Source organism: Paenibacillus litoralis (assembly GCF_046244365.1).
GTDB lineage: Bacteria > Bacillota > Bacilli > Paenibacillales > NBRC-103111 > Paenibacillus_V.
In genome coordinates, this window is sequence record NZ_CP176395.1 from 8,431,817 (window position 1) to 8,489,487 (window position 57,671).

At 52.3% G+C, this 57,671-nt stretch carries 49 protein-coding genes, 2 tRNA genes, 4 rRNA genes, 1 other RNA gene and 1 other annotated feature (1 of these 57 cut by a window edge); of the genes, 2 read left to right on the forward strand and 54 right to left on the reverse strand.

Features of this window, described 5'->3' with window-relative positions:
* Positions 1-209 precede the first annotated feature (209 nt).
* The 25 genes from tuf to ACKGJP_RS35675 form a co-directional block, all read right to left on the reverse strand.
* Positions 210-1,400: an elongation factor Tu gene (gene tuf / locus ACKGJP_RS35555; protein WP_409343422.1), complete on the reverse strand. Its 1,191-nt coding sequence runs from the start codon at positions 1,398-1,400 to the stop codon at positions 210-212.
* A 36-nt stretch (positions 1,401-1,436) separates the two neighbouring features.
* A complete protein-coding gene (gene fusA / locus ACKGJP_RS35560; protein ID WP_409343423.1) occupies positions 1,437-3,512 on the reverse strand; it encodes an elongation factor G in 2,076 nt (691 codons plus the stop codon).
* A gap of 39 nt (positions 3,513-3,551) precedes the next feature.
* A complete protein-coding gene (gene rpsG / locus ACKGJP_RS35565; protein ID WP_113036271.1) occupies positions 3,552-4,022 on the reverse strand; it encodes a 30S ribosomal protein S7 in 471 nt (156 codons plus the stop codon).
* Positions 4,023-4,067: 45 nt separating this feature from the next.
* On the reverse strand, positions 4,068-4,487 hold the full coding sequence (gene rpsL, locus ACKGJP_RS35570; protein WP_113036270.1) for a 30S ribosomal protein S12: 420 nt from the start codon (positions 4,485-4,487) through the stop codon (positions 4,068-4,070).
* Between the two features lie 156 nt (positions 4,488-4,643).
* Positions 4,644-4,895 carry a ribosomal L7Ae/L30e/S12e/Gadd45 family protein gene (locus ACKGJP_RS35575; RefSeq protein ID WP_409343424.1) on the reverse strand — a complete coding sequence of 84 codons (252 nt, stop codon included), beginning with the start codon at positions 4,893-4,895 and terminating at the stop codon, positions 4,644-4,646.
* A 163-nt stretch (positions 4,896-5,058) separates the two neighbouring features.
* A complete protein-coding gene (rpoC, locus tag ACKGJP_RS35580; protein WP_409343425.1) occupies positions 5,059-8,706 on the reverse strand; it encodes a DNA-directed RNA polymerase subunit beta' in 3,648 nt (1,215 codons plus the stop codon).
* A gap of 91 nt (positions 8,707-8,797) precedes the next feature.
* Positions 8,798-12,352: a DNA-directed RNA polymerase subunit beta gene (gene rpoB / locus ACKGJP_RS35585; RefSeq protein WP_409343426.1), complete on the reverse strand. Its 3,555-nt coding sequence runs from the start codon at positions 12,350-12,352 to the stop codon at positions 8,798-8,800.
* A 264-nt stretch (positions 12,353-12,616) separates the two neighbouring features.
* Positions 12,617-13,222, reverse strand: a complete 606-nt coding sequence (locus ACKGJP_RS35590) for a class I SAM-dependent methyltransferase (RefSeq protein ID WP_409343427.1) — start codon at positions 13,220-13,222, stop codon at positions 12,617-12,619.
* Between the two features lie 168 nt (positions 13,223-13,390).
* Complete coding sequence (gene rplL / locus ACKGJP_RS35595) at positions 13,391-13,756, reverse strand: 50S ribosomal protein L7/L12 (protein WP_409343428.1); 366 nt, start codon at positions 13,754-13,756, stop codon at positions 13,391-13,393.
* Positions 13,757-13,807: 51 nt separating this feature from the next.
* Positions 13,808-14,305 (reverse strand): 50S ribosomal protein L10, encoded by a 498-nt coding sequence (gene rplJ, locus ACKGJP_RS35600; RefSeq protein WP_409343429.1) that lies wholly within the window; start codon positions 14,303-14,305, stop codon positions 13,808-13,810.
* A gap of 99 nt (positions 14,306-14,404) precedes the next feature.
* Positions 14,405-14,537: a sequence feature (ribosomal protein L10 leader region), on the reverse strand.
* A gap of 57 nt (positions 14,538-14,594) precedes the next feature.
* Complete coding sequence (gene rplA, locus ACKGJP_RS35605) at positions 14,595-15,287, reverse strand: 50S ribosomal protein L1 (RefSeq protein WP_409343430.1); 693 nt, start codon at positions 15,285-15,287, stop codon at positions 14,595-14,597.
* A 105-nt stretch (positions 15,288-15,392) separates the two neighbouring features.
* Complete coding sequence (gene rplK / locus ACKGJP_RS35610; protein ID WP_409343431.1) at positions 15,393-15,818, reverse strand: 50S ribosomal protein L11; 426 nt, start codon at positions 15,816-15,818, stop codon at positions 15,393-15,395.
* Between the two features lie 63 nt (positions 15,819-15,881).
* Positions 15,882-16,415 (reverse strand): transcription termination/antitermination protein NusG, encoded by a 534-nt coding sequence (gene nusG / locus ACKGJP_RS35615; RefSeq protein ID WP_409343432.1) that lies wholly within the window; start codon positions 16,413-16,415, stop codon positions 15,882-15,884.
* Positions 16,416-16,436: 21 nt separating this feature from the next.
* Positions 16,437-16,649 carry a preprotein translocase subunit SecE gene (secE, locus tag ACKGJP_RS35620; RefSeq protein WP_409343433.1) on the reverse strand — a complete coding sequence of 71 codons (213 nt, stop codon included), beginning with the start codon at positions 16,647-16,649 and terminating at the stop codon, positions 16,437-16,439.
* Between the two features lie 17 nt (positions 16,650-16,666).
* Positions 16,667-16,816, reverse strand: a complete 150-nt coding sequence (rpmG, locus tag ACKGJP_RS35625) for a 50S ribosomal protein L33 (protein ID WP_113036260.1) — start codon at positions 16,814-16,816, stop codon at positions 16,667-16,669.
* Between the two features lie 242 nt (positions 16,817-17,058).
* Positions 17,059-17,706: an RNA polymerase sporulation sigma factor SigH gene (sigH, locus tag ACKGJP_RS35630; RefSeq protein ID WP_409343434.1), complete on the reverse strand. Its 648-nt coding sequence runs from the start codon at positions 17,704-17,706 to the stop codon at positions 17,059-17,061.
* Between the two features lie 316 nt (positions 17,707-18,022).
* Complete coding sequence (locus ACKGJP_RS35635; RefSeq protein ID WP_409343435.1) at positions 18,023-18,535, reverse strand: NYN domain-containing protein; 513 nt, start codon at positions 18,533-18,535, stop codon at positions 18,023-18,025.
* 11 nt (positions 18,536-18,546) lie between these two features.
* Positions 18,547-19,290 (reverse strand): 23S rRNA (guanosine(2251)-2'-O)-methyltransferase RlmB, encoded by a 744-nt coding sequence (gene rlmB, locus ACKGJP_RS35640; protein ID WP_409343436.1) that lies wholly within the window; start codon positions 19,288-19,290, stop codon positions 18,547-18,549.
* Between the two features lie 45 nt (positions 19,291-19,335).
* Entirely contained in the window at positions 19,336-19,758 is a 423-nt protein-coding gene (locus ACKGJP_RS35645) for a Mini-ribonuclease 3 (RefSeq protein WP_409343437.1), read from the reverse strand.
* Between the two features lie 6 nt (positions 19,759-19,764).
* Entirely contained in the window at positions 19,765-21,159 is a 1,395-nt protein-coding gene (cysS, locus tag ACKGJP_RS35650) for a cysteine--tRNA ligase (RefSeq protein ID WP_409343438.1), read from the reverse strand.
* 33 nt (positions 21,160-21,192) lie between these two features.
* Complete coding sequence (gene cysE, locus ACKGJP_RS35655; protein ID WP_409343439.1) at positions 21,193-21,942, reverse strand: serine O-acetyltransferase; 750 nt, start codon at positions 21,940-21,942, stop codon at positions 21,193-21,195.
* A gap of 423 nt (positions 21,943-22,365) precedes the next feature.
* Positions 22,366-23,823 carry a glutamate--tRNA ligase gene (gene gltX, locus ACKGJP_RS35660; RefSeq protein ID WP_409343440.1) on the reverse strand — a complete coding sequence of 486 codons (1,458 nt, stop codon included), beginning with the start codon at positions 23,821-23,823 and terminating at the stop codon, positions 22,366-22,368.
* Positions 23,824-23,940: 117 nt separating this feature from the next.
* Positions 23,941-24,420 carry a 2-C-methyl-D-erythritol 2,4-cyclodiphosphate synthase gene (gene ispF, locus ACKGJP_RS35665; RefSeq protein WP_409343441.1) on the reverse strand — a complete coding sequence of 160 codons (480 nt, stop codon included), beginning with the start codon at positions 24,418-24,420 and terminating at the stop codon, positions 23,941-23,943.
* The gene (gene ispD, locus ACKGJP_RS35670) at positions 24,417-25,121 is read right to left on the reverse strand and encodes a 2-C-methyl-D-erythritol 4-phosphate cytidylyltransferase (protein WP_409343442.1); all 705 of its coding nucleotides are present in this window, start codon (positions 25,119-25,121) and stop codon (positions 24,417-24,419) included. The genes ispF and ispD overlap by 4 nt, the downstream gene beginning before the upstream one ends.
* Positions 25,122-25,175: 54 nt before the next feature.
* Positions 25,176-26,267, reverse strand: a complete 1,092-nt coding sequence (locus ACKGJP_RS35675) for a PIN/TRAM domain-containing protein (RefSeq protein WP_409343443.1) — start codon at positions 26,265-26,267, stop codon at positions 25,176-25,178.
* 228 nt (positions 26,268-26,495) lie between these two features.
* On the opposite strand from ACKGJP_RS35675, the gene ACKGJP_RS35680 reads away from it, so the two are divergent.
* Entirely contained in the window at positions 26,496-26,891 is a 396-nt protein-coding gene (locus ACKGJP_RS35680; RefSeq protein ID WP_409343444.1) for a DUF1573 domain-containing protein, read from the forward strand.
* A 103-nt stretch (positions 26,892-26,994) separates the two neighbouring features.
* Here the strand turns inward: ACKGJP_RS35680 and pssA are convergent, their stop codons facing one another.
* The 29 genes from pssA to rpoE all read right to left on the reverse strand — a co-directional run bounded on the left by pssA (position 26,995) and on the right by rpoE (position 56,441).
* Positions 26,995-27,693 carry a CDP-diacylglycerol--serine O-phosphatidyltransferase gene (gene pssA / locus ACKGJP_RS35685; RefSeq protein WP_409343445.1) on the reverse strand — a complete coding sequence of 233 codons (699 nt, stop codon included), beginning with the start codon at positions 27,691-27,693 and terminating at the stop codon, positions 26,995-26,997.
* A 52-nt stretch (positions 27,694-27,745) separates the two neighbouring features.
* Positions 27,746-28,819, reverse strand: coding sequence for a DNA integrity scanning diadenylate cyclase DisA (disA, locus tag ACKGJP_RS35690; protein ID WP_409343446.1), 1,074 nt, complete (start codon positions 28,817-28,819; stop codon positions 27,746-27,748).
* Between the two features lie 21 nt (positions 28,820-28,840).
* Positions 28,841-30,208 (reverse strand): DNA repair protein RadA, encoded by a 1,368-nt coding sequence (gene radA / locus ACKGJP_RS35695; RefSeq protein ID WP_409343447.1) that lies wholly within the window; start codon positions 30,206-30,208, stop codon positions 28,841-28,843.
* 191 nt (positions 30,209-30,399) lie between these two features.
* Positions 30,400-32,844 (reverse strand): ATP-dependent protease ATP-binding subunit ClpC, encoded by a 2,445-nt coding sequence (clpC, locus tag ACKGJP_RS35700; protein ID WP_409343448.1) that lies wholly within the window; start codon positions 32,842-32,844, stop codon positions 30,400-30,402.
* 64 nt (positions 32,845-32,908) lie between these two features.
* Complete coding sequence (locus ACKGJP_RS35705) at positions 32,909-33,976, reverse strand: protein arginine kinase (protein WP_409343449.1); 1,068 nt, start codon at positions 33,974-33,976, stop codon at positions 32,909-32,911.
* Positions 33,977-33,990: 14 nt separating this feature from the next.
* Positions 33,991-34,506: a UvrB/UvrC motif-containing protein gene (locus ACKGJP_RS35710; RefSeq protein ID WP_409343450.1), complete on the reverse strand. Its 516-nt coding sequence runs from the start codon at positions 34,504-34,506 to the stop codon at positions 33,991-33,993.
* 108 nt (positions 34,507-34,614) lie between these two features.
* A complete protein-coding gene (locus ACKGJP_RS35715; RefSeq protein ID WP_409343451.1) occupies positions 34,615-35,076 on the reverse strand; it encodes a CtsR family transcriptional regulator in 462 nt (153 codons plus the stop codon).
* Between the two features lie 265 nt (positions 35,077-35,341).
* Positions 35,342-35,458 (reverse strand): 5S ribosomal RNA (rrf, locus tag ACKGJP_RS35720).
* Between the two features lie 103 nt (positions 35,459-35,561).
* Positions 35,562-38,481: ribosomal RNA gene (locus ACKGJP_RS35725) — 23S ribosomal RNA — on the reverse strand.
* A gap of 168 nt (positions 38,482-38,649) precedes the next feature.
* Positions 38,650-38,725: transfer RNA gene (locus ACKGJP_RS35730), tRNA-Ala, on the reverse strand.
* A 173-nt stretch (positions 38,726-38,898) separates the two neighbouring features.
* A tRNA-Ile gene (locus ACKGJP_RS35735) sits at positions 38,899-38,975 on the reverse strand.
* Positions 38,976-39,000: 25 nt separating this feature from the next.
* Positions 39,001-39,117 (reverse strand): 5S ribosomal RNA (gene rrf / locus ACKGJP_RS35740).
* A 106-nt stretch (positions 39,118-39,223) separates the two neighbouring features.
* Positions 39,224-40,764, reverse strand: a 16S ribosomal RNA gene (locus ACKGJP_RS35745).
* Together the 16S, 23S and 5S rRNA genes with 2 tRNA genes alongside form the textbook arrangement of a ribosomal RNA operon.
* 377 nt (positions 40,765-41,141) lie before the next feature.
* Complete coding sequence (locus ACKGJP_RS35750) at positions 41,142-41,405, reverse strand: pro-sigmaK processing inhibitor BofA family protein (RefSeq protein ID WP_409343452.1); 264 nt, start codon at positions 41,403-41,405, stop codon at positions 41,142-41,144.
* Positions 41,406-41,466: 61 nt separating this feature from the next.
* Entirely contained in the window at positions 41,467-41,754 is a 288-nt protein-coding gene (locus ACKGJP_RS35755; protein WP_409343453.1) for a DUF2508 family protein, read from the reverse strand.
* A gap of 149 nt (positions 41,755-41,903) precedes the next feature.
* On the reverse strand, positions 41,904-42,503 hold the full coding sequence (recR, locus tag ACKGJP_RS35760) for a recombination mediator RecR (RefSeq protein WP_409343454.1): 600 nt from the start codon (positions 42,501-42,503) through the stop codon (positions 41,904-41,906).
* A 330-nt stretch (positions 42,504-42,833) separates the two neighbouring features.
* Entirely contained in the window at positions 42,834-43,145 is a 312-nt protein-coding gene (locus tag ACKGJP_RS35765; protein WP_409343455.1) for a YbaB/EbfC family nucleoid-associated protein, read from the reverse strand.
* Between the two features lie 15 nt (positions 43,146-43,160).
* Positions 43,161-44,885 (reverse strand): DNA polymerase III subunit gamma/tau, encoded by a 1,725-nt coding sequence (dnaX, locus tag ACKGJP_RS35770; RefSeq protein WP_409343456.1) that lies wholly within the window; start codon positions 44,883-44,885, stop codon positions 43,161-43,163.
* 96 nt (positions 44,886-44,981) lie between these two features.
* The gene (locus tag ACKGJP_RS35775; protein ID WP_409343457.1) at positions 44,982-46,412 is read right to left on the reverse strand and encodes an ATP-binding protein; all 1,431 of its coding nucleotides are present in this window, start codon (positions 46,410-46,412) and stop codon (positions 44,982-44,984) included.
* Between the two features lie 173 nt (positions 46,413-46,585).
* An RNA gene (gene ffs, locus ACKGJP_RS35780) (signal recognition particle sRNA large type) lies at positions 46,586-46,852 on the reverse strand.
* A gap of 64 nt (positions 46,853-46,916) precedes the next feature.
* Entirely contained in the window at positions 46,917-47,342 is a 426-nt protein-coding gene (locus ACKGJP_RS35785) for a YhcN/YlaJ family sporulation lipoprotein (protein WP_409343458.1), read from the reverse strand.
* 62 nt (positions 47,343-47,404) lie between these two features.
* Positions 47,405-47,602 carry a 50S ribosomal protein L31 gene (gene rpmE, locus ACKGJP_RS35790; RefSeq protein ID WP_113035665.1) on the reverse strand — a complete coding sequence of 66 codons (198 nt, stop codon included), beginning with the start codon at positions 47,600-47,602 and terminating at the stop codon, positions 47,405-47,407.
* 103 nt (positions 47,603-47,705) lie between these two features.
* A complete protein-coding gene (locus ACKGJP_RS35795) occupies positions 47,706-48,965 on the reverse strand; it encodes a radical SAM protein (RefSeq protein ID WP_409343459.1) in 1,260 nt (419 codons plus the stop codon).
* Between the two features lie 18 nt (positions 48,966-48,983).
* Positions 48,984-50,270 carry a transcription termination factor Rho gene (gene rho, locus ACKGJP_RS35800; RefSeq protein WP_409343460.1) on the reverse strand — a complete coding sequence of 429 codons (1,287 nt, stop codon included), beginning with the start codon at positions 50,268-50,270 and terminating at the stop codon, positions 48,984-48,986.
* Positions 50,271-50,503: 233 nt separating this feature from the next.
* Entirely contained in the window at positions 50,504-51,745 is a 1,242-nt protein-coding gene (locus ACKGJP_RS35805) for a UDP-N-acetylglucosamine 1-carboxyvinyltransferase (protein WP_409347345.1), read from the reverse strand.
* Between the two features lie 395 nt (positions 51,746-52,140).
* On the reverse strand, positions 52,141-52,995 hold the full coding sequence (gene fba, locus ACKGJP_RS35810; RefSeq protein ID WP_409343461.1) for a class II fructose-1,6-bisphosphate aldolase: 855 nt from the start codon (positions 52,993-52,995) through the stop codon (positions 52,141-52,143).
* A 282-nt stretch (positions 52,996-53,277) separates the two neighbouring features.
* Complete coding sequence (locus ACKGJP_RS35815; protein ID WP_409343462.1) at positions 53,278-53,664, reverse strand: response regulator; 387 nt, start codon at positions 53,662-53,664, stop codon at positions 53,278-53,280.
* Between the two features lie 215 nt (positions 53,665-53,879).
* A complete protein-coding gene (locus tag ACKGJP_RS35820; RefSeq protein WP_409343463.1) occupies positions 53,880-55,481 on the reverse strand; it encodes a CTP synthase in 1,602 nt (533 codons plus the stop codon).
* 381 nt (positions 55,482-55,862) lie between these two features.
* The gene (rpoE, locus tag ACKGJP_RS35825) at positions 55,863-56,441 is read right to left on the reverse strand and encodes a DNA-directed RNA polymerase subunit delta (RefSeq protein WP_409347346.1); all 579 of its coding nucleotides are present in this window, start codon (positions 56,439-56,441) and stop codon (positions 55,863-55,865) included.
* A 433-nt stretch (positions 56,442-56,874) separates the two neighbouring features.
* Here rpoE and ACKGJP_RS35830 point away from each other — a divergent pair, with 433 nt between their 5' ends.
* Positions 56,875-57,671: the 5' portion of a S8 family peptidase gene (locus tag ACKGJP_RS35830; RefSeq protein ID WP_409343464.1), read on the forward strand. It continues 355 nt past the right edge of the window; the window shows 797 of its 1,152 coding nt (coding positions 1-797); the start codon lies at positions 56,875-56,877; the stop codon falls past the right edge of the window.

Sequence of the window (57,671 nt, forward strand, 5' to 3'; positions counted from 1 at the left end):
TGTATCGGACATACTCCGTGAAAATTCTCCGATAACCTCCCATGGCAAAGGGGCCGGGTGTATCAGCAACCTCTCACATCATCGCAACGTCACAGACCAACGCTCACTATTATATAAAAAATGAAAATAAAATGCAAGCTCTAATTAAAAAGCCCTCACCGGAAAGATCCGGTAAGGGCTCAACATGAAGCTTTCGCTTCATTGTCGTATTACTTAGTGATTGTTGCTACAGCGCCAGCGCCTACTGTACGGCCGCCTTCGCGGATCGCGAAGCGAGTACCTTCTTCGATCGCGATTGGAGCGATCAGTTCAACAGAAACCGTGATGTTGTCGCCTGGCATAACCATTTCCGTACCTTCTGGCAGAGTGATAACGCCAGTTACGTCAGTTGTACGGAAGTAGAATTGAGGACGGTAGCCTGTGAAAAAAGGCTTGTGACGTCCACCCTCTTCTTTAGTCAGAACGTAGATTTGAGCCGAGAAGTTCGTGTGTGGTTTAACGGAGTTTGGCTTAGCCAAAACTTGTCCACGCTCGATTTGGTTACGGTCAACGCCACGAAGCAGTGCGCCGATGTTGTCGCCAGCTTGAGCGGAGTCAAGCAATTTGCGGAACATTTCTACGCCTGTTACGATGCATTTTTTAGTTTCTTCAGCAAGACCAACGATTTCGATCTCGTCGCCGACTTTAACAGCACCGCGCTCTACGCGACCTGTAGCAACCGTACCACGGCCAGTGATCGAGAATACGTCCTCGACAGGCATAAGGAAAGGTTTGTCAGTTTGACGCTCTGGAGTTGGGATGTAAGTGTCGATTTGCTCGAACAGCTCAACGATCTTTTGAGCCCACTCGCCATCTGGGTTTTGCAGAGCTTCACGAGCGGAACCGCGAACGATTGGAGTATCGTCGCCTGGGAATTCGTACTCGGACAGCAAGTCGCGAATTTCCATTTCAACCAGCTCAAGCAACTCTTCGTCTTCTACCATGTCGCATTTGTTCATGAATACGACGATGTAAGGTACGCCTACTTGACGGGAGAGCAGGATGTGCTCGCGAGTTTGCGGCATTGGGCCGTCAGCTGCGGATACAACCAGGATCGCGCCGTCCATTTGAGCTGCGCCGGTGATCATGTTTTTAACATAGTCGGCGTGGCCTGGGCAGTCAACGTGAGCGTAGTGACGGTTAGGTGTTTCGTATTCAACGTGAGCTGTGGAGATTGTGATACCGCGCTCGCGCTCTTCTGGAGCTTTGTCGATTTGGTCGAAAGCTACAGCCGCACCGCCGTATTTTTTGGACAATACTGTTGTGATAGCCGCTGTCAGCGTTGTTTTACCATGGTCAACGTGACCGATAGTACCGATGTTAACGTGCGGCTTATTGCGTTCAAATTTCGCTTTTGCCATTGTTAAACTACCTCCTCAATAGGGACAATTATTATTTTATGCGCCTTTGTGCTTCGCGATAATTTCTTCCGCGATAGACTTAGGCACTTCTTCATAGTGGGAGAGTTCCATCGAGAACACGCCGCGACCTTGCGTACCGGAACGAAGAACGGTCGAATAACCGAACATTTCGGACAAAGGCACCTTAGCACGGATAATTTGCGCGCCCGAGCGTGTATCCATACCTTCGATACGACCGCGGCGGGAGTTCAGCATACCCATTACATCGCCCATGTACTCTTCTGGCACTGTTACTTCTACCTTCATGATTGGCTCAAGCAGAACAGGATTACATTTCTCCTTAGCTGCTTTAAGCGCCATCGAACCCGCGATTTTGAACGCCATTTCGCTGGAGTCAACATCATGGTACGATCCGTCAAAGATCGTAGCTTTGATATCAACGAGCGGGAAGCCGGCAATAACGCCGTTCTTCATGGACTCTTCAATACCGGCTTGAGCAGGAGCGATGTACTCACGAGGTACGGAACCGCCGACAACTTTGCTTTCGAACACAAAGCCAGATCCTGCCTCGAGAGGCTCGAACTCGACCCATACGTGTCCGTATTGACCGCGACCACCGGATTGGCGGACAAACTTTCCTTCCACTTTCGCGGAAGAACGGAATGTTTCACGGTAAGCAACTTGCGGTTTACCAACGTTCGTTTCCACTTTGAATTCGCGACGCATACGGTCTACGATGATTTCCAAGTGGAGTTCGCCCATACCAGCAAGAATGGTTTGACCCGTTTCTTCGTCGGTATGTGCTCTAAGCGTTGGGTCTTCCTCAGTCAATTTGGAGATGGCAATCCCCATTTTGTCTTGGTCGACTTTTGTTTTTGGCTCGATCGCAATCTCGATTACCGGATCAGGGAAGTTCATCGATTCCAAGATAATCGGATGCTTCTCGTCGCAAAGCGTGTCGCCTGTTCCTGTATCCTTCAAGCCTACGGCAGACGCGATATCGCCCGAATAGACTTCGGAGATTTCTTGACGGCTGTTCGCATGCATTTGAAGAATACGGCCGATACGCTCGCGTTTGCCTTTAGTTGCATTCAGAACGTACGAACCCGATTGAAGAACGCCCGAGTATACGCGGAAGAATGTCAATTTACCGACAAACGGATCTGTCATGATTTTGAATGCCAAAGCGGCAAACGGTTGATCATCGGCAGATTTGCGAATCTCTTCTGTTCCATCTTCCAAAGTACCTTTGATATCAGGAACGTCAACCGGCGACGGAAGATAATCAACGACAGCGTCGATCATCATTTGAACGCCTTTATTACGGTAAGAAGAACCGCAAACGACTGGGAAGATTTTCACTTCGCAGACGCCTTTACGAAGAGCGCGTTTCAATTCCTCGATAGTGATTTCTTCACCCTCGAGGTATTTCATCGTCAATTCTTCGTCAAGCTCGGCAACCTTCTCGATCAGCTCCAAGCGAAGCTCAGCCACTTTGTCCTTATGCGATGCTGGTACTTCGACAATGTCGACTTCCTTACCAAGATCGTCTTTGAACATGTGGGCTTTTTCTTCGACAATGTCGATGATCCCCGTAAAATCATTTTCTGCACCGATTGGAAGCTGGATTGCTACGGCATTCGCTTGCAGTCTGTCACGCATGGAATCGATAACGTTGAGGAAATCGGCTCCGATGATATCCATCTTGTTGACATACGCAATACGAGGTACGCCGTAACGGTCCGCTTGTCTCCAAACGGTTTCGGATTGAGGCTCAACGCCTTCTTTCGCGCTGAATACACCTACAGCTCCATCGAGTACGCGGAGGGAACGTTCAACTTCAACGGTGAAGTCAACGTGCCCCGGGGTGTCGATAATATTGATGCGGTGACCTTTCCATTGAGCCGTAGTAGCGGCGGACGTAATCGTGATTCCGCGCTCCTGCTCTTGTTCCATCCAGTCCATCGTCGCTGCACCTTCGTGCACTTCGCCGATCTTGTGAGTACGTCCGGTATAGAACAAGATACGTTCGGTCGTGGTCGTCTTACCAGCGTCAATATGCGCCATGATCCCGATATTCCGTGTATCTTTCAAGGAGAACTCCCTTGCCATGTGCATGTCTCCTTTCTTCCTATTGTAGTCGGCTTAATCCTACCAACGGTAGTGAGCAAACGCTTTGTTCGCTTCAGCCATTTTGTGCGTATCTTCGCGTTTCTTAACCGATGCGCCTGTGTTGTTGCTAGCATCGATGATTTCGGAAGCCAGTCTGTCTTCCATTGTTTTCTCACCGCGGTGGCGGGAGTAGTTGACCAACCAACGCAATCCAAGCGATGTCCGGCGCTCCGGCTTCACTTCGATTGGCACTTGATAGTTCGCTCCACCTACACGACGCGCTTTCACCTCAAGGACAGGCATGATGTTCTTGATAGCCTGTTCGAACACTTCCATTGGGTCTTTTCCAGTGCGTTCGCGGATTACGTTAAATGCATCATAAAGAATTGTTTGTGCTACCCCGCGTTTACCATCGATCATAATGCGGTTGATTAAACGAGTAACCAACTTGCTGTTATAGATCGGATCTGGCAACACGTCTCTACGAGTTACGGGACCTTTACGTGGCATAGTTATCCCCCTTTCTCCAATTATTCATCCATATTGAGTTTCGCATTACTTCTTCACTTTCGGACGTTTCGTACCGTATTTGGAACGAGCTTGTTTACGGTTGTTAACCCCAGCCGTATCCAGCGCGCCGCGAACGATATGATAACGTACCCCTGGCAAATCTTTTACCCGGCCGCCGCGTACGAGAACGACGCTGTGCTCTTGCAGGTTATGTCCGATACCCGGAATGTAAGCCGTAACCTCTACACGGTTCGTCAAACGAACACGCGCATATTTACGAAGAGCCGAGTTCGGTTTCTTCGGAGTCATCGTGCCTACACGAGTGCAGACGCCGCGTTTTTGCGGAGCGCTCAAATCGGTTTCCTCACGTTTCAGGGCGTTGAAGCCCTTCTGAAGTGCAGGAGACTTGGATTTCGTCACTTTCGCCTCACGGCCTTTGCGTACTAGCTGATTGATTGTTGGCATGTCGCCACCTCCTTCCCAAATGAACAACTGAATTGCAAGCCCACAGATCCAGGCGATTCGCAAACGAACAAAGGAAATGTTTCTGCCTACCGAATTCCCTAGCAACTGCAGGATCGCACCAGCTTGTTCACTCGCAGACAAAAACATTGTTAATCATTATTCATTCACCACTGCAACCACGGCCGCACCAACTTCGATTCCGCATGATTTGCCAAGCAGCTTCATCGTATCGACGTAGGTAACTTTCACGCCCATCTTCTTGCAGAGATTCACCATCTTATTTGTCATTCTCGGATCTGCATCCTTAGCAACAAAAACCTCGTTAGCCTTGCCAAGCTCCACCAGCTTAGTGGATTGCTTCGTGCCTATGCATAGTTTGCCGGCCTGTTTCACTCTCTCATAAGACATAAAACATCCTCCAAAGGACAGAACGTCAAATATCCTTTTCGGCACACTTCGTTATATTATCATTTCAAAAATGCCGTGTCAAGAACGTCCCAAAAATAGGTTCATCCCCGGCACGGCATTTTTGATCGTTCCTAAGCAAAAAAACTTATCGGCCTTGCTTAGCTTATACTTCTACCGCTACCTCGCCGTCAGCTTGCGTATCGGCCGCCAGCTCGGTTCCTTCTTCTTCGATAACTTCCGGCTCGTTCGGATCGAGCACGCGGATATTGCGATAGCGCGCCATACCGGTACCGGCTGGAATCAGCTTCCCGATAATGACGTTCTCTTTCAGGCCGAGTAGTTGGTCGACCTTCCCTTTGATCGCGGCATCCGTAAGGACGCGCGTCGTCTCTTGGAAGGAAGCTGCGGACAAGAAGGAGTCCGTTTCCAGCGAGGCTTTCGTGATACCAAGCAAGATCGGCTTGGCAACGGCAGGCTCTTTGCCGGCAAACAGCGCATCGCGGTTAGCCGCTTCATATTCGTGCAGATCGACGAATGCACCCGGGAGAAGCGTCGTATCTCCGGCATCGATAATCCGGATTTTACGCAGCATCTGACGAATCATGACTTCGATGTGCTTGTCGTTGATTTCTACGCCCTGGTTCCGGTAAACGCGCTGAACTTCTTGCAAAATATAGTTCTGCACGCCGCGGATCCCTTTGATGCGCAGCATTTCCTTAGGGTCGATCGAACCGTCGGTGAGTTCGTCGCCTGCTTCGATGACTTGACCCTTCGTAACGCGAATACGCGAACCGAAAGTAACGGTGTACACTTTGGATTCCGCTTCGCCTTGCACTTCGATTTCGCGGCGGTCCTTGGCTTCGCGAATTTCGACTACCGTGCCGTCGAGCTCGGAAATCGTCGCTTGCCCTTTCGGATTACGCGCTTCGAAAAGCTCCTGGATACGCGGCAAACCTTGCGTGATGTCATCTCCGGCAACACCGCCGGTATGGAACGTACGCATCGTGAGCTGGGTTCCCGGCTCCCCGATCGATTGCGCCGCGATAATGCCGACCGCTTCGCCGATTTCCACGTGCTGGCCGGTCGCCAGGTTACGTCCGTAGCAGCGGTTGCACACGCCATGGCGCGTACGGCAGCTGAGCACGGAACGAATCTGTACGCGGTCGATGCCTGCGCCGATGATTTTGTCCGCGATATTGGCATTGATCAGCTCGTTGCGGCTTACGATGACTTCGCCCGTTACCGGGTGTTTGATGACTTCGAAGGAATAACGACCCTCGATACGGTCGTACAGGTCTTCAATGACCTCTTTACCGTCGCGGATTTGGCTGACAATGATGCCTTTATCCGTTCCGCAGTCTTCCTCACGAACGATTACGTCCTGAGCAACGTCAACAAGACGGCGGGTCAAGTAACCCGAGTCCGCTGTACGCAGCGCCGTATCCGCAAGACCTTTACGGGCACCGTGCGTGGAGATGAAGTATTCCAAGACAGTCAGGCCTTCACGGAAGTTCGATTTGATCGGCAATTCGTAAATCCGGCCTGTCGGTGTCGCCATGAGTCCGCGCATCCCGCCAAGCTGCGTAATTTGCGATTTGTTACCCCGCGCTTTGGATTCCACCATCATGTTGATGGAATTGAATTTATTCAAGGATTTCATCAGAATGTCCGTAATGACATCCTTCGCTGCACCCCAAATTTCGATGACGCGGTCATAACGCTCGTCATCCGTGATCAAGCCGCGGCGGTAATGGTTTGTAACCACACGGACCTTCTCTTCGGATTCGCGAAGAACGACGTTCTTCTCGTCCGGAACCGTAACGTCGGAAACGGCAATCGTAATGCCCGCTCGGGTCGAATACGTAAATCCGGTTTCCTTGATGCGGTCCAAGATCATTGACGTTTGCGTCGTTTTGTAACGGCGGAAACATTCCGCGATGATCGTACCGAGGTATTCTTTACCTACCGCCACTTTGTCAGGGAAATTCGCAATGCGCTCGCGAATATTCGCGCCCTTCTCGAATACAAAGTAATCGTCGGGAATACCGGTCAGCAAATTCAACTTCGTCGACTCGTTGATATACGGGAAATCGGGAGGGAATACTTGGTTGAAGATGATTTTCCCGATCGTCGTAATCAGCATCGCGTTTTGCTGCTTTTCGGTAAAGCTTGTTTTATTGAGCGCCTTGGCCGGGATAGCTACGACAGAGTGCAGCGAGCCCATGCCACGGTGATACATCGAGAACGCGTCATGCACGGAGCTCAGAATCGAGCCCGTTCCGATCGCTTCCTGATTGGACATGGTCAAGTAGAAACAACCGAGAACCATATCTTGAGAAGGCGTTACGACCGGCTTGCCGTCTTTCGGGTTCAAAATGTTGCCCGCAGCCAGCATCAGCAGGCGAGCTTCCGCTTGCGCTTCCGCGGAAAGCGGAACGTGAACGGCCATTTGGTCACCGTCAAAGTCGGCGTTGTACGCCGTACAAACGAGCGGATGCAGCTTGATCGCACGACCTTCGACGAGAATCGGCTCGAACGCCTGAATCCCGAGTCTGTGAAGCGTGGGGGCACGGTTCAGAAGAACCGGGTGCTCTTTAATGACTTCCTCAAGCACGTCCCATACTTCCGGGCTAATGCGCTCCACTTTACGTTTCGCGCTCTTGATATTATGGGCAAGACCTTTATTGACGAGTTCCTTCATGACGAACGGCTTGAAGAGCTCAAGCGCCATTTCCTTAGGAAGGCCGCATTGATACATTTTCAAGCTTGGTCCTACAACGATAACGGAACGGCCGGAATAGTCGACCCGCTTACCGAGCAAGTTTTGACGGAAACGCCCTTGCTTCCCTTTAAGCATGTGGCTCAAAGATTTAAGCGGACGGTTACCCGGACCTGTTACCGGACGGCCGCGGCGGCCGTTGTCGATCAAGGCGTCAACCGCTTCCTGAAGCATCCGTTTCTCGTTCTGTACGATAATGTCAGGTGCGCCCAGATCAAGAAGACGCTTCAGACGGTTGTTCCGGTTGATTACGCGGCGGTACAAATCGTTCAAGTCGGAGGTGGCAAAACGGCCGCCGTCCAATTGAACCATCGGACGAAGCTCCGGAGGAATAACGGGCAGTACGTCCAGCACCATCCACTCCGGCATATTTTTGGAATTACGGAATGCTTCCAGAACTTCAAGCCGTTTAATGGCGCGGTTACGACGCTGCCCTTGCGCGGTTTTCAGTTCTTCCTTGAGGGAATCGACCTCTTTGTCGGAATCGATGTCTTGAAGCAGCTTTTTGACTGCTTCCGCACCCATGCCGGCTTGGAACGCATAGCCGTACTTCTCGCGGTAACTGCGGTATTCCTTCTCCGAAAGAAGCTGCTTCTTCTCAAGCGGCGTATCCCCTGGATCCGTTACAACGTAGGATGCGAAGTAGATAACTTCCTCCAAGGAGCGCGGCGACATATCGAGAGCAAGACCCATGCGGCTCGGAATTCCTTTGAAATACCAAATATGCGAAACAGGCGCAGCCAATTCGATATGGCCCATACGCTCACGGCGCACTTTTTGACGGGTTACTTCGACGCCGCAGCGATCGCAGACAACGCCTTTATAGCGGACACGCTTGTATTTGCCGCAATGACATTCCCAGTCCTTCGTAGGCCCGAAAATTTTCTCGCAGAAAAGCCCTTCTTTCTCAGGCTTCAGCGTACGGTAGTTGATCGTTTCCGGCTTCTTTACTTCCCCGCGCGACCACGAGCGGATCTTCTCGGGCGAGGCCAAACCGATCTTCATATACTCAAAGTTATTAACGTCGATCAAGGAGCAACCCTCCTTTAGATTGTATTACTTTGCTGTAAAACCGTATTGTCCGCATACGCGGACGGGCAGCTTTTCAGCTGCCGCCGCCTTATTATTCCGCACCCATTTCCGAGCCTTCCAGATTCAGGTTCAGCTTATCGCTTGCGGTATCGTCATCTTCATCCATTTCTTTCATTTCGATCTCTTCCTCGTTCTCGGAAAGGATCTTCACGTCCATACCCAAGCTTTGAAGCTCTTTAATCAATACCTTGAACGACTCCGGTACGCCCGGTTCAGGAACATTCTCGCCCTTGACGATCGATTCGTACGTTTTCACGCGTCCTACGACATCGTCCGACTTGACGGTCAAAATTTCCTGGAGCGTATACGCGGCACCGTATGCCTCAAGCGCCCAAACTTCCATCTCCCCGAAGCGCTGTCCGCCGAACTGCGCCTTACCGCCGAGCGGCTGCTGCGTAACGAGCGAGTATGGTCCCGTGGAACGGGCATGGATTTTATCGTCAACCATGTGCGCCAGCTTGATCATGTACATGACGCCGACGGTAACTTCACGTTCGAACATTTCCCCGGTACGACCGTCGTACAGCTTCGTCTTACCGCTGCGCTGCATGCCGGCTTCCACCATCGTATCGAAAACGTCATCCTCACGCGCGCCGTCAAAGACAGGCGTTGCCGTATGGATACCGAGCGCTTTCGCGGCCATGCCCAGATGGACCTCGAACGCCTGCCCGATGTTCATCCGCGAAGGAACCCCCAGCGGGTTAAGAACGACTTCGACCGGCGTACCGTCCGGCAGGAACGGCATATCCTCTTCCGGCAAAATACGGGCGATAACCCCTTTGTTACCGTGACGGCCGGCCATTTTATCGCCTTCGGAAATTTTCCGCTTTTGCGCGATGTAGACGCGAACCAATTGGTTTACGCCCGGCGGCAGCTCGTCTCCGTTCTCCCGGGTAAACACTTTCACGTCAACGACGATCCCGTCCGTACCATGCGGTACGCGAAGCGATGTATCGCGAACTTCGCGCGCTTTCTCACCGAAGATCGCATGGAGCAATCTTTCCTCGGCCGTCAGCTCCGTTACCCCTTTAGGCGTAACTTTACCCACGAGGATGTCGCCGGCTGCGATTTCCGCACCAACGCGAATGATGCCGCGTTCGTCGAGATTTTTGAGCGCGTCTTCCCCTACGTTCGGAATATCGCGTGTAATCTCTTCCGGTCCAAGCTTCGTATCGCGCGCTTCCGATTCATACTCTTCAATATGAATCGACGTGTAGACGTCCTCTTTGACAAGCTTCTCGCTTAACAAGATCGCATCCTCGTAGTTATACCCTTCCCACGTCATAAAGCCGACGACGACGTTGCGCCCAAGCGCCAACTCGCCAAGCTCCGTGGACGGTCCGTCCGCCAAGATGTCGCCTACTTTGATTTTCTCGCCGCGGCGGCAGATCGGACGCTGGTTGATGCATGTTCCTTGGTTGGAACGCATGAATTTATGCAGCTTGTGTTTAACCAAGTCGCCGTTAACGAGTTTGCCGTTAATCATTTCTTGGCGCCGCACCCAAATTTCGTTAGCCGACACACGCTCAACAACGCCGTCAACTTTGGAAACAATACAAACACCGGAGTCCTTAGCGGACTTATGCTCCATCCCCGTTCCTACCAAAGGCGACTTCGGAATAAGAAGAGGAACGGCTTGACGCTGCATGTTCGATCCCATCAGGGCGCGGTTGGAGTCATCATTCTCCAGAAACGGAATGAGCGCCGTCGCAACCGATACAACCTGTTTAGGGGAAACGTCCATATAGTCAACGCGCTCTCTAGGGAGCGTCAAAATATCATCCTTGTAACGCACGATAACCGAATCGTTAGCGAATGTTCCCTCTGCGGTCAAATCCGCGTTCGCTTGTGCGATGACGTAGTTATCTTCCTCGTCCGCAGTAAGGTAAGCGATCTGCTCGGTTACTTTACCCGTCTTCGGATCCACCCAGCGGTACGGTGCTTCAATAAACCCGTATTCGTTGATGCGGGCGAACGTAGACAAGGAGTTGATCAGTCCGATGTTCGGACCCTCCGGCGTCTCGATCGGACACATCCGGCCATAGTGGGAGTGATGGACGTCACGAACTTCAAAGCCGGCGCGTTCCCGCGTCAAACCGCCGGGTCCGAGAGCGGACAAACGACGTTTGTGCGTAAGCTCGGCAAGCGGGTTCGTTTGGTCCATAAACTGCGACAACTGGGAGCTTCCGAAAAACTCTTTAATCGACGCGATAACCGGTCGAATGTTGATCAGCGCTTGCGGCGTGATGACGTTCGCGTCTTGAATCGACATCCGTTCGCGAACTACGCGCTCCATACGGGACAAGCCGATACGGAACTGATTTTGAAGCAGCTCGCCAACCGAACGAAGACGACGGTTACCAAGATGGTCGATATCGTCCGTGCTGCCGATGCCGTGCAGCAAGTTGATGAAGTAGTTGATGGACGAAATGATGTCGCCCGGTGTAATGTTCTTGACCGACTTGTCGATCATGCCGTTGGAGATGACTTTAATGACTTTGCCCTCTTCAACAGGCGAGTACACTTGAATGCACTGCATTTCGAAACGGTCGGATTCCGTCAAACCGCTTTGAACGCCGTATTCGCCGAGACCCACACCCTTTTCAAGGAACGGGAGCACTTCGTCAAGCAAACGGCGATCCAGCATTTGTCCGGATTCCGCCACGATTTCACCCGTTTCCGGATCGACGAGCGTTTCCGCCAGACGCTGGTTGAAAAGGCGGTTTTTGATATGCAGCTTTTTGTTGATTTTGTAACGTCCGACGTTAGCCAAGTCATACCGTTTCGGGTCGAAGAACCGCGCCACCAAGAGACTCTTGGCGTTATCAAGCGTCGGCGGCTCGCCCGGACGAAGACGCTCGTAAATCTCGATCAGCGCTTTCTCCGTCGAATCGGTGTTGTCCTTGTCCAACGTATTGCGAATATACTCGTCATCGCCGAGCAAATCCAAAATCTCGGCATCCGTACCGAAGCCGAGTGCGCGAAGCAAAACCGTCACTGGAATTTTCCGCGTCCGGTCGATCCGCACATATATGATATCTTTCGCATCCGTCTCCAGCTCGAGCCATGCGCCACGATTCGGAATTACGGTAGCGGTAAATGTTTTCTTGCCGTTCTTATCGACTTTCGTGCTGAAGTAGACGCTGGGAGAGCGAACGAGCTGACTGACGATGACACGTTCCGCACCGTTAATAATAAAAGTGCCCGTCTCGGTCATGAGCGGAAAATCGCCCATAAACACTTCCTGTTCCTTGACTTCTCCCGTTTCCTTATTCAGCAAGCGAACTTTAACCCGGAGTGGCGCAGCATACGTGACATCGCGTTCCTTGGCGTCGTCAACCGTATATTTCGGTTCTCCGAGGCTGTAGTCGATAAACTCCAGCACCAAATTGCCCGTAAAGTCCTGAATCGGGGAAATATCTTGAAACATCTCGCGAAGTCCGTCATCCAAAAACCACTGATACGAGCTTTGCTGAATCTCGATCAGGTTTGGAACGTCCAACACCTCATTAATACGTGCATAAGTTCTACGTTTACGTCGACCAAATTGAACAAGATGTCCCGCCAACTTAGATTCACCCCTCAAGTCTACTAAAAAAACAAGAAAAGCCCCTTTCGAAGCCTTCCAATTTCACGCACCGAGTCCGGCCGAATCGAACGGATCCGTGTCTTTCTGGCAGCAAAAATGCCAATATCTTCTACCCAGTAGATTTACCTAAAATTTTAACATTATACGTCAAATGTCAAAATTTTATGCACCCCTCCGAAAAAAGACTTGACATTTTAATCAACTAAAGACAATTGACCCATCCTAATACTGACATTTTATAATAATACCATATTCAAAATGTCAAGTCAACTTTTCAGCTCGAAAAATGCGATAGCCTTTCTCTTTGCTCATCTCGGCCACATGGCCGTCAAACAATTGCTCCAGCTTTGCAAAAGCGGAAGGCGCGCCTTGCTTCTTCTGGATGACGACCCATAGCTGTCCTCCCGGCGTCAACGCTTCGGCCGCTTGTTCGAAAATACGGTGAACCACTTCTTTGCCGGCCCGTATGGGCGGATTGGTCAAAATGCGATCGAACTTGCGTCCGGCCACCCCGGCTAATGCATCGCTTTGCATAACGGTCACATTGCCGATTCCGTTACGACCCGCATTTTCCTTGGCCAAACCGAGCGCCCGTTCATTGACGTCGAGCAGCGTCACCATCCCCGGCTTCGCCAGCACCGCCGCACAAAGACCGATCGGTCCATACCCGCATCCCACATCCAGCACTTGATGACCGCTCGAGATTTCCATCGTTTCAATCAGAAGCCTGCTTCCGAAATCGATGCCTTTCTTCGAAAATACGCCGGCGTCCGTTTGGAAAATAAACGTTTGTCCTCTCAACTTCTCTTCGAATGTATGAATCTCGTGGCCGACCGTTGGCTTTGCGGAATAGTAGTGCTCACTCAAAACGCTTCCCTCCCAAAAATATCCCCACAAAGTGAAGCCAGCCTCCGAAGCATATTCCTATTACTTTGCGGGGAGCCCCGGAACATATAAACGTTTTTAAATCTTATATTCTAAAAATGCAAAACGACCCCCTGAAAGCAAAGCTTCAAGGGGTCGACGCTGCGTCAATTACTTCACATCTACTGTAGCGCCTGCTTCAGTAAGTTTAGCTTTGATAGCTTCCGCATCTTCTTTGGAAACTTTCTCTTTGACTGGTTTAGGTGCGCCGTCAACCAAGTCTTTTGCTTCTTTCAGGCCAAGACCTGTGATTTCGCGAACGACTTTGATAACGTTGATTTTCGATGCGCCTGCGTTCATCAGGATTACGTCGAATTCCGTTTGCTCTTCTTCAACAGCTGCTGCTGCGCCGCCGCCAACAACTGCAACCGGAGCTGCTGCTGTTACGCCGAATTCTTCCTCGATTGCTTTAACCAGGTCATTCAGTTCAAGTACGGTCATACCTTTGATCGCTTCAATGATTTGCTCTCTGCTCATGGTTAAACCTCCATTATCATTAATAAATTTTCGTAAGTTCGTTCGTTACGTTTACGCTTCTTGCTTTTCCGATACGGCTTTAACCGCAAGGGCGAAGTTGCGCATAGGCGCTTGAAGCACGCTGAGCAACATGGACAGGAGACCTTCGCGGGAAGGAAGTTCTGCCAGTGCCTTGATTTGACTTTGATCTACGACTTTGCCTTCGACAACGCCCGCTTTCACGGACAGTTTGTCGTTCTTTTTCGCGAAATCGGACAAGATTTTAGCCGGCGCTACCGCATCGTCTTTGCTGAACGCAATCGCTGTCGGGCCCGTCAAATATTGATCGAGATCGGTAAGTTCGGCTTCCGCCGTTGCACGGCGTACCAACGTGTTCTTAACTACTTGAAACTCAACACCTGCTTGACGAAGTTGTTTGCGCAATTCCGTCACTTGAGAAACAGTTAGTCCACGATAGTCCGCTACGACCGTACAAGAGCTTTCACGCAGTTTCGTTGTCACTTCGGAAACGAGCTGCGATTTTTCTCCAAGAATCTTCGCATTTGCCATCGTTACACCTCCTAAACCGGCGCGAACGCAAGTTCACGCGAATTTTCAAACTCACTTGCTAATTCCGTCTGACTGAAAAGGCTGCACCTCGGCGCATTCGCGACAAATAGAAAAGCCTTCGCAGACAAAGCGAAGGCATGATGATTCTATTCACGAATCTATATCACACACCTCGGTAGGAGATTAAGCTCTTGCGAGCACCTACTGTCTACGGCAAGCATATTCATTTTTAACATCGCTTAGCGTAACACGTCTCTGCCCATAAAGTCAAATGGCAAAGAACGGCGGATTATCTAAACGATTGCAGGCTCAGCTTCACGCCCGGACCCATCGTCGACGATACAGCAGCACTTTTCAGGTATACACCTTTAGCTGCAGCAGGCTTAGCACGAACCAGCGCTTCAACAAGAGCACGCAGGTTTTCAGCAAGCTTTTGCTCGTCAAACGAAACTTTTCCGATTGGAGCCAAGATTTGTCCGGCTTTATCGAGACGGTACTCGATTTTACCGGCTTTAATTTCTTGGACCGCTTTCGCTACGTCAAACGTAACGGTACCTGCTTTCGGGTTCGGCATCAAGCCTTTACCGCCCAGGATACGACCCAATTTACCAACTTCGCTCATCATGTCTGGCGTTGCTACGCAAACGTCAAACTCGAACCAGCCTTGTTGGATCTTGGTGATCAGGTCTTGATCGCCAACATAGTCCGCGCCGGCAGCTTCCGCTTCCTTCACTTTTTCGCCTTTTGCGAAAACGAGCACGCGTTTGGTTTTACCTGTTCCGTGAGGCAGTACAACTACGCCACGTACCGCTTGGTCTTGTTTCTTAGGGTCAACGCCCAAACGAACAGCGACTTCAACGGTTTCATCGAATTTAGCAGTTGCTACTTTTTTGACGAGTGCAACCGCATCAGCAGGCTCAAACAGCGAAGTTTGGTCAACTTGCTTCAAAGCCTCGGCATATTTCTTACCGTGTTTCGGCATTTGCAGTTCCTCCTTTGTGGTGATAGCGGATAATCCTCCCACATATGGCCATAAGGCCGTACATCCAAAAGAAATGACACGTCATTTCGGGAAGTTGCATTTGGATTAGTCAGCGATTGTGATACCCATGCTGCGTGCTGTACCTTCGATCATGAGCATAGCCGCTTCCACGGATGCTGCATTGAGGTCAGGCATTTTTTGCTCAGCGATTTCGCGAACTTTATCGCGTTTCACCGTAGCGACTTTCTTCTTGTTCGGTTCGCCCGATCCTTTTTCGATACCGGCAGCAACACGAAGCAAGACGGCAGCCGGAGGCGTTTTCGTTTCGAATGTGAACGAACGATCCTCGAACACCGTAATTACAACCGGAATAATCAATCCAGCTTGATCAGCAGTGCGCGCATTGAATTCTTTACAGAATGCCATAATGTTCACGCCTGCTTGACCGAGCGCCGGACCTACCGGAGGAGCTGGGTTAGCTTTCCCTGCTGGGATTTGCAATTTGACCATTTTAATGACCTTTTTTGCCATGCGTAACACCTCCTTGCGTGTAGTCTCTGTTGACGGGACCTTTCCCTTCCCGCTTGATCAGCCTTACAGCTTTTCCACTTGCGTGTATTCAAGCTCGAGCGGGGTTTCCCTACCAAACATGTTAACATGCACCTTAAGCTTGCTTTTGTCCGCAATAATCTCTTCGACAGAGCCGACAAAATTAGCAAATGGACCTACTTTGACACGAACGGTTTCCTTCAGCTCGAAATCGATCTTCGGCTTAGGCTCTTCCATGCCCATATGCTTCAGAATCGCTTCGACTTCTTCAGGCAGTAGCGGAGTCGGCTTTGACCCGGACCCAGTGGATCCGACAAAACCGGTAACGCCTGGTGTATTGCGCACCACATACCACGAATCGTCGGTTTGCACCATTTCTACGAGAACATATCCCGGATACACCTTACGCATCACGGTTTTCTTTTTCCCGTCCTTGTCCACGATCTCTTCTTCCATCGGAACGAGCACGCGAAAAATTTTGTCCTGCATGTTCATGGATTCAACACGCTTCTCCAAGTTCGCTTTTACCTTGTTTTCATACCCGGAATAGGTATGCACGACATACCATCTTTTTTCCATATTCTCACCTTTCGTTCCCGCTTATTCGGTGAATAGCCGAACGAGATAGGAGATAATCAGGTCAAGGACAGAGAAGTAAATCGTAACAAAGATAACCGTGACCAGGACGACGATCGTGTAACTGACCAGTTCTTTGCGGCTGGGCCACTTTACTTTCTTCAATTCCGACCAGCAGTCGGCGAAGAATGAAAATGTGGAGCCGAATCCTTGCTTCATTTTACCCAGAAACGTCACAGCTACACCTCCGGCTATTACCGTGTTTCGCGATGAAGGGTTTGTCCATTGCAAAACTTGCAATACTTCTTCTTCTCCATGCGGTCAGGGTTGTTCCGCTTGTTCTTATTGGACGCATAGTTGCGTTGTTTGCAATCCGTGCATGCCAGCGTAATGATTACCCGCATGTTTACACCTCCCAAGACAACCTCGATTAAAGAACCCTAATTGTCCCGGGAAAGGCGCGACAATTTAGGGCTACCTGAACTACTTTATCATAATCAACTATGCGTGTCAAGAAAGACAACATCACCCGGTGTCCCGCGAAACCTCCCACTAGTATCGCCAACAGCCGCGCATCCCAAACCTTTCCAGCCAAAACTTCCGTAAATGCAAACAGCCCCCTGCTTCACTGGAATAGGGCGGCTGTTTACTGTAGATCTCTTACTTCCAGATAACGTTCCAGCTTTCGCTTGACGCGCTGAAGCGCATTGTCGATCGATTTCACATGACGGTCTAAATCTACGGCAATCTCTTGATAGGATCTGCCGTCCAAATACAACATCAGCACGCGCCGTTCCAGATCGCTGAGCAGCTCTCCCATCTTGTCTTCCAAACCGCTGAATTCTTCCTGGTTGATAATCAGCTCTTCGGGATCGGACACACGGGATCCGCAAATCACGTCCAGCAGCGTACGATCGGAATCCTCGTCGTAAATAGGCTTGTCCAACGACACGTAGGAATTGAGCGGGATATGCTTCTGCCGGGTAGCCGTCTTGATCGCGGTAATGATCTGACGAGTGATGCACAGCTCCGCAAACGCTTTAAAAGAAGCCAGCTTGTCCCCGCGAAAATCGCGGATCGACTTGTATAAGCCGATCATGCCTTCCTGCACGATATCTTCCCGGTCGGCGCCGATTAAAAAATAAGAGCGAGCCTTCGCCCTTACGAAATTTTTGTATTTGTTGATAAGAAACTCCAGTGCTTCCGCACTGCCGTGACGGACCGCCTCGACATTGTCTTCGTCGGATTTGTGCTCGAACTCATGCATGCTCAGATCTTTGAGGTTGACACTCACAAAAAATCCCTCCGGCCCGGCCTATAAGGCTAACAACTGTCGACCTTCGCTTATTTGTGTGGTTCAAAAAACGCCCAGCCTAATGGGGGCTGATCCTTCCGCTTTTTGAACACGCAATGTTTGTTACCGAAGGCACCGCCGATATCGAAGTCCGATCGCTTGACGGCATCGTGGTCTCTGCATTGGCGTTAAGGGCGACCGCTCCAAAAAGCGCTTCGCCACCGAGCTTACGGCGTACTTGGAAATCTGCAACAAACTTACAATTAAGTATACATGAGCATTTCGATTATAGTCAACTAGCTGGAAATTGCCAAAATCACTTGCCCCTGCGCCATTTTTCGAGAATCGACTTCGCTTCCTCGCTTAAATAATCGTCGACCGAGTTTTTGCGGGTCTGACGTCCGCTGTCGATGGACCGGCGCACTTCCTTGCGGCTTTCGTTTACTTTCACAAGAAGCTCTCTGGCCGGAACGCGGAGTGCGCCCTTTCCGAAGATGACGTTCTGCTCGGTCATATCCGAGGTCGCCACGTAAATACGCCTTCGGCGGGCCATCCACTCGTTCACGAGCCGCTCGATCAACTCATCGGCCGTCTCTTTTTCTTTCGTATACATAACCTTAAGCTTGTGCTGCGTGTATTTACCGCCAAGACCGGGCACCTGATGGGCGTCAAACACGACGATTACCCGCATCCCGGAGAACGCCTGATAATCCGATAGCAGTCCGATCAGCTTATCCCGTGCTTCTTCCAGGTCGAGATCCTTCATCCTCTGCAGGTCCGGCCAAGCCCCGATGATGTTGTATCCGTCCACAATCAAAACTTCTTCCATCCGGTTACAGGTTAACGTTTCGCATGGCGCTGGCGAACGACTTCATACATGAAGACAGATGCGGCAACCGAGGCGTTGAGCGAGTTCAATTGGCCGAACATCGGCAGCTTGACTAGGAAATCGCATTTTTGCTTGATCAAACGTCCGATTCCCCGGCCTTCATTGCCGATAACGATGGCGATGGGAATGGTAAAATCGTTGCGGTACAGCTCCTGCTCGGTACCCACGTCCGCTCCCGCAATCCAGACGCCTTGCTCCTTCAAGTCTTCAATCGTTTGGGCCAGGTTCGTTACTCTAGCGACCGGAACGTATTCGACGGCTCCTGCCGACGTCTTGGACACGGTAGCGGTTAACCCGACGGCTCTGCGTTTTGGAATGATAATGCCGTGCACGCCCGTACATTCGGCCGTACGCAATATCGACCCCAAATTGTGCGGATCCTCGATCTCATCGAGCAGCAGCAAAAACGGCTGTTCGCCTTTGGCCTTGGCCCGGGCGATCAAGTCATCGACCTCGGCATACGCATAGGCGGCAACTTGAGCGACAACGCCCTGGTGCTGCACGCCTTCAGCCATCTGGTCGAGCTTGCGCTTGTCCGCCGTCTGCACGATAACGCCGGCTGCTTTGGCCTCCGCCAGAACGGGCAGTGAGTTGTGCTTTTGCGCATTTTCGGCGATCCATATTTTATTGATCGTGCGGCCGGACCGAAGCGCTTCCAGTACGGAATGCTTCCCGGCGATCATTTCTTCTTCCATAGCTTTATCCTCCTGATGGCAAGCCGATGACGCGGAAACGCAAATCTATTTTCCGGCATCCGCCGCATGTACGTCCACGGCGATGCGCAGCAATTCTTGCAGCCGTTCAAATCGTTTTGAGTAATAGAGATATCCTATCAAACATTCGAATGCGGTACTGTGCCTGTAAACGAGCACGTCGGCATTCTTCGGGACGGAGCCCGATTTCGCATTGCGGCCGCGCAGAACCACATCCAGCTCTTCCTGGGACAGCCCGTCCATCAGGGCCTCCAGCGATTTGGCTTGGCCTACGGCCGAAACGAATCGCGTCGCCAGCCGATGCATGTGGTTCGGCCTATGATTCGGCAGCGACACGACATATTCCCGTACGAATGCTTCATAGACAGCATCGCCTATATAAGCGAGAACTAAGGGATGAAGCAGATTCGGCGTTTTGGACGGCGGAAACGAAAAAGCGTTAATTTCCATCGCCCGCTACTTTCTGCGCCAGCGCAAGCCTTGCGGCGTATCTTCGAGCAAGATCCCCTGCTCCGTAAGCAGGTTGCGGATCTCGTCCGCGCGGGCCCAATTTTTCTGTTTGCGGGCTTCGTTCCGCTCGGCGATCAACCGTTCGACGTCCTCGTCCAGCAGCGCCTCTTCCTGCTTCGGCAAAATGCCCAGTACGCCGTCGATCGCTTCAAACTGCGCCAAGACCAGCTCCAGCGAAGCCTTTGTTACGATCGGATGCTGCAAATAGCGGTTGGCCTCGCCCGCCAGCTCGAACATCGCCGTAATCGCATCGGGCGTGTTGAAATCGTCATCCAGCTTCTGCCGGAAATAAGCATCGATATCTGCTACGGCTTTTGCCAATTCGGCGTCCGCCCCGTCCGTCCCGGCGCTTTGCAGACGGTGTTTGACATTGGCTACGCTGTTCGCCAAACGTTCGATTCCGCTTTCCGCCTGCTTGATCGAATCGTCGCTGAAATTAAGCGGATTGCGGTAATGCGTGGACAGCATGAGAAACCGTACCGCCTGCGGCGTCGTTCTCGTCAAAATGTCTTTGACCGTCAGCCCGTTGGCAAGCGATTTGGACATTTTTTCATTGTTGATATTGAGGTAGGCGTTGTGCATCCAGTAGTTCGCCATCGGCTTGCCCGTAAGCGATTCGGTTTGGGCCACTTCGCACTCATGATGCGGAAATTGCAAGTCTTGGCCGCCGCCGTGGATGTCGATCGTTTCGCCCAAATACTTGCGAACCATGGCCGAGCACTCGATGTGCCAGCCCGGACGCCCGTCTCCCCATGGACTTGACCAAAAAATTTCGCCGGGCTTGGCGCTTTTCCAAAGCACGAAATCCTGCGGATTTTCTTTCAGATCGCCGACCTCTACGCGAATGCCGAACTGCAGCTCCTCAAGATTCTGATGCGATACTTTGCCGTAATCCGGAAACTTGGAGGTACGGAAGTATACGTCCCCTCCGCTTTCGTAGGCAAAACCCTCGTTCACGAGGGCTTGCACGAATGCCACGATCTCCTCGATGTTCTCCGTCACGCGGGGATGAATGGCGTCCTTAATGCCAAGAGCATGCGTATTGTCAAAAAAGGCTTGAATGAACCTTTCCGCCACCTCGGGCACCGTGCTACCCGTCTGCTCCGCTTTGCGGATCAGCTTGTCGTCCACATCCGTGAAGTTGACGACGTACTTGACTTCGTAGCCCGACACCTGCAAATAGCGGCGCACGACGTCGAAGAAGATAAGCGGACGCGCATTTCCGATATGAATATAATCATATACGGTAGGGCCGCACACATACATGCTTACTTTTCCCGGCGTAAGGGGGACGAATACCTCTTTCGCGCGCGAAATCGTGTTATACACTTTCAATGACACGGTTTATTCCCTCCAATTGGACTCGCTTCGAATCTATTTGGCTTCATCTAACGCGGGCTGCAAGCCGCCGGCCCGCTCCTGCTTTTGCTTCCCTTGCAGCGCGGCATAGCGGTCCCGCTCCTGCTCGAGAGATGCTTTCAGTCCGTTCACTAGCGTTTTCTCTTGCATCCAAGCTTCTTTCAGTTCGTCGATCTGCTGCTGCATATGCCGCATGATATCCACGACCGGATCCGGAACGTTGGCGTGATCGAGCTTATCGACGCGAACGCCGTCCATTTTGACGACTCGCGCTTTGGGGCAAACGACCGTGCTGTTCGGCGGCACTTCGTTCAGGACGATAGCATTGGCCCCTATACGGGAATTATCGCCAACCGTAAACGAACCTAGTACTTTTGCGCCTGCGGAAATCACCACGTTATTGCCTACCGTCGGGTGCCTTTTCCCTTTTTCCTTCCCTGTCCCGCCGAGTGTAACGCCGTGATACATGACGACATCGTCGCCGATTTCGCACGTTTCCCCGATGACAACCCCCATGCCATGGTCGATGAAGAGACGTTTGCCGATTCTGGCGCCGGGGTGGATTTCAATGCCGGTAATAAAACGGCTGGTCTGCGAAATGATTCTGGCAATCGTATACCACTTGCTCCGATAAAACCAATGGGCGATCCGGTGAAACCAGATCGCGTGCAAGCCGGAATACGTAAAGACAACCTCAAATACACTGCGCGCCGCCGGGTCGTTATCGAATACCGCCCGTACGTCGGACTTCATAGTGCGAAACATGGCGCTTCACCATCCTCCCAATGATCGGAATCCCCCAACATCAATCTCTCTTTATAGCGCATTTCGGGAAAATATAAAAAGCCCCCGCAGCATGAAAGTCATGCTGCAGAGGCGCTTATGTCACGCGGTCCCACTCTGCTTGGCAGCCGGTATTACGGCCGCTGCTCGTATAGCCTATATCGGGGCTACCCGGCAATGTCTACTTGCACGCTCTCTGCCGTTACCGCCAGAATGCGACGCTTCCGCTCGTGCGGATGGCGTTCGACCTTGCTGCTCACAGGTGCATTTCCTAGCAGACGGAATGGATATTTCTCAGCCGGGCGCCGGATAGCGTCCGAATATCCTCTCTGGAATCCCGATCTTGCTTGTACTCTCCTGATCAACGCAATGATTATTCATTCACAGTATATAACTTCACCGGCGTTATGACAATAAGTTCCGCAGACGACCGGCTACTTTTTCTTTGCCCAGCAGAGAAATCGTTTTGTTCAAGTCGGGCCCGTGCATTTGTCCGGTCAGCGCCACGCGGGTAGGCATGAACAGCTGCTTGCCCTTGAAGCCCGTATCCTTCTGCACCTGCTTCAGCATCGCGCCGATCGTCTCGGGAGCAAAGTCCGCCGACTGCTCCACCTGCTGCAGGAATGCGCCCAGCACTGCCGGCACATGCGGCTCTGCGAGCAGTTCCTTCGCTTCCCCTTCGAAGGTGACGTCATCGCGGAAGAACAGCTCGGCCATGCCGGCGATTTCCGACCCGTACGTCAGCTTCTCTTGATAAAGCGCCACGAGCGACGCCGCCCATTCGCGCTGGCTGTCGTCCAGCGTTTGCGGGAGGAAGCCGGCTTTTTGCAAGTAAGGCACGCATAGTTCGATCAAGCGCGGCAGCTCAACGGTTTTCATGTATTGGTTGTTTACCCAGTTCAGCTTGTTCGTATCGAAAAACGCCGGGCTTTTGGACAATCGGTTGAAGTCGAACTTCTCGATCAGCTCTTCCCTGGAGAAAAGCTCATTCTCTCCTTCAGGCGACCAGCCGAGCAATGCGATGAAATTGAACAAAGCTTCCGGCAAAAATCCAAGCTCAACATATTGCTCGATGAATTGAATGATCGATTCGTCGCGTTTGCTCAGCTTCTTGCGCTGCTCGTTCACGATAAGCGTCATATGACCGAACCTCGGCGGTTCCATGCCGAGCGCTTCATAGATCATCAGTTGACGGGGCGTATTGGAAATATGTTCTTCCCCGCGCAAAATGTGCGTAATCTTCATCAGGTGATCATCGATAACGACAGCGAAGTTATAGGTCGGAATACCGTCCTTTTTCACGATTACGAAATCTCCGCTTACTTCGGACTCGATCGAGATCTCGCCTCTTACCATATCGTCGAACGTGTACGTACGGCCTTCCGGTACGCGGAAACGAATGCTCGGCACGCGTCCCTCCGCTTCGAACGCTTGACGCTGCTCCTCGGTCAGATCCCGGTGCTTGCCGGAATAACGCGGCATTTCGCCTCTTGAGGTTTGCTCCTCGCGCTCCTGCTCCAGCTCTTCCTCGGTGCAGTAGCACTTGTAGGCATATCCGCTGCCGATCAGCTTCTCCCAATAAGTACGGTAAATATCGAGCCGCTCCATTTGCCGGTAAGGCCCATATGCCCCGCCGACATCCACGCTTTCATCCCACTCTATGCCTAGCCAGCGCAAATAGGTCAGCTGATTGTCTTCTCCGCCTTCCACATTCCGCTTCACGTCCGTATCTTCGATCCGGATAATAAATTTGCCGTTATGATGCCGCGCGAACAAATAGTTAAACAACGCCGTTCTTGCACCGCCGATATGAAGATGCCCCGTCGGACTCGGAGCGTATCTTACGCGAACTTCCTGCGTCATCCGTCGTCCCCCCCTAATTTGTAAGTCGATTCTGCTTCCCGAATTTCGGTTATCCTATCATCATAGCACATTTTTCGCGTTCCTATAACCGCATTTCTGTCGGCCGACCGCGCATGTCTATTCGGCTTTCACAAGGCAAACGACCGCTTGAGCAGCTATACCTTCCCCGCGGCCGGTAAAGCCAAGCCACTCCGTGGTTGTGGCCTTGACGTTGACCTGCGAGGCATCCGCCTCCAGCGCCTTGGCGATAATCTCGACCATCGCCGGAATATGCGGCGCCATCTTCGGCTTCTGGGCAATAATCGTCGCGTCGACGTTCCCGAGCCGGTAGCCCCTCTCCTTGATCAATCCCCATATGTGCACGAGCAGCTTGAGGCTGTCGGCATCCTTAAAAGCCGGGTCCGTATCGGGAAAATGCTTGCCGATGTCCCCGAGCGCCAGCGCGCCCAGCACGGCGTCGCTGATCGTATGCAGCAGCACATCCGCGTCGGAATGGCCGAGCAGGCCTTTCTCAAACGGAATCTCTACGCCGCCGATGATGCATTTGCGGCCTTCTACCAGTTGATGAACGTCAAATCCTTGTCCTACCCGAATCATGTGGAACGAGCTCCTCTCCGTTTATGCAAAAGCCACTCCGCAAGCGGCAAATCCTCCGGTGTCGTGATCTTGATATTGTCGTAGCTTCCCTCCACTACGGACACCTGCATGCCGCTTCGTTCGACCAGCATGGCATCGTCAGTCCCGATAAAGCCTGCCGCTTCCGCTTCCCGGTGCGCCCGAAGAAGCGCAGACAGACGAAAAGCTTGCGGGGTTTGAATCGCCCACAAGCTGCGCCGGTCCGGCGTAGACGTGATGATGCCGGCTTCGCCCACGACTTTGATCGTGTCTTTCACCGGCACCGCCAGCACGGCGGCCCCGGCTTCGCCGGCTTTGCGCCAGCATGCCAAAATGTGCTCCGGCTCCACGAACGGACGAACCGCATCATGGACGAGCACATCATCGACATCCGCCGAGAGCGCAAGCAACCCGTTGTAGACGGAATGCTGACGCTCTTTGCCGCCGCTCACTACGCGGCTTACTTTCGTTATATCATGCCGCCGAACATCGTCCCAGCACCTTTCTTCTTCCCCTTGCCCCGAAACGATGACGATCTCGTCCACTTCGGGCAGGTGCTGGAACGTTTCCAGGGTGTGCGCTAGAATGGTTTTGCCTTCGATGACTAAGTATTGCTTGCTTTCTGCCGTACGCATGCGCGTGCCTTTACCCGCCGCTACGACGACGACGCCAAGTTTCCCCATCGCTACTCTCCCGTAAAACGTTTAGGTCAAGCTTCCCTACCTATCATAAACGTTTTACTGCGCTTTTTCCAACAGTTTCGGCTTGGCGAAGATCATTCTCCCGGCCGACGTCTGCAGGACGCTGGTTACCATGACTTCCATCGTCGATCCGATATAATCGCGTCCGCCTTCGACGACGATCATCGTTCCGTCATCCAAATACGCCACGCCTTGACCGTACTCCTTGCCGTCCTTGATCACCTGAACGAAAATTTCCTCTCCGGGCAGTACGACCGGCTTTACGGCATTGGCCAAATCATTGATATTCAGCACCGGCACACCTTGAAGCTCGCATACCTTGTTGAGATTGAAATCGTTCGTGATGACTTTCCCGCCGAGCACCTTGGCCAACCGAACCAGCTTGCTGTCCACCTCGGAAATCTCTTCGAAATCTCCTTCGTAGATAAGCACTTTGACTTCCAGCTCTTTTTGAATTTTGTTAAGAATGTCGAGTCCCCGGCGCCCGCGGTTGCGTTTCAGCAAATCGGAGGAATCGGCGATATGCTGCAGCTCCTCCAGCACGAACTCCGGAATGACCAGCGTCCCCTCGATAAATCCGGTTTTGCAAATATCGGCGATCCGGCCGTCGATTATGACGCTCGTATCCAATATTTTGTGTTCCTCCGGCCTTTTCTTACCGGTTTCCTGCTCCTTGCCGACTCGAATCAAGGATATGAATGCCGTAATCTCATCCTTTTTCGTATATCCGAAGCGAAACCCTAGAATCCCTAGCGCAAACGTTACGAGTACCGGAATCATCGAGCCGCCCGCAGCAATTTTCTCAAGCGAAGGAAAAAGCAGCACCGAAATGAGGAGTCCTACGATCAAGCCGAGCAAGCCTAAAACCAATTCGGCAAACGGCACGCGCGCTACCGACTCTTCTCCTTTGCGGACCAGCCTCATCCCATATTCGCCGATCCAAACCGCCGCCGCATAAAAAACAAGCATGCCAACCCCCATCATCCAATATGGTTGGACTTGTACTTCGCTTATGCCAAAGATCGATGTTACCCACTGAACGAACGGTTCCCCGATTGATTCCAGCGAATGATACCCCATAATGCCGCCTACAACTGCCGCGAGTAATTGCAGCCATCTTTTGGTCATTTGCGTCACCCCCTGAATGTGATTGATAGAATACGAATCGTTATCAGTATGAACCAAATCGTTCCAAGCTAAACGGACTGAAATTGAATTGCCAAGCTTACTCCTATATAATGGTTCTAGAGGGGATTGCTTCCGAATCCTCCTGCTGTAGAAAGCAGATGCATGCTTCCGTTGTCGTTTTCTGCGAAAACGTTTAGAAAATCGAATCGACGATATGAGGTGAATGGATTGAGCACGATGACGTTACATCAATTCCAAGAGCAAGTATCCGACCTGTTGCTCCGTCACCGCAGTTTGCTGGATGTGCTGTCCAAGTTTCAGCAGTCTAATGCGGCTGCGAATCGGGCCGTAACCAAAGCGATTACGGAATGCGGCTGTATTGCCGTTCATGCTGCCAAGCAGGAATACACGCCGGATATGTCGCTTGAGGAAGCCAAACAGCAGCTCGAAACCCATGTAGAAGGCGGTTTGTGCGAACATTGCCGCGAAGTCGTCGGCAGCGAGCTGGGTAAAAATTTGTTTTACATGGCTTCTCTATGTAACTTGCTTGACGTCAACCTGGAGCAGATCGTCGAAAGCGAATCCAAAAAATGCTCTACACTGGGCTTATTCAACCTGTCATAGCCGCTCTGCATACAAACAAAAAAAAAGCATTTATTTTCTCCGATTAAGGGAAAATAAATGCTTTTTATTTTCGAGCTATGGCCGTAACGGGCGAACCGCCGCATTACCGTTTCCGTTTCAAGCCTTGGAACGTCCCCCACAACGCATAAATGACAAGCGGTACGAACACCATCCGCGTCAAGTAATGCGGGTACATGATCACGACGACGACCGCCGCAACCACGATGAGCATCAATATCCATACGGCGATTTTGGGAAGCGCCACCTTCTTGAAGCTTGGATATTTCACCTTGCTGACCATTAAATAGGACAGAAACAAAGTGCTCGCAACCAAGAAATACGAGTTAAGCTCTTGATGGAACAAAGCCAGCGTACATAGGATACCGCCTGCTGCAGGGATCGGCAGGCCGATGAAATATCCGGGCGTACTTTGAACGACGTTGAACCGAGCCAGCCGCAAAGCGCCGCAAATCGGAAAAATCGCCGTCGTAATCCAAGCCGTTGCCGGATTGAGATCGCTAAACGCCACGACATACATAATAAACGCCGGCGCTACTCCAAAGGAGATCACGTCCGATAACGAATCGAGTTCCTTGCCGAACTCGCTTGTCACATTAAGCGCACGGGCTACACGCCCGTCAATTCCGTCCATCAACATGGCCACGATGACCATGATGGCTGCAAGGTTTGCATTATCTATACCATCAAACGCCGGTGTGTCGTTAAAAACAAGTATGATGGCAATGATCCCCATAAACAGATTGGCTACTGTAAATATGTTGGGAACAGACTTCTTCAACATTCGTCGTCCACCTCAGTGTTAACTTTACCCTAACCACATGATTGTATGCAATTTAGATATGTCTGTCAATCAGGACCTGGTCCTGAATGCGCTTCAGCCCTTCCTTAATCGTACGGGCGCGCACTTCTCCGATCCCGTCCACTTCGTCCAATTCCTCGATAGTCGCCATCATCACATGGGGAAGACACTCGAAGCGCTCCACCAAATTGGCAATAATGATGGACGGGAGACGAGGAATCTTGCTAAGCATACGGAAGCCGCGCGGCGATACGGGCTCCTCGAGCACCGCGTTCGAATGCATGAACCCAAGCAGGCGGGCGATATGGTGATGATCAAGCACTTCTTCCGGACCGAGCTTCCGGAGTCCCGCGCGAATTTCCTTCACCTTTTCATCGATCAGGTCTTTGCAGTAGTCTTTGATGAGGAACAATTCTTCCTGTTCCGTTCCAGCCACAAGTTCATCAAGCTGCATGCTGATCAAACGGCCTTCCGTACCGAGTTCATTAATATATTTCCGGATCTCCGCACGTATTTTCAGTACCATGCCGATGCGCTGCAGCGCGTTCGTCACATCGTGAAGCGTCACAAGCTCCTCAAACTCCGATGCTCCCAGATTCGTCAGCGTTTGATCGAGAACCGATTTATATTTTTCGAGCGTTTGTATCGCCTGATTGGCTTTGGTCAGAATAACGCCTATATCCTTAAGCGCGTAACGCAGATTGCCTTGATAAAGCGTAATGACGTTGCGCCGCTGGGAAATGGATACGACCAGCTTCCCCGTTTGCTTCGCTACGCGTTCCGCCGTCCGGTGACGAATACCGGTTTCGATCGAGGAGATCGACGAATCGGGAATCAGCTGCGTATTGGCGTACAGGATCCGCCTCAAATCCTCGCTGAGGATGATCGCTCCGTCCATTTTGGCTAGCTCGTACAAATAGTTCGGCGAAAAATCGCAATTGATCGAGAAGCCGCCATCGACGATTTCCATCACTTCCGGACTATAGCCGACTACAATTAGACCGCCCGTCTTGGCGCGCAGCACGTTTTCCAGACCGTCCCTGAACATGGTGCCAGGCGCTACCATTTGCAGGAGCAGGCTCATGACATCTTCTTTTTTTTCCATCATTGACCCCCCTTTATCTTCAAGTTAGCGCAGCGCCTGCGCGAGCGCTTCCGTCACCGTATTCACGCCAACGATTTCGATGCCTTCGGGCTGCGTCCAGCCCTTTAAGCTTTTAGCCGGCAAAATGACTCTTTTGAAGCCAAGCTTCTGCGCTTCTTTCACACGCTGATCTACGCGGGACACCCCGCGCACTTCCCCGGTCAGGCCGATCTCGCCGAACACGACGTCATAAGGCTCGGTCGGTTTATCGCGAAAGCTCGACGCAATGCTGACCGCAATCGCCAAGTCGACTGCCGGTTCGTCCAGCTTCACGCCGCCCGCCACATTCAGAAACGCATCCTGATTTTGCAAAAACATGCCCATCCGCTTCTCAAGCACCGCAATAATAAGGGATAGCCGGTTGTGATCGACACCGGTCGACATTCTTCTTGGCGTCGGAAAATTCGTAGGCGAAACAAGCGCTTGCAGTTCCACGAGTACCGGCCGCGTCCCTTCCATGCTGGCGACAACGGTTGAACCCGACACCCCGATGGGCCGTTCCGAGAGGAATAACTCCGAAGGGTTATTCACTTCCACCAATCCCGATTCGAGCATTTCAAAAATGCCGATTTCGTTGGTCGAACCGAAACGGTTTTTCACCGCCCGCAGGAGCCGGTACGAATGATGCCGCTCTCCTTCAAAATAAAGCACGCAGTCCACCATATGCTCAAGCAGCCGCGGACCTGCGATCGCCCCTTCTTTCGTAACATGTCCGACTAGTACCGTAGCGATACCCTTCATCTTAGCTATACGCATAAAATGGGACGTGCATTCCCGAACCTGCGAAACGCTGCCCGGTGCCGATGCGATTGCCGGATGATATACCGTCTGAATCGAATCGATGACGACGAAGTCCGGCTTTAGCTGCTCGATCGACTCCATAATGAGCTCCACATTCGTTTCGCATAGCACGAACAATTGTTCGGACGTAACTTCCAATCGGTCCGCCCGAAGCTTGATCTGCCGGGATGATTCCTCCCCGGATATGTAAAGCACCTTCAGCTGCTTTTCCGTTAAAGCAAACGATGTCTGCAGCAGAAGCGTCGATTTCCCGATTCCCGGATCGCCGCCTACGAGGATAAGAGAACCCGGCACGATTCCGCCACCGAGCACCCGGTTCAACTCTTGGTTGTTCGTCAATATGCGCGGTTCGCGCGCACTTTCTATATCTATGATCGAAGTCGCCTTTTCTTGCGTTCGAAGATGCGAAGATTGGAAGCCTTGCGTCTTTACTACGGTTTCCACTTCTTCGACCATACTATTCCACGCCTGGCAGCTGGGGCATTTGCCCAACCATTTCGGCGATTCGAAGCCGCACTCCTGGCAGCTGAATTTCGTTTTTGGTTTAGCCATTGCAATCCCCTGTCTTGGTCACCATCGGTCCGTTCCGATATGTCACTCAAAATTGTACCATTTTGCACAAGGGGTGAAAACCCCTTTCATTTCCTATTTTTGCGAGCTTCATCTCAGAATCATTCTATCAAATGAAAAAGCATTTTGCGGAATCGATACGATTCCGCAAAATGCTTTCCTTACTTGTATTTTTAGGGCTGCGTTACGGCAGGTTCATTTCGCAAAACGACCAGTTCGCCTTCGCGCTCATCGATCGTCAGATGATCGCCCTTCTCGATATTCCCCTTCAGCAGCTCCTCGGACAAACGATCCTCGATATGCTTCTGGATCGCTCTGCGCAGAGGACGCGCGCCGTAGGTCGGGTCGAAGCCTTCCTTCGCAAGGAATGCTTTGGCGCTATCGGTCAACAGGAAGTCGACTTCATGCTCTTTAAGCCGCTTGCGAAGCTCTTCCGCCATGAGCGTAACGATCTCGGCGATATGCTTCTCGTCCAGCGAGTGGAACACGATAATCTCGTCGATCCGGTTGAGGAACTCCGGACGGAAGCTCTTTTTCAGCTCGCCCATGACGCGGTCTTTCATATTGTTGTAATCCTTAGCGGTGTCGTTGCCGGCCGTAAAGCCTAGCGTCGCATTCTTCTTGATCATATCCGCGCCGACGTTCGACGTCATGATGATCAGCGTATTGCGGAAGTCGACGGTCCGGCCTTTGGAATCGGTCAATCTGCCGTCCTCGAGCACCTGCAGTAGGATGTTGAACACCTCCGGATGCGCCTTCTCGATCTCGTCGAGCAATACGACCGAGTATGGCTTGCGGCGCACTTTCTCCGTCAATTGCCCGCCTTCTTCATAGCCGACGTAGCCTGGAGGCGCCCCGACCAAACGGGAAGTCGAGTGCTTTTCCATATACTCCGACATGTCGATACGGATAACGGCATTCTCGTCGCCGAACATCGATTCGGCTAGAGCGCGCGCCAGCTCCGTTTTTCCGACGCCTGTAGGTCCGAGGAAAATGAACGAACCCATCGGCCGCTTCGGATCTTTGAGTCCAGCCCTTGCGCGGCGGATCGCCCGGCTAACCGCTTTGACAGCCTCTTCCTGACCGATAACGCGGTCGTGCAGGATCGACTCCATTTTGAGCAGACGTTCGGTTTCTTCCTCCGCCAGCTTGCTTACCGGGATACCGGTCCAGCTCGCGACGACCTGCGCAATATCCTCCGGCGTCACTTGAGAATCGGTGCGGCCTTGCTTCTCTTTCCATTCGTTCTTCGTAAGATCCAGCTCTTCCCGCAGCTTCTGCTCGGTGTCGCGCAAGGAAGCGGCTTTCTCAAACTCTTGGCTCTGCACGGCGGCGTCCTTCTCCTTACGGACATCCTCCAGCTTACTTTCGAGCTGCTTCAAATTCGGTGGTACGGTGTACGAGTGAAGCCTTACTTTCGAGCCCGCCTCGTCAATCAGGTCGATCGCTTTATCCGGCAGGAACCTGTCCGTAATATAACGATCGGACAATTTTACCGCCTGCACAATCGCTTCATCGGTAATTTTTACGCGGTGATGCGCCTCATAACGGTCACGCAATCCGTGCAAAATTTGGATCGCTTCCTCCGGTGTCGGCTGATCTACGGTGATCGGTTGGAACCGGCGCTCCAGAGCGGCATCTTTCTCGATATATTTGCGATACTCGTCAAGCGTAGTCGCTCCGATGCACTGCAGCTCACCGCGCGCCAGAGATGGCTTCAGAATGTTCGACGCATCAATCGCGCCTTCTGCGCCGCCTGCACCGATCAGCGTATGCAGTTCATCGATAAACAGAATGATGTTCCCTGCTTGACGAATTTCGTCCATAATTTTTTTCAGACGGTCCTCGAATTCGCCGCGGTATTTGGTACCGGCAACGACAGAGCCCATATCCAAAGTCATAACCCGTTTATCGCGCAGCGTTTCGGGTATTTCGTTGTTGACGATGCGCTGCGCCAGGCCTTCGGCAATTGCCGTTTTCCCGACGCCCGGCTCGCCGATCAGCACCGGATTGTTCTTGGTACGGCGGCTTAGCACTTGAATGACACGCTCGATTTCCTTGCTGCGGCCGATAACCGGATCCAGATTGCCTTCTCGGGCATAAGCCGTCAAGTCTCTTGCCAAACCGTCCAGCGTCGGCGTGCTGGCATTCGTAGACGTACCATGGTTAGTCGATACGGCTTCGCTGCTGCCTAGCAGCTGCAGCACTTGCTGGCGTGCTTTATTAAGGGATACGCCCAGATTGTTCAGCACGCGGGCGGCAACCCCTTCGCCTTCGCGAATGAGACCGAGTAAAATATGCTCCGTGCCTACGTACGTATGTCCAAGCTTGCGCGCTTCATCCATCGAGAGCTCGATGACTTTCTTAGCTCTAGGCGTATAAGCGATATTCGTCGGCTGCTCCTGGCCGCGACCAATGAGCGCTTCTACTTCGTCTTGAATTTTCTCGAGGCCCAGTCCCAGCGCAATAAGCGCCTTGGCGGCAATGCCTTCGCCTTCCCGGATCAAGCCAAGCAAAATGTGCTCGGTTCCGATATTATTATGGCCGAGTCGTACCGCTTCTTCTTGGGCAAGGGCCAACACTTTCTGCGCTCTTTCCGTAAATCTGCCAAACATCATGCTTCGCACCTCCGTTTACGTTATACGTGGGTTAATAAGCCAGCCTGCCTCTTCATGAGAACGTCTAGGAGCTCTGTCTGGCAAGCTGCCGACGAATCAATTCGGCTCTTCGAATATCTCTTTCTTCAGGCGTAAGCTTTTTTCCTGCATATTGCTGTAAAAAACCTGGCTGCGTCATGACCAGCAGCTCGTTTAAGGCTTGAGCCGATCCATTCTTCAGTATGCCGAGATCGAGCCCGAGTCTAACGTCCGATAGCCGCTGTGCCGCCTCCTTGGAGTCCATAATCATGGCATGGGTTAAAATGCCGTAGGAACGGTAAACTCTGTCCGCAAGCCGTTGCCCGGATTCCGACAGAAGCTTGCTCCGAGCCGCGCGTTCGTGCTCGATGATTTGCCTTACGACGCTGTGCAGGTTTTCGATAATTTCTTCTTCAGACTGACCCAGCGTAATCTGATTCGAAATTTGAAACAAATTGCCGATCGCTTCGCTGCCTTCTCCGTAAAGACCTCTCACGGCAAGCCCCACCTGGGTGACGGCCGATAAAATGCGATTAATTTGCTGGGTAACGACCAAAGCAGGCAAATGAATCATGACCGATGCCCGTATCCCCGTTCCGACATTCGTCGGACAGCTAGTTAAATAACCGCGGTTTTCGTCGAACGCATATCCCCACTGGGTTTCAAACACGTCATCGATCTGATTCGCGAACTCCCACGCTTCCTGGATTTGAAATCCGGCACGCAGGCATTGAATACGCAAATGATCTTCTTCGTTGATCATAATGCTAATCGATTCGTTCCCGCTCAGCATCACGGCGCCGTTCCGGGATTCGTTAGCGAGCGCTGGGCTGATCAAATGCTTCTCGACGAGCACCTTCTTCTCGACTTCGTTCACATCCGAAAGAGGAATGAACGTAAAATCGTCAATCGCTTGCAAATCTTTGCTATTTGCTACGCATTCCGCTTGATCGAGCACTTCCTGGGACTGTTGGTTCGTCGCTAACATCGGAAACGGATAGCTTTGCAAATTGCGAGCGATCCGAACCCGGCTGCTGATAACGATATCGCCATCCGGCCCTCCGCTTCTCATCCAGTCACTTGATGCCTCGTTGACAAAGCGCTCCAGCGCCATCTCGATCGCCTCCTTTACAAGCCTGCCAGCTTCTTCTCTAGATCGCGAATTTGGTCTCGAACGCCCGCCGCGTTCTCGAACTCCTCCCGCTCGATGTGCTCGGAGAGCTCACGCTTCAGCTGCTCGAGCTCCCTTTTATATTTTATGAGGCCACCGGTACGTTTGGGTACTTTTCCAACGTGAACCGTATTGCCGTGTACGCGTTTAAACAGCGGATCCAGCCGATCCCCGAAATGCCGATAGCAAGAACTGCAGCCAAAACGCCCGAGTTTGCTGAACTGGGTATAGGTTAGCCCGCATTGCTCGCAGCGCAGCGTCTGCATTTTAGCTCCGATTGACCCGGTTGTAGGACCGAATTCAAGCAGCCCCGAAAGCAGGTTATGAATCGAAAAGCCGCCCGCCGTTCCAGGAATCAGCTCGCCCTTCTCGCGCGCGCATGATTCGCAAATATGGAATTCGGTTTTCTCGCCATTGACGATCTTCGTAAAATGAAGCGTCGCCGGCTTCTTCCCGCATTCCTGACAATTCATACGATCAGCCTCCTATCTGATAAAGCCGATGATTGCACAGCTTGCCTCGCCGTCTTACTCATGAGTACCTCTCAATATCCTTCCTCATGACGCTTAACGTATGCGGTGTTAGCGGCTAAGCAGAGCAATCAGCATCGCTTTCAAAATCGTGGCGCGAATTTCGTCCCGGAATGGCAATTTAAAAACGAGAACCTCTCTTGAGATTGCCGCATTAAACAAATTGGCTTCCCGGTTTGTGATGAATCCGCCTTCCAGCAGCTGATAAATCAACCCTTCTGCAGTCGTCTGATCTATGTGATTGCCGACTGTACGCGAAATATGATCCAAAATGGTTCCTTGGGAGCTGAGCTCGACTTTCTGAATGCGAACGTAACCGCCGCCTCCGCGCTTGCTCTCTACAAGGTAGCCTTTCTCGATCGTAAAGCGTGTGCTGATCACATAATTAATTTGCGAAGGGACGCATTGAAAGCGTTCGGCCAAATCATTTCTTTGGATTTCAATGACGCCATTCGGACTTTGCAGTAACGTTTGCTTCAAGTAATGTTCGATAATCTCCGAAACATTGCGCATTCACTATCCTCCTAAGAAGTAAGTTGACTTTGACTTTCTTTGACTTTAACTTTATTATAACACTTTTTTCCCGTTTGCCAAGAGGGTACCGGTATTTATTGTTGACGTTTCCTTATTTCCTTATACGGCATCCTTGCCCACCTTCAAATGGCCTACCCCGTAACTGAGAGCGTCTGTAAACGACTCTTGAACACTCTTCACCGGCTTTCTTCGCAACAAAAAAAGCAGCACCTTCACTGGATAACCAGTGAAGGTGCTGCGAGCTGCTTGGCAACGTCCTACTCTCCCAGATCCCTGCGGATCAAGTACAATCGGCGCTGGAGGGCTTAACGGTCGTGTTCGGGATGGGTACGCGTGGTTCCCCTCCGCCATCGTCACCAAACATGTTGCCCATATACAGGGGGTTTACTCCCTGAAAACTAGATGCGAAGTTCTGCATTCATCCTTGTTCCTTCGTAGTCCTTACACCTGTCGATGTAAAGATGTTGGATAAGCCCTCGACCGATTAGTATTCGTCAGCTGCATGCATTGCTGCACTTCCACCTCGAACCTATCTACCTCGTCGTCTTCAAGGGGTCTTACATACTGGGAAATCTCATCTTGAGGGGGGCTTCACGCTTAGATGCTTTCAGCGCTTATCCCGTCCGTACTTGGCTACCCAGCGATGCTCCTGGCGGAACAACTGGTACACCAGCGGTACGTCCATCCCGGTCCTCTCGTACTAAGGACAGCTCCTCTCAAATTTCCTGCGCCCGCGACAGATAGGGACCGAACTGTCTCACGACGTTCTGAACCCAGCTCGCGTACCGCTTTAATGGGCGAACAGCCCAACCCTTGGGACCTACTTCAGCCCCAGGATGCGATGAGCCGACATCGAGGTGCCAAACCTCCCCGTCGATGTGGACTCTTGGGGGAGATAAGCCTGTTATCCCCAGGGTAGCTTTTATCCGTTGAGCGATGGCCCTTCCATTCGGTACCACCGGATCACTAAGCCCGACTTTCGTCCCTGCTCGACTTGTCTGTCTCGCAGTCAAGCTCCCTTATGCCTTTGCACTCTTCGAATGATTTCCAACCATTCTGAGGGAACCTTGGGGCGCCTCCGTTACGCTTTAGGAGGCGACCGCCCCAGTCAAACTGCCCGCCTGACACGGTCCCTCTCCCGGATCACGGGAGTAGGTTAGAACCTAGATACGATCAGGGTGGTATCCCAACGTCGCCTCCACACAAGCTGGCGCTCATGCTTCAAAGGCTCCCACCTATCCTGTACAGATCGTACCCAAGTCCAATATCAAGCTGCAGTAAAGCTCCATGGGGTCTTTCCGTCTTGTCGCGGGTAACCTGCATCTTCACAGGTATTAAAATTTCACCGGATCTCTCGTTGAGACAGCGCCCAAGTCGTTACGCCATTCGTGCGGGTCAGAATTTACCTGACAAGGAATTTCGCTACCTTAGGACCGTTATAGTTACGGCCGCCGTTTACTGGGGCTTCGGTTCACAGCTTCGGGTTACCCCTAACCGCTCCCCTTAACCTTCCAGCACCGGGCAGGCGTCAGCCCGTATACTTCGCCTTGCGGCTTCGCACAGACCTGTGTTTTTGCTAAACAGTCGCTTGGGCCTTTTCACTGCGGCCCCCTCGGGCTATTCACCCTACCGAGGCACCCCTTCTCCCGAAGTTACGGGGTCATTTTGCCGAGTTCCTTAACGAGAGTTCTTCCGCGCGCCTTAGCATGCTCTGCTCGCCTACCTGTGTCGGTTTGCGGTACGGGCACCTTCGCCTCACTAGAGGCTTTTCTTGGCAGCATGAGTACAAGACCTTCGGTACTTTCGAAATTTCCCTCCCCATCACAGCCCAGCCTTCACGATGTGCGGATTTGCCTACACATCAGCCTCACTGCTTGGACAGACACTTCCATCCGTCTGCGTCCTTGCCCTTCTGCGTCACCCCGTCGTTCAAACGGCTACGGTGGTACAGGAATATCAACCTGTTGTCCTTCGACTACGCCTTTCGGCCTCGCCTTAGGTCCCGACTTACCCTGAGCGGACGAGCCTTCCTCAGGAACCCTTAGGCTTTCGGCGGACAAGATTCTCACTTGTCTTTTCGTTACTCATACCGGCATTCTCACTTGTGTACTGTCCAGCCGTCCTTACGATCGACCTTCAACCTATACACAACGCTCCCCTACCCAACAACATTGCTGCTGTAGCCATAGCTTCGGTGGCGTGTTTAGCCCCGTTACATTTTCGGCGCAGAGTCACTCGACCAGTGAGCTATTACGCACTCTTTAAATGGTGGCTGCTTCTAAGCCAACATCCTGGTTGTCTTTGCAACTCCACATCCTTTCCCACTTAACACACACTTGGGGACCTTAGCTGATGGTCTGGGCTGTTTCCCTCTTGACAATGGATCTTAGCACTCACTGTCTGACTCCCGGACAGAAGTATGTGGCATTCAGAGTTTGACTGGACTTGGTAACCCTTGGCGGGCCCCGCACCCAATCAGTGCTTTACCTCCACTACTCTCATTCCGAGGCTAGCCCTAAAGCTATTTCGGGGAGAACCAGCTATCTCCGAGTTCGATTGGAATTTCTCCGCTACCCCCACCTCATCCCCGAATTTTTCAACATTCGTGGGTTCGGGCCTCCAGTGCGTGTTACCGCACCTTCACCCTGGACAGGGGTAGATCACACGGTTTCGGGTCTACGACCACGTACTCATTCGCCCTATTCAGACTCGCTTTCGCTGCGGCTCCGCCTCTTCAGCTTAACCTTGCACGTGAACGTAACTCGCCGGTTCATTCTACAAAAGGCACGCCATCACCCATTAACGGGCTCTGACTTCTTGTAAGCACACGGTTTCAGGTTCTATTTCACTCCGCTCCCGCGGTTCTTTTCACCTTTCCCTCACGGTACTGCTTCGCTATCGGTCGCTAGGGAGTATTTAGCCTTGGCAGATGGTCCTGCCGGATTCATACGGGGTTTCACGTGCCCCGCACTACTCGGGATCCGTCTAGGGATACGTTCGTTTTGAGCTACAGGGCTGTTACCTGCTATGGCGAGCCTTTCCAGACCGCTTCACCTAACGAACTTTTCCCATGTTGACGTCCCACAACCCCAAGGAGCAAGCTCCTTGGTTTGGGCTAATCCGCGTTCGCTCGCCGCTACTGACGGAATCACTATTGTTTTCTTTTCCTCCAGGTACTTAGATGTTTCAGTTCCCTGGGTATGCCTCTACATCACCTATGTATTCAGTGATGAGTACACGCGCATTACCACGTGCGGGTTCCCCCATTCGGACATCCCCGGATCGACGCCTGCTTACGGCTCCCCGAGGCATTTCGTTGTTCGCCACGTCCTTCATCGGCTCCTAGCGCCTAGGCATCCTCCGTGTGCTCTTAGTAGCTTAACCAATGATCTCTCTCGAGATCGCTACAAAAAAACTAAGGATGTTTTGCATTGCTTCGCTATCTAGTTTTCAAGGAACAAACGTCACCGCCTCAAAAGCGGCGAGGTCTAATGTAACACATCTCTTCGACTCTTTGCAAGTGGTTTTTTCAACCACTTTCTGGAGTCTATTTGGTGGAGCCAAGCGGGATCGAACCGCTGACCTCCTGCTTGCAAGGCAGGCGCTCTCCCAGCTGAGCTATGGCCCCATATTCCCTTAATCAGTTCCGGGGCTCCCCGAAAAGTAATGTATAAACCTTGATCGATGCAACACAAGGATGCATGACCGCCCTTAACGGTAGGTTTAGACGCGTTTCCTCACATCCGTTCGTCACGGACGGAATTACCTTCGAAGGCCATCTTCACTTTTTGGGGTACAGTATGGTGGGCCCTAGTGGACTCGAACCACCGACCTCACCCTTATCAGGGGTGCGCTCTAACCAGCTGAGCTAAGGGCCCGAAAAAAGCCCACAATAGTGGGCTCGCTTGGCAACGTCCTACTCTCCCAGATCCCTGCGGATCAAGTACCCTTGGCGCTGGAGGGCTTAACGGTCGTGTTCGGGATGGGTACGCGTGGTTCCCCTCCGCCATCGTCACCAAACGATTTGCGTTTACCAAAGAAAGAGCATTGCCCTTTCAAAACTGAACATGAGCGAGTAAAACCAGCTTATTGATCCGACGGCCTACAGCCGTCATGATCTCCATAGAAAGGAGGTGATCCAGCCGCACCTTCCGATACGGCTACCTTGTTACGACTTCACCCCAATCATCTACCCCACCTTCGGCGGCTGGCTCCTTGCGGTTACCTCACCGACTTCGGGTGTTGTAAACTCTCGTGGTGTGACGGGCGGTGTGTACAAGACCCGGGAACGTATTCACCGCGGCATGCTGATCCGCGATTACTAGCAATTCCGACTTCATGCAGGCGAGTTGCAGCCTGCAATCCGAACTGAGACCGGCTTTTTAGGATTCGCTCCACCTCGCGGTTTCGCAGCCCGTTGTACCGGCCATTGTAGTACGTGTGTAGCCCAGGTCATAAGGGGCATGATGATTTGACGTCATCCCCACCTTCCTCCGGTTTGTCACCGGCAGTCATCCTAGAGTGCCCAACTTAATGCTGGCAACTAAGATCAAGGGTTGCGCTCGTTGCGGGACTTAACCCAACATCTCACGACACGAGCTGACGACAACCATGCACCACCTGTCTTGGATGTCCCGAAGGAGGGCGCTATCTCTAACGCTTGCATCCAGATGTCAAGACCTGGTAAGGTTCTTCGCGTTGCTTCGAATTAAACCACATACTCCACTGCTTGTGCGGGTCCCCGTCAATTCCTTTGAGTTTCACTCTTGCGAGCGTACTCCCCAGGCGGCATGCTTAATGTGTTTACTTCGGCACCAAGGGTATCGAAACCCCTAACACCTAGCATGCATCGTTTACGGCGTGGACTACCAGGGTATCTAATCCTGTTTGCTCCCCACGCTTTCGCGCCTCAGCGTCAGTTATAGGCCAGAAAGTCGCCTTCGCCACTGGTGTTCCTCCACATCTCTACGCATTTCACCGCTACACGTGGAATTCCACTTTCCTCTCCTACACTCCAGTTGCCCAGTTTCCAATGCGACCCAAGGTTGAGCCCTGGGTTTAAACATCAGACTTAAACAACCGCCTGCGCGCGCTTTACGCCCAATAATTCCGGACAACGCTTGCCCCCTACGTATTACCGCGGCTGCTGGCACGTAGTTAGCCGGGGCTTTCTTCTCAGGTACCGTCAAATGAAGAGCAGTTACTCTCCTCACCCTTCTTCCCTGGCAACAGAGTTTTACGATCCGAAAACCTTCATCACTCACGCGGCGTTGCTCGGTCAGACTTTCGTCCATTGCCGAAGATTCCCTACTGCTGCCTCCCGTAGGAGTCTGGGCCGTGTCTCAGTCCCAGTGTGGCCGTTCACCCTCTCAGGTCGGCTACGCATCGTCGCCTTGGTGAGCCGTTACCTCACCAACTAGCTAATGCGCCGCAGGCCCATCTGTAAGTGACAGCTTGCGCCGTCTTTCCTGATCTCTCCAGGTGGAGAAACCAACTATCCGGTCTTAGCACACGTTTCCGTGAGTTATCCCGGTCTTACAGGCAGGTTGCCTACGTGTTACTCACCCGTCCGCCGCTAACCTTTCCCGAAGGAAAGATCCGCTCGACTTGCATGTATTAGGCACGCCGCCAGCGTTCGTCCTGAGCCAGGATCAAACTCTCCATAAAAGTTGAAGCCGAGGCTTCGTTTTATTTCGATATTGACTTGCTCATGCGATTTGTTGCTTTGTTTTGCTGGCTTTATTCGCTCATTGTTCAGTTTTCAAAGGACAATTTCGTTGGTTAGAGTCAAGCTTTCTAAGTAAGCTAGCTTGTCTATCGCCTCAAAAGCGACTTTTATACTATAACACATTCGACTTTCACATTGCAAGCACTTTTTTTCGACCGTTCGTTCGTCGCCTTGCGGCAGCGGCCTTACGGCTTCTTGCGATTGCTCTGTTACTTGTCCGCCTCAGAAGCGGCAAGAAGTAATGTATCACATACCGCCTGCCGATTGCAAGCTTTTTTATGTTTGAAAAAATTTACACCGCGATCGCCTCTGCATGCTAAACGACGACAAGCTTTACTGCCGCCAGAAGAACCAGTCCGGGAACCCCCAGAATCGCAACCACCGCAAGGGTCGGCACGTTAATCGGGATGTGGAATTGCGAAGAGCTACCCGCCCAGTCCACCATGTACAGCAATAGCCCGGCAATCACGACATTAAGCCCCGCATAAACCAGCCACTGCATGGAAAGTCTGCTTCTCAGCAGCAGCAGAACCAGCAGAGACAGCGAAACGATAAAGACCATCCACCAGATCGAATGCATAGTACCCCCTCCATAACTTGAAAACTTCTATGTTCAAAACCGGATAGCCAGTTCGTTGACGCTAAAAGTGATACGTCCGAAGGAAGGGTACAGACGAATCAATCGGTTCATGGACCGAAAACGGCGCTTTTTCCCAGTTTAGCTTTTTGGCTTGGCGAAGCAGCATTTCGTATTTTTTCTCGGCAGCTTCCATTGCATAGACGGCATAATCGATTTCGTCGTGCTCGACAACCCAGTCAAGTCTCATATGGGCGGCCAGCCATTCCAGCTGCGCTTTGCGTATTTCCTTAACCAGCAATTGCTTGTCCTCTTCTTCGCGATCCGGTTGCCTCTTAAACAACAGACCCATTCCATACCCCTCCCGTATAGTGAAAGTAAGCAGTCTATTATACGTATAAGACGGTTTTCCCGGTTTTAGAACCAAGCGTTTCGCCGAAGGCCATAAAATTAAAAAAAAGAGCTTCTGCGGCAAACCGCAAAAACTCTTTTCCCATTCTGTCAACTCAGTTCGCGCCTGCCCTCAAGAGCTTTGGTAAGCGTCACTTCATCCGCATACTCCAAGTCGCCGCCGACCGGCAGCCCGTGTGCGATCCGCGTTACCTTAAGCCCGAACGGCTTCACGAGCCTGGATAAATACATCGCCGTCGCTTCGCCCTCGATATTCGGGTTTGTCGCCAAAATAAGCTCCTGCACCTGCTCATCGCTAAGCCTCTTAAGAAGCTCCGCAATATAGATCTCGTCCGGGCCGATGCCCTCCATAGGCGAGATGGCGCCATGCAGCACGTGATAATAACCGCGGAACTCTTTCGTACGCTCCATGGCTACCAAGTCCTTGGGCTCCTGGACAACGCATATGATCGATGCATCCCTGCCTTTATCCGCACAAACCCGGCAAGGATCGACATCCGTAATGTTGCAGCATACCGAGCAATAGTGAAGATTGCGTTTGACATTAACCAACGCTTTGGCAAAATCGACGACCTGCTCTTCTTTCATCCGCAAAACGTGAAAAGCGAGACGTCCCGCCGTTTTCGGACCGACTCCGGGCAGCTTGCCGAACGCGTCGATTAATTTCGCAATAGGTTCAGGGTAATACAATCCGATTGCTCCTTCTTTTAGAGGTTGTTTTAAAAAGCCCCTTTTGATAACGAAGCAAAACTGTGGGTTATTCGACATCGAATCTTGAATTCATCCGGTAAAGCGTATGCTTCCGAAGCAGCTTTCCTCCGGAAAGCTTGTAGGTACTCACGTAGGTTTTGCCTACGCTCCGTGTCCTCGTTCCTCGGGGCTCCCCGTAAAGTAATCGGAATACGCTACGAAGATTAGCTTCACTTTGCGGGGGATTTACTCAGATTCATCCAACCTTCTCGGTTCTGAAAAGTGGCCTTTTTAAACACGCACTATAATGGACGTTGCGGTGCCGTTCCTCTAGAACAGACCCGGAATTTTCATTCCGCCCGTATATTTGCCCATATCTTTGTTGGCAAGCTCTTCAGCCTGATTAAGCGCATCGTTGACGGCGGTCAGAACAAGGTCCTGCAGCATGTCGACATCGTCCGGATCCACCGCTTCCGGCTTAATGACGATGCTCGTGATTTTTTTGTGGCCGTTGGCTACAACCGTTACTACGCCGCCGCCAGCGGTGCCTTCGACCGTCTTGGTGCCGAGCTCTTCCTGCGCTTTCATCATTTGTTCCTGCATTTTTTTCACTTGCTTCATCATTTGGTTCATGTTGTTCATAGGGTTCGTCTCCTTTTATTGATCTTTTATTTTGACCAGGTCCTCGCCAAACATATGAATAGCCTGATTAATCCATTCTTCCTTGTAGACCCCGGGCTCTTCCGGCTCCAGACGCATTTCTTCAGCCGGCTGCTGCGGCGTCGACTCCGCATCCTGCCATTCCTTCTGCATCACCGTTACAAATGCCGTCGGCTGCCCGAATACGCCGCTCATCACCTGCTCGATCAACTGCTTGTTCGCCGGCTTCTCGGTCGTTTCGCGATGGAGCGGACTCTTGAAGGCAAGCAGCACGTTATCCTGATGAAAGGATACCGGCTCTCCGTTTACAAGCCAAGCATGAACGGATATTTTCATTTCTTTCACCTGCGACAGCACTTGGCTCCACTTCATCAGCACCTGCTTGAAGTCCTGCGAATCCTTGCCCGCCAAATAAGGATCCAGCTTGACCGTCGACCGCTTGATCGCCGGCGACGCTTGCGTTCTTGGCGCATCCTGCCCTCTAGGGGCAGGCGAGCCCGCAGCAGGAGCCGCTCCTGTCTGAATGAGGCGCTGCAGCTGCTGCTCAAGCTGGGCAATCCGATTCTTCAGAAGCTCCATGTCCTGGTTGGACGCGGACGGCGCGGTCGCGGCGGCGCCTTGCTCCGCCGCCGGGGAGAATGGCGACGTGCATATCTTCATGACGGCCACTTCCAGCAGCGTTTGCGGCTGGGCGGAATATTTCATTTCGACCTGATAGCGGTTAAGCGTATCGATGATACCGAAAATCCGCTCATTCGCATACCCTTTGCCAAGCTGGGCGAACGGCTCTACGTCGATGATCCGGTCGGTCACCGCTTGCCCGCCCGGCATCAGCTTGATCATCAGCATGTCTCGGAAATAGTGCAGCAGGCTCTCGATGCAGCGATCGGCGCTTTTGCCTTCTTCCATTAACCCGCCGACCACACCCAGCGCCTGGCCAACATCGCCGTCCTTGACCATGGCAGCCAATTGCCGGAATTGATCATGGGAGATGCCGCCCGTCATCGAGATGACGCTGTCGTACGTAATCTGCCTGCCGGAGAAGGAGATCATCTGGTCCATCAGACTAAGCGCATCCCGCATGCCGCCCTCGGATAAACGCGCGATGTACTGCAGCGCTTCCTTCTCGGTCTCGATTCCCTCTTCCCGGCAAACGTGCGCAAGCCGTCCGACCTGCTCCTCCAGCGGAACGCGCCGGAAGTCGTAGCGCTGGCAGCGCGAAATGATCGTGGCCGGGAGCTTGTGCGGCTCCGTTGTAGCCAGGATGAACATGACGTGCGCCGGCGGCTCCTCCAGCGTTTTGAGCAGCGCGTTAAACGCTTCCGTGGTCAGCATATGGACTTCGTCGATAATATATACTTTGTGACGCACCTCGGTCGGTGCATATTTCACTTTGTCGCGAATATCGCGAATTTCTTCGACGCCGCGGTTAGAAGCGGCATCGATCTCTTGAACATCGACCAGCGCGCCTTCCGTAATGCGCCGGCATGCCGAACATTCGTTACAGGGCTCTTCGGCAGGACCGCGCTCGCAGTTGACCGCTTTCGCCAAAATTTTGGCGGCGCTTGTTTTACCGGTACCGCGGGGGCCGCAGAACAAGTATGCGTGCGTCAGTCTTCCTTCTTTCAAGGAATTTTGCAGCGTACGAGTAATATGCGCCTGTCCAACCATATCGCCGAAAGCTTGCGGTCGCCAAGACCGATACAATGCAATATGCGCCATTGGGTCCTTCTCCACATTTCGTTTTTCAAAGCATTCACATCCATTATACTATACACGGCCTGTCAAGGAAATGGAGGGAATGCCGGCGGAGCGTTCCTATGGGATCGGGATGCAAACGGTGAAGGTTGTACCGAATCCTTTCGAGGAAACGCGAATGCTGCCGCCCATGTCGTGGATGATGCGTTGGCATACGGACAGCCCCAGGCCGGTTCCGTCTTCCTTCGTCGTAAAGAAAGGATCGAATATTTTGTCGATGACAAAGTTGGGGATACCCGGTCCGGAATCATGAACGTCGACATGCACCTTGCGCTCGTCCAGAACGACTTTCTCGGAAATGGAAAGCGTTCCACCCTCCTGCATGGCCTCGATGCCGTTCTTGCAAATGTTCAGAAACACCTGCTTCAGCAGCTCCCGGTCCGCAATGACTTGAGGCGCATCCTCCGCATGCTCGTACTGGACGGAAACGCCATGCAAGATCGCTTCATTGTTAATAATCGGCAGCATTTCCCGCATAACCGCGGTTACCGACACTCTGTCGAAGCTGACGTTTTTCCGCTTGCCCAGCAGCAGGAACTCGCTGACCAATTCGTTGATCCGGTTTATTTCCATCAGCATAATATCGGTGTAGCTCTGCTCCTTCTCCATGCCGCTTTCCACAAACGTGTTTTTGAGCACCTGCAAAAAGCCTTTAATGGAAGTGAGCGGATTCCGGATTTCATGGGCGGTGCCGGCGGCGATCTGACCGATCATGGCCAGCCTGTCGCTTCGCTGAACCTGCTCTTCGAGCGAGCGCAAATTCGTGACATCCTTAAAGATGACGTATGCGCCTACCGTATGGCCTGCGCTGTCCTTCAGCAAGTTGGAATCAAGCAGCAGCTCGAAACGCTCTTGGTTATTCGTCCAAGAAACGGCGTGATTGCGTACGATGACACCTTCCAGCAAGGATGGCTGCACTAGCCGATGCTCATGCGGCACGGAGGCGAATATGCGCTCCATCGGCGTATTGACGATTGAGCTTTTGACAAGACCGAGCACGCGGCACGCCATATCGCTAATGTCGATCAACGAAAAATCCGCGTCGATCAGCAGCACGCCGAGATTGACGTCCTTCATGAGGGATCCCGCGAAACACTGAAGCAGCGTACGTTCATGACTGCCAAGCAGCTCTTTCACGCTAAGAATATACATCCACTCTTCCAAATCCGATGCATAGTGCCGATATATTTCGTAGACGCTTTCCTGTACCCGGCCGAAAATCAGCAAACGGAGCTTGGACACCTCTCCGGAAATGGAAGCCTTTACATAATCCTCGTAGAGCCGGGTAATCGGTTCATTCAGGTTAAACGCTTGCGCAAGCGTTTCTCCTACGACCGATTTTCCTATGGCTGCAGCCAAACCCGAGTGGCATAAGACGATGGACTGATTGGAGTCGACCAAAAGCAGGGCTCGATTGGCGTTGCTTCTCTGAATATGGGCGCGTATCTCTTCAATCGAAAGTTCTATTCGAAACGATTGCGGCGTATTCAAAAACAAGTCCCCCCACTTTCCTACTTCAAACTGGTTTTTCATCGGCCGTCTAGTCTGTTATGTACTTACTTCTCCCTTTCTTTGCATTTTCCTTCCAAAACAAACAAAAACATTCCAATCAAGAAGTTGTCTTGATTCGGAATGTTTCATCGTCTAGTTGCAAATATATAATGCCGCGCACCTGATATTGATCGCTGCGATCCAGGCGGAACGCTTATCGTTAGCTCTGGCTAGGCTGCCCTCCGGCACATGAAACGTCTCACTTATGGCTGCTTCCTTCCGGACCTGACCAGGTTCATGAGCATCCATTGCGGAGGACCCGGCCGTCAACACCACGTGTAAACGTCAGACCCTACATCGACAGGACCTCTAACAGGAATTCAACCCCGCTACAGCGGATTGCAGGTTACAGGGCACCGCTACCTCCCCGTCTAGCGCGGCAAAACTAAGTATAGCCGATTGCCCGTCAAATAGCAACAACGGTCCAGCCATTGGCAGCCGTGCCTATTTTCCGCCATTCAGCATCCGCGATTTGTTCGTAGATACCTTCACATTATAGCGGGGCATCATTTGGCCGACCTTCGTCTGCGCTTCGTTCTTGATGCGCATGGCCTCTTCAAGAGGAGTATCGTCCGTCAGATCCAAATTCACATAGGCGTTCGGACCGTTCAGAATGATGCTCGACGAACGAATGCCCGGGATTTGCTGAAGCGTGCTTTTGATAAGCTGCGTATCCGCCGAATAGGTGTGAGGATATTGAGGATTCGCCGGGTTGTTCGGGTTCGCCTGAGTGGTCCCGAGCAAGCCGTCGTTCTGGTAAGAGTTCGTCTTCGTTTGACCGTTGTTCGTCCCGCAGCCGATCAAGGCGAGAGCGAGGATTGCGGCGGCTGCAAGCATACGGCTGCGCCTGCCGAGCATAGAAATTTCCATAAAAAAAACAACCTCCTTTGGTCATAGGATGACCCGAAGAGGTTGGTTTAATCCGTTCTTGCTTAGATACCGTATTTTTTCTTGAACTTGTCGACACGTCCGCCGGCATCGATAAATTTCTGCTTCCCTGTAAAGAACGGGTGGCAATTCGAGCAAATCTCAACGCGCAGATTTTGCTTGATCGAACCGGATTCAAACGTATTGCCGCAAGCGCAAGTAACGTTGGTAACGTGGTAGTTCGGATGAACTCCTGCTTTCATGTCTTTCACCTCTTTCCGCCCTGAGCCTTTGTTAGCAGCCCAGAGTAAATTGACACAGTAAAGCGAGTATACCACGAACGAAGAAACCGTTGCAACTTCATTTTCAGCCGCGGCGGCCGGAAAGTTCTGCCGGGACATGCGTATAGGAACCGATAATGACGTCGGGCAGCTCTTCCCGGAAAATATCGATCATCTGATTCATCCCGAGCAGCTCGCCTTTCGCCTTCGGAATCAGCTCCAAATACGCTTCGGGATCGATATTCAGATTCCTCATCTGAATAAGCTTGAGTCCCGTGCGCCGGGCAAAGTCGATCATCGCCTCGACTTCTTCCTCCCGGTCGGTAACGCCCGGAAAGATCAAGTAGTTGATCGAAGTCACGACGCCTTTATCCGCCGCATAGCGGAGCGATTTCTCCACGTTCTTGAGCGTATAGGCACGAGGCCTGTAATAGGCGGTGTAGTGGTCGTCGAGCGCGCTGATCGTGCTGACGCGCATCAAATTAAGCCCCGCGTCGACAATGCCCCGAATATGGTCGGTCAAGCCGGCATTCGTATTGATATTGATAAAGCCCATATCGGTCTGAGCACGAACCCGCTTGATGGCTTCGATGATAAGTACGGCCTGGGTGGAAGGCTCTCCCTCGCAGCCTTGGCCGAAGCTAATGATACTTTCAGGCGTCTTCAGATGCTCCAGCATCACTTCGACAATCTCGTCCACGGTAGGCTTAAAATTCATTCGGGTCTGCGGCGCAACGAAGCCGCTGTCGTCCGGTTGCTCGGAAATACAGCCGAAACAGCCGGCATTGCACGAATAGGAGACGGGCACCGCCCCTTCCCACCGGTTCAAGAAGGTGTTGGACGCCGTCAAGCATTCATATTCAAGCGCACACTTCGTGAGATGCTTGTACAGCCGGTTCTCCGGATATTTGCGGGCAATTTCTTCGACCTGCAGCTCCAGCTGGTTCACATCGCAATTGGTCGGATCCCAGCGGTGCGGATCGTCAGTCAAACGGGCGGCGACATAGAAGCCGTCGTTCTTCCAAACGACCGCCGAATACCCGAACAAGGGGAGACGCTGCGTTTTGTCCGACTTGACGTAGCCCGGAAGCAAAAGCCGCGTATAGCCTTGCGGCATTAAGGCCCCGACCGCCGAATAGTCGCCGGGAAACGGCTTCATATCCCCAGTGCGGGCATCCATATAAACCGGGCGCGTGTACGGCAGGCTGACGAGCGTCGCTCCCTCCGGAAGCGGAATCAGCTCGTCCTCCATCACTTCGACGATCATGTCCCCGTTGCGTCCAAGCGCCACATGGTCCGGATGATCGAACACGTTGCCGTCTTTGTCTGCATAAACCAGATGCATGGTTCTTTCCCCTTTGTATTACGAAGCTGAGTTTTTGACCTTTTTGTTCATGGTTGCCCCGCTCTTCGCATCGAGCGTTTCGAGGAACTCGATGTTCGTTTTGGAGTCACCCAGCTTCTTGATGAAAGCCTCGGTAAAATCGTGCGAATCCTGCATATTTTTGCGGACCGCCCAAATTTTTTCGAGCTCTTCTTTGGTCAGCAGCATCTCTTCGCGGCGCGTGCCCGATCTGCGGATGTCGATAGCCGGGAATATGCGCTTCTCCGCCAGTTTACGGTCAAGATGCAGCTCAAGATTGCCCGTACCTTTAAATTCTTCATAAATGACGTCATCCATCCGCGAGCCCGTCTCCACAAGAGCCGTAGCCAAAATCGTCAGGCTTCCGCCTTCTTCGATGTTCCGCGCCGCGCCGAAAAACCGTTTCGGCCGATGGAACGCGCCCGGATCGATACCGCCCGAGAGCGTGCGTCCGGATGGAGGTACGACGAGGTTGTACGCGCGCGCAAGCCGCGTGATGCTGTCCAGCAAAATGACGACATCCTTCTTATGCTCGACAAGCCGCTGCGCCCTCTCAAGCACAAGCTCCGCCACTTTAATATGATTCTCCGGAAGCTCATCGAATGTCGAAGCGACGACTTCGCCCTTGACCGAACGCTGCATATCCGTCACTTCCTCCGGCCGCTCGTCAATAAGCAGAACAAACAGCTCGATTTCCGGATAGTTGGTCGAAATGCTGTTCGCTATTTCTTTAAGCAGCAGCGTCTTCCCTGCCTTCGGAGGAGCCACGATCAAACCGCGTTGGCCCAAGCCGACAGGAGCCAGCAGGTCCATCACACGGGTGGACAGTACGTTTGGAGACGTCTCCAAAACGATCTTCTTCTGCGGATAAAGCGGCGTGAGCGCAGGAAAATGAAGCCGCTCCGATGCCGTCTCCGGCTTTTCGCCGTTTACGGCCTCTACATGCAGCAATCCGAAATACCGCTCGTTCTCTTTAGGCGGGCGGCATTTGCCCGATACGCGGTCGCCCGAGCGCAGATCGAATTTACGAATTTGCGAGGCGGAAATATAAATGTCCTCGGCGCTAGGGAGGTAGTTGATCGGACGCAAAAATCCGAAGCCCTCCTGCAGGATGTCCAGGATGCCCTCCATAAACATCAAGCCGCCTTTTTCCGCTTGAGCCCGTAGAATGGCAAAAATAAGTTCTTTTTTCTTCATCTGGCTGTAATTCGTAATTTGATGAGTTTTGGCCAATTTGTAAAGTTCGTTAAGCTTGAGCGCTTCGAGCTCAGCCAAGTGCAGGTCCATTGCGTTTACCACCACACCTATCCATTTGTTTTTATGACGATTTATTTCTTTCCTATCGGTGTACATAAGTAAAAAAGCCGCTTATTCAGAAACGAGAAATGTTGGATAAGCCCGAGGAAGGGGAAGAAGCAGCATCTTCAGGGAAAAAAGGGGAACTTTCTTGCAATTTCCTCTCTAGCATTGCCTATTCGTTACGAATCTATTCTTCCACGATATTGGCGAAATGCGCTCCACTACAGCTTCTCTCGCCAAATCTCCGCACCCAGACGCGACAGATGATCGACCAAAAAGTCGTAGCCGCGATCGATATATTCCACGCCGTTCACTTCAGTCACGCCATTCGGGACCGTCAAGCCGGCCACGACAAGCGCCGCTCCCGCACGCAAATCGGTTGCCGTTACTTTGGCGGCTGACAACTGCGAGCCTTCGATAATAGCCGAGCGCCCTTCCAGCTTGATGCGCGCCCCCATCCTAAGAAGCTCGGGAACGTGCTTGTAACGGTTGCTGTAGACGTAATCCGTCATCATGCTGATCCCTCTCGCTTGCGTAAGCAGGCTGGTCATCGGAGACTGGATGTCGGTTGCGAATCCGGGGTATACGAGCGCTTTCACATCGACGCTTTCGTACTCCGGCTGTCCTACGACGCGAATCGATTCGTCCATTTCGTAAATATGAACGCCCATTTCCTGAAGCTTGGCGGTAACCGCCTCGAGATGCTTCGGAATCACGTTGTCTACGACAACGTCTCCCCGCGTTGCGGCAGCCGCAATCATATAAGTAGCCGCTTGAATGCGATCCGGAATGATGGAATGGCGGCAGCCGTGAAGCGAATCGACTCCCTCGATCCGAATCGTTTCCGTTCCGGCGCCTTTGATTTTGGCCCCCATTGCGTTAAGAAGCGTGGCGACATCAATTATTTCAGGCTCTTTGGCCGCATTTTCAATGATCGTAGCGCCTTTGGCACGAGAGGCCGCAAGCATAATATTAATCGTCGCGCCTACGCTGACGACGTCCAAATAAATTTTGGCTCCTTGGAGCCTCTTGGCGCGAATATGGATAGCGCCGTATTCGTTGCTCACTTCCGCACCCAGCGCTTCAAAGCCTTTGATGTGCTGATCGATCGGCCGCGGTTCAAAGTTGCAGCCGCCCGGCAGACCGATGACCGCTTCGCCGAACCGGCCCAGCAGCGCACCCATCATATAGTATGACGCTCTCAGCTTCTTTACGTTGCCGTTAGGCATCGCAATCGGCCGAAGCGAGGTAGGATCGATTTTCATTTGATCGCCTTGACGTTCAATAACCGCTCCAAGCTCCGTAAGCAGCTCGGTATAAATGTTTACGTCGCTAAGCTCCGGCAAATTATCCAGAATGACGGGCGACTCCGCCAATATAGCCGCAGGAATCAGCGCAATTGCGCTATTTTTGGCGCCGCTGATCGGAACCGTGCCCCGCAGCGGTCTTCCTCCTGCTATCATCAACTTCTCACTCACACTACGAATCCCCCTACTGCATCTGCATGTTCTCCAGTCTTCGGCAGGCACCGCAGTGCCGGCCTGCAGCCGTCTATCAAGGATCGAGATGCAGCCGCCAACAACCTAGCAAACTAGCACGTCTCATCCGTTAAGTAAACGCAGCGAAAAACTCCGAAGGGCGCGCCAAAACGTTTATCCGACACGTCCTTCGGGCGGCCGCGGACTGAAATTTGCTTAAACCCTACTAAAGATATGCCTTATAGCGGCCTTCACTTAAAGTGCCGGCATCTCCATGGAAAAATAATCAAAGGAAGAGCATTGCTTTTGACGGCAATGCCTTCCCTTTGATTATATGCCAGACGTCTTCCTATAAGACGACGTCTCCGTACATTTTGAAATTACGCTTGGTTTGCGCTTCCGAACAATTCGATTTTGGATTTGACGACCTCGACCATCGCTTGACGGGCTGGCGTGAGGTATTTGCGGGGATCGTATACTTTCGCGTCTTTAGCGAGCGCTTCGCGGATCGCTTCCGTGCAGGCAACTTGATTTTCCGTGTTGACGTTGATTTTGCCCACGCCTGCAAGAATCGATTTGCGGATCATTTCGTCCGGTACGCCCGAACCGCCGTGAAGCACAACCGGAACCGGAATCGCGCTCGACACTTTCTCGATAATGTCGAAATGGATGTTCGGTTCGCCGGCATACATGCCGTGCGCCGTTCCTACTGCGATCGCCAAACAGTCAACGCCCGTTTCTTCATAGAAACGAATCGCTTCCTCCGGCTTAGCCAAATTTGCATTCTCTTCGTCAACGCTGATGTCGTCCTCAACGCCGCCGATCGTTCCGAGCTCGCCCTCGACGGAAACGCCCATTGCACGCGCCGCCTTCACGACTTCTTTCGTCAAACGAATGTTGTCCTCGAAGGAATGATGAGACCCGTCGAACATAACCGAACTGAAGCCTGCGCGGATACATTTCATAGCCACTTCAAACGTGCTGCCGTGGTCGAGATGAAGCGCAATCGGAAGGCCGCTTTGCTTAGCCGCCGCTTCCGCGATCGCTACTGTATATTCAATGCCCATATACTTCAGCGCGCCTTCGCTTACTCCAAAAATAAACGGGGAGTTCAGCTCTTTCGCCGCCTGGGTAATGGCCTGTGCGAATTCCAGATTGTTCATATTGAATTGACCGACCGCAAATTTGTTGGCTTTCGCCTTTGGCAAAAATTCGTTCATTGAAACGAGTGGCATAAAACGTCCTCCTTAAGGTTTTGCGTAAGCAACGGTCCTGCAGACTCCTTCGACGCGCGATTGAACGGCGATCATCCGTGTCTCGTCCTGTAGCTGTAGTTTCGGTTTACGAGCTTTTCGAAATTACAGAAATGCATACGCTCTTTGTTTTCGTCTGATGTATTATAACACATGTCCCGTTAAATGATAACCAAGCTTCCATGACCCGCATTCCCATGCGGCGGCCGCACCTTCACGAGACTTGAGACTGATAAACAAATAAAAATGATCCTTTTGCAAGGATCATACGGCGTAACCCGGAGAAGGGCTGTTCAACTGGTTGTTTACGGCAATCCGCATTTCGTCGATATCGAACGGCTTCGTAAAATGCATCAGCGCCCCCAGCTCGGTCGCTTCCCGGATCATATCGAGCTCTCCATAGGCGGTCATCATGATTACTTTGATCGCTGGGTTGATTCTCTTGATGTGCTTCAAGATGTCGAGACCGTCCATCCCCGGGATTTTCATGTCCAGCAAAACCAGGTCGGGCGTCTCCGTCTTTACAATTTCGAGTGCGAGTTTCCCGTTTGATGCTTGAAACGTCCGGTAGCCTTCGGATCCAAACACTTCCATCAGCAATACCCGGATGCCATTCTGGTCGTCAACGATCAGTATTTTTTTCTTAACCAAAACGTATACCCTCCTCGAACGGAATGGCTGACTTGTCGGCCCATCCACATTGAGTATATAGTTTCGCTAAAAAAAACGAGAATCCTTCTCGGCCGCAAAAAGAAATTGAAGAGTTTTACAAAAAAGTGAGCAATGACCGGAAATCGAAACAGCCGCTCCGGAACAGCAAGCGGTAATTTGCTGTTTCGAAACGGCTGAAAAGGGATATAGAACGGTTATTGCTGCTGCAGAAGCGCTGCTTTCACGAATTCGCGGAACAGCGGCTGCGGACGGTTCGGACGGGACGTAAATTCCGGATGGAATTGTACGGCCAGGAACCACGGATGCTCCGGCATCTCGATGATTTCGACGAGACGGCCATCCGGAGACGTTCCGGTAATTTTCAGGCCGGCCGCCTCGATAGCTTCGCGGTACTCGTTGTTGAACTCGTACCGGTGACGATGACGCTCGTACACGAGCTCGTCCTCGTAGCACTGCATGGCAAGCGTTCCTTCCCCGATTTTGCAAGGGTAAAGGCCCAAACGCATCGTGCCGCCCAAATCCTCGATATCTTTCTGCTCGGGGAGCAGGTCGATGATCGGATATGGCGTCGTCGGGTTGATCTCCGAACTGTTCGCACCCTCAAGCCGAACTACGTTGCGCGCATATTCGATGACGGCTACCTGCATGCCGAGGCAAATGCCGAAGAACGGAATTTTTTGCTCGCGGGCATAGCGGATCGCCATGATTTTGCCTTCGATTCCGCGATCGCCGAAGCCCCCCGGCACGAGAATGCCTTGTACGCCGCCAAGCAGCTCGTCCACATTATTCTCATAAATATCCTCGGCGTTCACCCAGCGGATGTTTACCTCGGTATTGCTCGCGAAGCCCGCATGCGACAAGGCCTCGACAATGCTCAAATAAGCGTCGTGAAGCGCCACGTACTTGCCCACGATGGCAATTTCGGTTTTGTGCTGAAGCTGCTTGATCCGCTGCACCATGCTCTCCCAGCCCGTCATATCGGGCGGGTTGGTCGTCAGCTTCAAATGATTGACAACGATATCATCAAGCCCCTGCTCGCGCAGCGCAAGCGGAACGTCGTACAACGTTTCGGCGTCCAGACACTCCACCACTGCGTTCGGGTCGATGTCGCAGAAAAGCGCCATTTTACGTTTCAGATCTTCGGACAACGGATGCTCCGAACGGCAGACGATGACATTCGGTTGAATGCCGATGCTGCGCAGCTCCTTGACGCTATGCTGGGTCGGCTTCGTTTTGACTTCGCCCGCCGCTTTAATATAAGGAATAAGCGTCACGTGAATATACATGACGTTGTCGCGCCCGATATCGCTCTTGATTTGACGGATAGCCTCCAGGAACGGCAAGCTCTCGATATCGCCGACCGTACCGCCGATCTCGGTAATGACCACATCGGACTGCGCTTCGCGGCCTGCGCGGAACACGCGGTCCTTAATTTCGTTCGTAATGTGAGGAATGACCTGTACCGTTCCGCCCAAATATTCGCCGCGGCGTTCTTTGGTAATGACGGAAGAATAAATTTTGCCGGTCGTGACGTTGCTGTTCTTCGTCAAATTGATATCGATGAAACGTTCGTAATGGCCGAGGTCAAGATCGGTCTCCGCGCCGTCGTCCGTTACGAACACTTCGCCATGCTGATAAGGACTCATCGTCCCCGGGTCCACGTTAATGTAAGGATCGAATTTCTGAATCGTCACCTTGAGTCCCCTGTTTTTAAGCAGCCGTCCAAGCGATGCCGCCGTTATCCCCTTGCCGAGCGAGGAAACGACACCGCCTGTCACAAAGATGTACTTGGTCATTATGGTACCCCCCGAAAAAATAGAAAAAAGTGACACCCGTGAGTCACGGGGCACTTTCAACGTTATCGCTATTATGAACCGTTGCACGTTTAGCCCATGCAATAGTTTACTCTGTACGAGTTACGCTGTCAAGTCGAGCGAACCGGCAAAGCTGGACTCGGCAATTCCCCGTCGCCCGCTGCCATCCCGAGATCTTGAAACGCACTGACAGAAAAATAACCCCACAATTGACTCGCGGCCTTCGAAGCCTGTTCCTATTCCTTTGCGGGGAGCCCTGAAACAGGGATAAACGCCTTTCAGCGTCCTATGGCGCCAGACGTTTACCGAGAAGTCGAACAATCATTTATGAGACTTTAAAGAAAAGGCGGTAAAAACCGCCCCTTACTTTTTGCCGTCTTCTTCGTCGTCGTCGCCATCCTCGTCGTCGAAGTCGTCTTCCTCTTCTTCGCCTTCTTCGATCGCATCGATCTCTTCGTCGATCTCTTCGGCTTCTTCTTCGACCTCTTCGCCGAACAGGTCGTCTTCCTCTTCTTCCTCTTCGCCGACGTCGTCGCGCTCCGTATCGAAAGCGTCGAAGTCCTCTTCGTCGGCTGTATAGGTTTCTTCCTCTTCGGTGTAATCCTCTTCGTCGAGATCGTCGTCTTCGTCGTTGATGATTCGCGGACGCTTCGCGCTGCCCATCTCGTCGGATTTATTATCAACCGGATACCAACGTTTGAGTCCCCATAGGTTGCTGCCTACGCAAGCAAATCTGCCATCCACATTAATCTCCGTGTACAGCTGCGCAATAACCTGCATCACTTGGTCATCGGAAAAACCTTTGATTTTTGCGATTTCCATCATCAGGTCGCGGTAATAAAACGGCGTGTTGGCAGCCTTCAGCACCTCGAACGCAAGGTCGACCATCGGAAGTTCCTTGGCTTGCGTTGCAGGAATTTTGAGCGTGTATTCGCTACTCAATCGGTTCACGTCCCTTCCCTATTCACTACAGGCAGCGGCGCGGAATACCAAGCGTATGCCGTCCGCCACCGTTATCGTTCGTATCAAGCTTTCGCTAGTTCATCCTCTAGTAAACCCTATTTTATACAAAAATGCAACTGGCTCTCGAACCCGGGACAAGGGAGTGCCGGAAGACGGACAAAAATAAGCGAAGGCCATGATCGCCTCCGCTTCGTGACTGTATCCTTGTTGATGGTGATCGGCCACTCACCACCTCGTCCCAGTAGCAAGAGTTCCGAATTCAACCCTCAAAACCATCCTATGTGGAAAATAGCCCGTTGACACGGCCCGGCGTCTAATTATTTTCATGCAGGCTCCCATCTCAATCCAGTTCGGCGACCTGTACATATGATAACTCCATAATTGAAATCATTGCGGCAAGGGGGAAATTCCCGTGAGTGACGCCCGCCTGTTCCAAACGCTTCATGAGGAGATCCAGGTCCCGAACGATTCCGACCGCAGAGCCATCATCCGGTTCAAGTCCCGCGATGATTTCACCCGTTGGCTGAGGCTGCGCGAGAAGCTCATCCCCGACCTCCCCCGCTTGGCGTACGTACGGCCGCTTGCGATGATTCACGCTTTTTCTTGTCCGCTCCCATGCGCCGAAACAGGCGCTGCTTTCCCCGCCGTCGCCGGCATCGAATGGGATCGCAAGGAAGCGGCTGTGCATGGCTTGCCCGATATCAGACGGTCGGCCACGATCAAGCCGTCGGGCGACAGCCCTTATATTCCATGGGGAGTCAGCCATATCAAAGCTCCTCAAACCTGGAGCCGGACAACCGGTAACCGTGTCCGCGTAGCCGTTATCGACACCGGCATCGACTACAATCACCCCGATCTCCAGCATGCCGTCGAGAATGGCATCAACCTCATCAACCGGCATTCCTTGCCCGTTGACGATAACGGCCATGGCACACATATCGCCGGCACGATCGCCGCTTACGCCCAGAACGGCATTACCGGCGTCGCCCCGCAAGCGTCCATCCACCCGGTCAAAGCTTTTGACGAGGACGGAACGGCTTACGTTTCCGACATTATATACGGGATCTACTGGTGCTTGCGCAATCGGATCGATGTCGTCAATATGAGCTTCGGCATGAAGCACCACAGCCGTGCGCTCGAAGACGCCGTACGTACCGCTTATTATTCCGGCATGATCATCGTGGCGTCCTCCGGCAACGACGGCCGCAC

Excerpts from the sequence above, each read along its gene's own strand:
- rlmB (WP_409343436.1), bottom strand. The coding sequence starts at position 19,290 with ATGGAAGAAGAAATGATCGCCGGGAAGCATTCCGTACTGGAAGCGCTT.
- radA (WP_409343447.1), bottom strand. The coding sequence starts at position 30,208 with ATGGCTAAACCAAAAACGAAATTCAGCTGCCAGGAGTGCGGCTTCGAA.
- rho (WP_409343460.1), bottom strand. The coding sequence starts at position 50,270 with ATGGACCTGCACTTGGCTGAGCTCGAAGCGCTCAAGCTTAACGAACTT.
- gltX (WP_409343440.1), bottom strand. The coding sequence starts at position 23,823 with ATGACGCAGGAAGTTCGCGTAAGATACGCTCCGAGTCCGACGGGGCAT.
- ACKGJP_RS35710 (WP_409343450.1), bottom strand. The coding sequence starts at position 34,506 with ATGAATTGTCAGGAATGCGGGAAGAAGCCGGCGACGCTTCATTTTACG.
- ACKGJP_RS35785 (WP_409343458.1), bottom strand. The coding sequence starts at position 47,342 with ATGGAAATTTCTATGCTCGGCAGGCGCAGCCGTATGCTTGCAGCCGCC.
- ACKGJP_RS35635 (WP_409343435.1), bottom strand. The coding sequence starts at position 18,535 with ATGGAAGAAGTTTTGATTGTGGACGGATACAACATCATCGGGGCTTGG.
- ACKGJP_RS35750 (WP_409343452.1), bottom strand. The coding sequence starts at position 41,405 with ATGCATTCGATCTGGTGGATGGTCTTTATCGTTTCGCTGTCTCTGCTG.
- ACKGJP_RS35805 (WP_409347345.1), bottom strand. The coding sequence starts at position 51,745 with ATGATAGCAGGAGGAAGACCGCTGCGGGGCACGGTTCCGATCAGCGGC.
- rpsL (WP_113036270.1), bottom strand. The coding sequence starts at position 4,487 with ATGCCAACAATCAATCAGCTAGTACGCAAAGGCCGTGAGGCGAAAGTG.
- ACKGJP_RS35705 (WP_409343449.1), bottom strand. The coding sequence starts at position 33,976 with ATGGCGCTGGAGCGCTTTGTCAACGAGGCATCAAGTGACTGGATGAGA.
- ACKGJP_RS35765 (WP_409343455.1), bottom strand. The coding sequence starts at position 43,145 with ATGAACAACATGAACCAAATGATGAAGCAAGTGAAAAAAATGCAGGAA.
- nusG (WP_409343432.1), bottom strand. The coding sequence starts at position 16,415 with ATGGAAAAAAGATGGTATGTCGTGCATACCTATTCCGGGTATGAAAAC.
- pssA (WP_409343445.1), bottom strand. The coding sequence starts at position 27,693 with ATGTTGAAGAAGTCTGTTCCCAACATATTTACAGTAGCCAATCTGTTT.
- ACKGJP_RS35645 (WP_409343437.1), bottom strand. The coding sequence starts at position 19,758 with ATGGAAATTAACGCTTTTTCGTTTCCGCCGTCCAAAACGCCGAATCTG.
- rplJ (WP_409343429.1), bottom strand. The coding sequence starts at position 14,305 with ATGGCAAATGCGAAGATTCTTGGAGAAAAATCGCAGCTCGTTTCCGAA.
- rpmE (WP_113035665.1), bottom strand. The coding sequence starts at position 47,602 with ATGAAAGCAGGAGTTCATCCGAACTACCACGTTACCAACGTTACTTGC.
- cysE (WP_409343439.1), bottom strand. The coding sequence starts at position 21,942 with ATGTTTCGCACTATGAAGTCCGACGTACGGGCGGTATTCGATAACGAC.
- disA (WP_409343446.1), bottom strand. The coding sequence starts at position 28,819 with ATGATGGAAAAAAAAGAAGATGTCATGAGCCTGCTCCTGCAAATGGTA.
- ispF (WP_409343441.1), bottom strand. The coding sequence starts at position 24,420 with ATGATTCGGGTAGGACAAGGATTTGACGTTCATCAACTGGTAGAAGGC.
- rplL (WP_409343428.1), bottom strand. The coding sequence starts at position 13,756 with ATGAGCAGAGAGCAAATCATTGAAGCGATCAAAGGTATGACCGTACTT.
- ispD (WP_409343442.1), bottom strand. The coding sequence starts at position 25,121 with ATGGGGAAACTTGGCGTCGTCGTCGTAGCGGCGGGTAAAGGCACGCGC.
- fba (WP_409343461.1), bottom strand. The coding sequence starts at position 52,995 with ATGCCACTCGTTTCAATGAACGAATTTTTGCCAAAGGCGAAAGCCAAC.
- rplK (WP_409343431.1), bottom strand. The coding sequence starts at position 15,818 with ATGGCAAAAAAGGTCATTAAAATGGTCAAATTGCAAATCCCAGCAGGG.
- rplA (WP_409343430.1), bottom strand. The coding sequence starts at position 15,287 with ATGCCGAAACACGGTAAGAAATATGCCGAGGCTTTGAAGCAAGTTGAC.
- rpmG (WP_113036260.1), bottom strand. The coding sequence starts at position 16,816 with ATGCGGGTAATCATTACGCTGGCATGCACGGATTGCAAACAACGCAAC.
- ACKGJP_RS35755 (WP_409343453.1), bottom strand. The coding sequence starts at position 41,754 with ATGGGTCTGTTGTTTAAGAGGCAACCGGATCGCGAAGAAGAGGACAAG.
- ACKGJP_RS35675 (WP_409343443.1), bottom strand. The coding sequence starts at position 26,267 with ATGACCAAAAGATGGCTGCAATTACTCGCGGCAGTTGTAGGCGGCATT.
- rpsG (WP_113036271.1), bottom strand. The coding sequence starts at position 4,022 with ATGCCACGTAAAGGTCCCGTAACTCGTAGAGACGTGTTGCCAGATCCG.
- dnaX (WP_409343456.1), bottom strand. The coding sequence starts at position 44,885 with ATGGCGCATATTGCATTGTATCGGTCTTGGCGACCGCAAGCTTTCGGC.
- ACKGJP_RS35575 (WP_409343424.1), bottom strand. The coding sequence starts at position 4,895 with ATGTCTTATGAGAGAGTGAAACAGGCCGGCAAACTATGCATAGGCACG.
- fusA (WP_409343423.1), bottom strand. The coding sequence starts at position 3,512 with ATGGCAAGGGAGTTCTCCTTGAAAGATACACGGAATATCGGGATCATG.
- ACKGJP_RS35715 (WP_409343451.1), bottom strand. The coding sequence starts at position 35,076 with ATGCGCAATGTTTCGGAGATTATCGAACATTACTTGAAGCAAACGTTA.
- tuf (WP_409343422.1), bottom strand. The coding sequence starts at position 1,400 with ATGGCAAAAGCGAAATTTGAACGCAATAAGCCGCACGTTAACATCGGT.
- clpC (WP_409343448.1), bottom strand. The coding sequence starts at position 32,844 with ATGATGTTTGGCAGATTTACGGAAAGAGCGCAGAAAGTGTTGGCCCTT.
- ACKGJP_RS35820 (WP_409343463.1), bottom strand. The coding sequence starts at position 55,481 with ATGACCAAGTACATCTTTGTGACAGGCGGTGTCGTTTCCTCGCTCGGC.
- ACKGJP_RS35795 (WP_409343459.1), bottom strand. The coding sequence starts at position 48,965 with ATGCATCTGGTTTATGCAGACAAAGACGGCAACGTGTTCGATCATCCG.